Below are 57,671 nucleotides of genomic sequence, written 5' to 3'. Positions count from 1 at the left end.
TGAACAGTCAACAGTCAACAGTCAACAGTCAACAGTCAACAGTCAACAGTCAACATCATTCCGGTGTAACCGGAAATGATATAATTTCTCGTTCCCGGTTTCCACACTACCAAGCTTTTCTTATGACGACTGCAACAGTTTATCCCAACGCTCCTGATCTCTGCACCGACGACTACATAGCAGTCGGTGTAGCTACCTGCTTCATAAAAGAAGAAGGCGAAGTTTTTGAAGTGCAAGTAATCGAAGCTATTCCCTCAGCAGCTTTGGAAGCAATTTTGAAGGGAATTCCCACATCTTATTTAATGATTTGCGGGACGACTTTGGGAGCAGTGCTCGACGGCGAAACACCCAAAATGTTGCCAGAATTCCCGACATCAGCTCAGTTTAGCGAAGAATTTGGCTTTCGGGCGATCGCCGCTGCCCGCACTTACAAAATCCGCCCCCAAGCTCAACTTCACATTCCCTTGGGAACAGTTCGCAACGACTTTACTTATTCCTTAGAACGCAAAAGGGTGCTCAACTCCGAGCGCGTCATTCGCACTGAAGACAATGTGAAACAGCACGAACACACTCACAAGGTTCTTTAAACAAATCCCGCAACTGGGGCAATTTAACAGTGCCTCAGCCAGCGGATGCACCGAAAATACTTTTGAGTGTTGAGATATAAATTCAAGATTTAACAACTTTTTATTTCATTAATAATAAACGAAAAACTTTTAATATTTTGTTATTAAGCAATACAGCGGACAGTTTTTGATTACAACCGCAAAATAAGGGTTCCAACGCGATCGCGTACTCGAAATACCAACCGAAAATCACAGGTTTCAGACTACAAACTAAAAACAGTCTGGACTATTAATTAAGACACACACCCAACATCTACACCTAAAAAGTCTACTGCTCACATCACCTCAATAACATAAATTATTAACGATTGTAAAAATAATTAAGTAGTTGATAAAAATTTTTAATTGGTCAAAAATGTGGTATAATATTATTCCTGTTTAACAAAGTGATATCCAATCGGGTAGCATCGGGATTAATATTACCCACCGCCAGGAAACGGCACTGCCGTGTCCCTACAATTAACCTGGGTAGGGAAACGGCACTGCCGTGTCCTTTATATCATTCCCGTGCAACCGGAAACGATAGGATATGCTCGGTGGGAAAAAATTAAAAAATCCCCGCAATTATTAAATGCTCGTAGTTTAAGACTACTAGCGGGCGGGCGAGTAGATCGTAGGTGAGCTAAAGATTTCAATCTCACAAATTGGTCAAACCATGCGAAGCTTTGCGAGAGTAAAGTGGTGGAAATTAACTCGACTATTGCCAGCGGGATTAAAGGGCGAATACCATCTTGGGTACCAAACTGCGCTCTTAATTTTGGGGGTAACAATTCTGGCAGCTAGCATCACGGGTTGTATCAGCTATCAAAGCGTTCGCCGCTTGATTATCACCAAAAGCGAGCGAAATGCTTTGTTAGAAGTTAGGGCTCGCGCCAACAAGATCGATCGCTGGCTCGGCACTAGAAAGGCTGAGATCGAAATCCTCGCCCACACTCCTCCCGTTCGTTCCATGAATTGGTCAGTGGCAGAGCCTTATTTAAAATCGGAAGTAAATCGACTACAAAAATTCCAGCACTTGGCATTAATTGATCCCCACGGTTCTTATTTCACCACAAAAGTCGGCAGAGCGTTGATTAATGTGAGCGATCGCCAACACTTCAAAAAGGCAATGGCTGGGGAAGTCTATGTTTCAGATCCTACCAGTTCTCGCACGCTCAAAGGACAAAGTATTGTTCCCATTTCAGCTCCGGTGTGGTCAAATTCGGTAAATTCTATTGATAAAACAACCGAAAAGCCGATCGGAGTAATGAACGGCGTCATTAGCATGGATCGAATTGCCGAAGTAGTAGGAAAGCTGGAATATGGGGCAGGAACTTACGCTTTTGTTCTCAATTCTCAAGGAGTGCCGATTGTGCATCCCGACGCTCGATTAATCGGAAATATCGACAAATCGGCTCCCAGTCTTTTAGAATCTGCAGATACTAATTTGGCAAATGTAGCCCGGGAGATGGTTTATCAAAAAACGGGCATTGTGCTGACTCAAATCAACGACGCCAGAGTTTATGTTGCTTATCTTCCTTTAGAACAAGCTGAATGGTCGATCGCCCTCGTAATTCCCCGCGACAATCTCGAAAAAGAACTCCTTCCTTTCAAGATACTAGCAGTAGCCGCCGGCGTACTTGCCGCCGCAGCTATTTTCTCCGCAATTGTGGCGCTCAAGCTGTTTGCCCTAAATGGCATTCGCAGTCGCACAGAAGCCCTTCTCCACCGCTTAACTGGCCGCATTCGCGCTTGCTTAGACCTCGATCGCATCCTCCAAACTACAGTAGACGAACTCGGTACTTTACTGAAGCTCGATCGAGCAATTTTCGCATGGTACGATCCCCGACAAGATACGTTAGAATTTGGCTGGGAATATTGCCGGGAAAGTTTGCCGGCGCGCTTGGGAATCTTTGGTGTTCCAGGAGGGCCATCTGGAGATTTAGCTGCACGGCTTCACCGCTGCGAAACGATACTGCTACATAAAACCGGTGTCCCTGATGCCACAGCGTCTGAGGAACACACCCATATCGAACTCCGAAATAGTCACTACGCAGCAGTACCCATACTAACTGAGAATCATCGGCTTGGATATCTGTTCGCCTGTGCAAACCGCCGATTTGCGACTCCCAACGAGGTGCAAGTTTTGGAAGCAATTGCAGACTCGCTGGCGATCGCAATTTCCCAATCCCAACTCCACGGGCAAATTCAAGAAGAACTCAAACTTTTGGAAGAAGTATTAGCCAAACTAAGAATCACCGAAGAGCAGTTATTACAAAGTGAAAAAATTACAATGGTGGGTCAACTAGCCGCCGAAGTTGCCCAAGAACTTAATAACCCGATTAACTTTATTTACGGTCGCCTGATTCACCTCAACGATTATATCAAAGATTTGCTTAGTATAATTCGCCTCTATCGCGAACAATATCCCGAACCTGTGCCGCGAATTGCCAAAAAAATAGAGACTTGCGACCTAGATTTTATCAGCCAAGAGTTGCCACAAATCCTCAATTTTTTGAAAATAGGAGCCGATGGCATTCGCCAGATAGTCCTGGCTTTGCGAAATTTTTCACTTCCTGATGAAGCCAACAAAGAACACGCCAACGTTAATGAGAGCATCGATAATCTTTTGCTGTTGCTGGCTCACCGACTGGAGCCAAAAATATTAGTAGTCAAGGAGTACCACAACCTGCCGCCAATTTTGTGTTATCCCGGTCAACTGAGTCAGGTATTCGCGAGTCTGATCAGCCATGCTATAGATGCAGTTAAAAGTATTGAAAACTCTGCTCAAATTATTACAATCAAAACCGATATTGTCGAGGAATATAAAGGCAGATTTATTGTTGTATCGATCGCCCACAATGGCTCTATAATTCCGCCGGAAATTCAACAGAAAATATTTGGTCATTCTTGCCATACTAAATCATTTAAAAATTTTACAGGGTTGGAGCTGTCGGTGTGCTATAAAATTATTGTAGAATTGCACGGCGGCAGGCTGACAGTTGAATCTCCGGTTAAACCTCAAATGAAATCTCAAACTGGGGGCGGTGCTGAGTTTAGGGTAAAATTGCCCATCTTTTGATATCTATCGCATTTTGTCGCCAGGGAAACCCGTCGCAAATCTTGCCCGCCAGTTCCGCGAAAAGCTTAATGTCGGTTTGTAGCGAGGAATTTAGTCCTCATAAAACGGAGGACTGAAGTCCTCACTACAAACCTGATTATCATTTTTTAACCAAACTTGATATGATAGGATTAGGGAAATAATAAAGGTGCAACCACCGCAAACAACAAACCTCCCATTACCAAGACTTCCACAACAATTAATAAAATATTTTTGTTCATTTTCACTTTAAGCATTTTCACTTTAAGCATTTTCACTTTAAGCATTTTCACTTTAAGCATTTTCACTTTAAGCACTTTCACATTAAGAGCGATCGACCAAAGAGCGAATTTTCTTCCACCAAGCCGCCGGCGAATCTTCCGGGCGATATGCGGCATCAAACATCGACAAAATTAGCGGCAAACCCCCCACCTTCGCACTCATCAACAAGTGCATTGCCAGACAAAACACCAATACCATCCAACCAGAAGCGTGTAAATAATACCAAACCTGCGTCAATTCCCCAGCCGGCAGCCATTCTTCCTTAACCATACTGCCAGAAGCGATCGCCCAAGTCAGTGCCAGCAACATCAACGTATTCACAATCCGGTGCAAACTGTACCACCAAATCGGTTTTCCCAACTGCGTTAGTTTGCCAAAAGAATCCGGCTGCACCAAGCGTTTTTGACCTGCGTGGAAACTGTACAATGCAAAAGCTGGCATTATTCCTAACAGCAACATCTTGCCAAAAGTGCCGTGAATCCCGATAATATCTGCAATCTGAGGCACGGGGACTTTGCCAAGCCGCCCATCGTAGGTGTTGTAAACCAGAAATGCGCTCAAAATTGCTAAAAGGGCGATCGCAGCGTTAACCCCATGCAGTAATCTGAGCAGCAATGGCTGGTAGGGTCTAGATGGCGGCATAGTCAATTCTGCTACTTGATAAATAATCTTTTAGAGAATACAGCTAACCGCTGATTTTTTCAACCCTCGCCAATTGTGAAATAAATGTGAGTCAAAAATGAATAGATTATGATAAAAACGCAATTATATTAAAATTTAGTGTAAACTAAAACAGTCAAGAGGAATACTTTATTTATAACACCTAACATTTTACAAAAATGGATGCAGCGACTACCGTTTTACTTTCATTAGGACTAGCAGCCGATGCTTTTGCTGTTGCTGTTTCGAGCGGTTTAGCAATCAAACATATGAAGGTCAATAAAGCTTTAAAAATCGCCTTATTTTTCGGAGGTTTTCAAGCTTTAATGCCCGTAATAGGATGGCTCATCGGTCTTAGTTTTAGTTTTTTGATAACACCGATCGACCATTGGATAGCTTTTGGGCTTTTGAGTTTCATTGGCGGAAGAATGATTTATGAATCGCTGCAAAGCGAAGAATGCGAGAAAAAGTTCAATCCCTTAGATACGGGAACTTTGATAACGCTGTCGGTGGCGACGAGTATTGATGCTCTCGCAGTTGGCCTCGGATTTGCTGTTCTGAAAGATTCTATTGCTCCTGCGGTTACTGCGATCGGATTTATTACTTTCTTTTTAGCCTTTGCAGGGGTGTTTATCGGACACAAGTGCGGCAACTTGTTTGCTAATAAAATTGAGATATTGGGTGGAGCAATTTTGATTTTCATTGGCAGCAGAATCTTGTTTATGCACTTGACAGAAGTGCCATTAGTTATCGGCAATTAGTTATTAGTCAGTAGTCAGTAGTCAGTAGTCATTAGTCATCAGTCATCAGTCGAACATTGACATCAGAGTCTCTGGTGACTCCAATTACCAATTCCCAAAAAATGCTATAACAGCAATATTGCGTTAAAGGATAAAAAATTTCGTGCTGAAACTTTACGGCGGAGCCCGCAGCCGGGCCTCAATTGTCAAGTGGTATCTAGAAGAAATAGGAGTTCCCTACGAATTCGTCACCCTAGATATGCAAGCAGGGGCACACTTGCAGCCAGAGTATCTCGAAATTAACCCGATCGGCAAAGTACCCGCGATCGCCGACGGAGATTTTAAACTTTGGGAATCCGGCGCAATTCTGCTGTATTTAGCTCAAAAATATGGTAAAATGCCAGACACTTTGGAGCAGCAAGCTCAAATCGTGCAGTGGGTCACGTTTGCTAACGCCACCCTGGGGCCGGGAATATTTACAGAAGCAACTCGCGATCGCGAAACTCCCAAGTTGTTAAAACCGTTAAATGAAATTTTCGAGAAACAGCCGTTTTTAATGGGTGATGAATTCGGCGTCGCCGACGCAGCAGTCGGGTCAATTTTAGCCTACATTCCAATGATGCTAAAACTAGACCTCAGTGCTTATCCGGCTGTTGTAGATTACATCAAGCGGATCTCAGAAAGACCGGCATTCAAAAGTGCGATCGGCGGTAGCTGAAACCAGAAAGAAGAACGAAACAAAACTTAATACCTAAAAGCAGGGGCAATTTGTGAATTGCCCCTGCTTTTGATGAAATCAAACTTATCTAAATCCGACAGCCGCCTGCCAAACAAAAGCCAGCAGCAAGAAAAATACGGGAATGACCGGCAAAACATTAACCAAAGGCTCAAAAATCGAATAAGCTTCGGGCAGTTTTGCTAAGAGTAATGCAGCTTCCATGAATCAACCTACCTATCCAACAGAATTTTCATAATTGTCGCATATCTTTACCCACGGCAATCATGATTGATCGACTCTCGGTGCAAGCCAGTAGGCAAACTCTTCAGTAAATCTATCCGCCAAAATCGCCTCCCGCATCCTCCCCGTAAAGCGAATCAACTCCGTCACATTGTGAAGCGCCAGCAAAGTATACCCCAGCACTTCATTAGCCCGCGCCAAATGGGCCAAATAAGCCCGACTGAATTTTTGGCAGGTATAACAAGGGCAAGACTCATCCAGCGGAGCAAAATCCTCCCGGAACCGAGCATTTTTCAAATTCCAGCGTTCCCCACGAACAAAAGCCGTTCCGTGGCGGGCCAGCCGAGTCGGAATCACGCAGTCAAACATATCTACGCCACTCGCCACCGCCAACGCCATTTCCCGATAAGTCCCAATCCCCATCAAATAACGCGGTTTATTTGCCGGCAACAGAGGCGCAGTCACCTTCACAATCTCTGCGATCAAATCCCCCGATTCCCCCACACTAACGCCGCCGATGGCGTAGCCTGGTAAATCCAAATCTACCAACTGGTTCGCCGCGCGCGATCGCAAATCGGGGAAAACGCCCCCCTGGACGATCCCAAACAAAGCTTGATCCGGGCGCGAGTGAGCTTGCATGCAGCGTTGCAGCCAGCGGTAAGTGCGATTTGTCGCCGCCTCCACCTCCTCCCGCGTAGCGGGGTAAGGGGGACACTCGTCAAAGGCCATAATCACATCAGCGCCCAACTCATTCTGAATTTCGATCGATCGTTCCGGTGTCAAATTAATCATGCGGCCATCGCGGGGAGAGCGAAAAGTCACCCCATTCTCAGAAATAGTCCGCATTTGGCTCAAGCTAAACACCTGAAAGCCACCCGAATCCGTCAGCATCGGGCCCGGCCAAGCCATAAATTTATGCAATCCGCCGGCGCCTGCGACAATTGCTTCCCCCGGCTGCAAGTGCAAGTGATAAGTATTTGCCAAAACCATTTGAGAACCCGCCGCCTCAAGATGTGCCGGGGTCAAAGTTTTGACATTAGCTAGTGTCCCTACCGGCATAAATTTAGGCGTTTCCACAACACCGTGGGGAGTAGCAAAAACCCCTGCACGCGCTTGGGTATGGCTGCAATTAGCCTGGCATTTAAAAGAAAATTTCGCCTTGTCGTCAGTCATTAGTCCCCGATGCTCGTTAACCGCTACTCGGCCGTCCGTGTTATTTAATCTATTGTTGATGACATCGCGACAAAAAAAACCATGACCCCGCCCAAAAACGGAGACAAGTTTCCGACAATCGTCGTGGAGGGCAAAAAATTTTAGACCTTAGTTCTAACTCCCAGATTCACGGCGCTGCAAGTAAATCTAAAATCTAAAATCTAAAATCTAAAATCGACTGACTGACGATTAAAACGGGGAATCATCGTCGTCCAATTGTAGATCCCAGTTGCCTGAGAGTACCTGATCGACCACCGCATCCAATGCCGCAGCATTTAAATTCCGGGCGAATTGCTCTTGCAAAGGATTGGAGAGGGGAATTAACCGCAACTGCCGTCCATCTTGAATCAGGTCAAAATAAGCACCATCTTCAGGCGACTGTTTCAGTTCCAGGTAATCAAAACTATACACGTTCAAATAAAGCGCATGGTTGGCAATCAGGGTAGAACGGTGGGGGTTGGCGAAGACTTCGAGCACATAACCTTCCCCTTCGCTATAAATCTGGCCATCTTGTATGTGAAGGTAGCGGACACGTCCTAAATCAAACAGCAATCTTTTGATATCGCGTTTGTTGACGACAATCCCTGTATCGATGATGCAAGGAGCAACTACCCTGTTATTCAATTGATCGTGACTCATGGAGTAAAAGCCTCTGTTGTAGTATTTTCCCGTCTTGAACATCAGGGAGTTAGCTAGAATTCTTGGGAAGGGAAACGCGGATCTTGAGTTTAGTCATTTTAGATAGGGAGCTTGGGGATCGCTGCCGACAGAGGTTTTCCGGGGAAAAGAGCCGGCGACAGGAGGAATGCTCGATCCAAAAAACTAGGGTGTTACAGTCCAATTCTGGCACACGCTAATCGATTGACAACTGCATACCAGATGAAAAATTTTCTATCTTATGGTGCATGATAAATGGGTTCGCTCTACGATCGACTTTTTCCGGAATCAAGGCGCTGCCATCGCAGCCGCAGTCGCTTTTTATACTTGTTTGCCGGTACCGGTGTCTTGGACTTTGGAGTTTCGGGGCATTGCCCGCTTGGCACCGGCGATCGGGCTTTTGATTGGGGGGATGCTGGGACTGGGGGATGTTGGGTTGCAGTTGTTGGGAATGCCTGCTCTGACTCGATCGGCCTTGGTGGTAGTCTTGGGCATCGCCGTGACTGGCGGGCTGCACCTAGACGGGGCAATGGACGCGGCGGACGGGCTGGCTGTACCAGACCCGGTACGCAGGCTGGAAGTCATGCGGGACAGCGTTACAGGAGCCTTTGGGGCGATGGCTGCGATCGCGATCGTGCTGCTGAAAACTGCCGCTCTGTCGGACTTGAATAACTATCGGTGGCTGGCTTTGATGGGTGTGGCGGGTTGGGGGAGATGGGCCCAACTGGTGGCGATCGCCCGCTATCCCTATCTCCGGGCAGAGGGTAAGGGAGCTTTTCACAAGGAATCGATTTATTCTCCTTTTGATTTTATCCCCGGAGTGCTGTTGCTGCTGAGTTTGAGCGTGGTGCAAGTTGTCTTGGAGGGCGATCGGTGGCTGTTGGCGGTGGGGATGGCTTTGGGGGGAAGTGCGATCGGAATTTTTGCCGGAGCCTGGTTTAACCACCGTTTGGGCGGCCACACGGGCGATACTTACGGTGCTGTAGTCGAGTGGACGGAGGCTTTATTGCTGTGTCTTTTGGCGGCTTTGGAAGGGTAAGTTATGCCATGTTGCCATTGTTTGAGTGAAAACTCTAGTCCTCAATTTAGCAAATAACGACGGTTCTAGCAGGTGGAAATCCGCACTCAATAGCAATGGTTTTCATCCTGTCTGCCTTCAAATGCCACCCTAGATTAGATACAGCAAACCTCAAACTATAAAGAAAGCTATGGGATACTTTATTGCTGCGATCGTCCTCGGAATGTTAATTGGGGCTGGCTTCGAGATTGTCCAAACAATCCGCAATTGGGAAACGAATCCCGAAGAAACTACCAGCAAAATTCAAGCTGAAATGGTCAAAGAAACATATCGCGGTCAATTTGGTGCCGATGCGGTGGAGGGAGGGAGTCAGGCTGTCGGAAACGCACTCCATGCCGGCCACTGCGCCGCCGAAGCTGCAGCTTGCGAATCTGCTCCAAGTGCGATCGGTCATGTGGTAGAAGGCTTGTTGCACGTGCTACACCATTAATATCGTGTCTGCTAGCGTAAGTTGTGCAAGTGTTTTTGATGCTGTAGGGGCTGGTTTTACCAATAATCTTTGACGCACACAAACAATCTCATAAACCCGCCCCCCACAACTAATAACCTATATCAACCTTGACTTTTATCGAAGGGAAAAAATGTACATTGACGTTTACCGTTGAGAGAGGGGGCGGGTTTATGGGATTATTAGTTTTTGGCGTAGATGCTTGGTAAAACCAGCCCCTATTATCCCGCAAATTATCAAAAACCAACCAATCAAACCTAATATAACAACACAAAATGAATGGAAAATGCCACTGCTAATTTTCCATTCATTCTCTATTCTTACGCTTTCGGCTCAACCCAAACCGTCATCCCCTCAACCCTCAAACCTTTGCCGCGAGTGCCGCAATATTGACCGTTAGCAGTAACAGGAGTATCGCCCACATTCTGAATGTGAGCCGTATAAAATACGTCATACTTATCAGCTTGTGGCCCTGTCAGTCGCGCTGCAAATCCCTCAATGCGCTTGGCTTTGCCCCGGAATCCAGCTAACTCTCCTTCCGAGATCCAAGCAGTGTCGCCCACTCCTTCAACGTGAGCCATGTACTGCAAATTTAAACCGGCAACGGGAGGCTCTATTTTAATTTGAAATCCTTCGACGCGACGGCCTTGAGCTTTAGTACCCGCATATTCTCGATCGCTAAAAGTTCGATCGCCAATTCCTTGAATATGCGCCAACACTTTTAAACCCACAGGCGCCACTGTTTGGGAACTCGCAGACGGCGCGATCCAAACTTTGATACCCTCTATTCTCAAAGCTTTGCCGCGAGTACCGCAATATTCGCCATTGGAGGACACCGAGGTGTCGCCGATATTCTGAATGTGAGCGTTATAAAATACGTCGTACTTATCAGCTTGCGGCCCGCTCAATCGCACTGCAAATCCTTCAATGCGTTTCGCTTGACCCCGAAAACCTGCCAATTCTCCCTGACTAAGCCAAGGAGTGTCGCCAACACCTTCGACGTGAGCCATGTACTCGACATTTAAGCCGGGAATTAGCGGGTCGATCTTAATCGCAAATCCTTCGACACGCCGCCCTTGAGCTTTTGTACCCGCGTATTCTTGAGCGCCGAAAGTTCGATCGCCAATTCCCTGAATGTGCACCAAAACTTTGATTCCCAAACCGCCCTCTACTGCCACCGGTTGTTGAAGGTTCCGGGGTGCGCCAAAAACAATGTTTCCGGAACCGGTTGTCTGAAGAGACTTAGGTACTTCCACGCTGGGAACAATAATTACCTCGTGCATGGGGGCAGAAGGTGGGGGGGATTCCAAAATCTGGATCTGTGGCGCAACTGTAACTTGTTTCGGTGCCACATTTCCTGACGGGATGACAATCACTTCTGGCAAAGGTTCGGCGCTGATTTTTTGTTCTGGCGCTGGTTTAAATGCGGGTTCGACTTGTGCAGGTGCTGCTTTTACCATCTCAGCAATGGTTAATTTGCCTCTGGAAATGGCTACGGCTATTTGTTTGCCAAAAGCGGCGCTGACTGTTTCTTCGAGAATGACCCACTGTTCGTCATCTAATTTGTCTTGCTGTTCCACCAGGGCCAGCACTGCTGAAACTGGGTGTTTGCCACTGACTAAGGATTCTGCGTCAGAATGCAGTTGAGTTGGGGTTGATTCGGAAATCGCGCGTTGCAGTTCGCGGGCTTTGGCATGAACTGATTGTAACGGCGCGAAGTCGCTTTGTTCGCGGTGGGCGATCGCCAATACTCGATCGATCACTTTCAATGCTGCATCGCGAATTTCTGCTTTACCTTCGGAAGCTGCTGCAGTCTCGACTAAGTTTTGAATGTCTTTGAGGGAAGCAATTTCCCCCGGCGCGATCGCGGATTTGTTGAGTTCGAGAGCTCGTTTTTGGACTGCGGCAAAGTTGCGGCTGTAGGCGGCTACTTCTTGCAGCAAGCTGTCAGAAGGAGGAAGACCGGAGTCTTGCAGTTGTTTTGCTGCTTGGGATAGGCGATCGGCCAAATTAGCATAAGTTTCCGATAGTCGGGCTATTTGTTGTAGCAAATCTTTATGTGGTGCTTCCATATGTCTTGCAGTAAATATTTAACTTGCTGATTATAGACGTTGAGCGTCTTCTGAAGGTAGAAGGCAGTAGTCATCAGTCATTAGTCCCTGGGAAAAATAAAAATGCTCCTCCTCTCCGACTCCTCCACTCGGACACTCTCCGACTCCCCCACCCAGACACCCGGACACTCTCCGACTCCCCACTCTCCGACTCATCCTCTGGCATCCCCCGCGTGATCGCCGTCACAACCGTGCAAATACTTAGTCACACTCTGCGACTCCGGCTGTCACGAGTGGCCCGTAACAATGTCACACCTATCGAGCAATAGCCGTCACTGCTGATTCTGTGAAAACAGTTGATACTTAGGCTTGAACCAATAAAATCCCGAAGTGTTATGGTACTAATTCGCGACCTCGCCCAGCAAGCTCTGGCTCTAGGCTATCTAACCCTTGAAGCCGAAAATCAACTGCGGCGGATGTTAACTACCACCCAGTATGACTTGGAAGACTTAAATGCTTTTATGGCTTTGCAACTAGCAGCTATGTCCGGAGGAGTGAAACAAGAGTCTCGCGAGCTAAAAAAGTTTGAAATCTTTGGCGAGACGGCTTCCGAAACTTCTTGTTAGTAATTAGTTGGCTTTTGATTCGTTAAAATTTAGTAAGGGACATTTCTACCGTGCAGGTTCGTGAAGTTGTAAAACAAGCTATTGCCGCTGGATATCTGAGTTTGGAAGCGGAAAATGAAATGCAGAAGATTTTTTCCTCAGCCAAGTGTGATTTGGAAGATTTGAACGCTTTTATGAGCTTGCAATTAGCTGCGATGGCGGGTCGGGTGAGGCAAGAGTCTTTGGAATTAATAAAGATGCCAAATTTTGCGGATAGAAATTAATTTTTTATACAATTATCTGGCAAGATAAGTATTAATTTTTCTCCTCAATAAACGCGGAAAAGCTATAATTATTTGGATGAGTTCTCTACTAATTAAATAAAAAAAATATTGGTATTTTGGTTCAATGGGTGTTGAGCAAATTAAATAAAATTGAAATAAATATTTAAATGAATATTTAAGTGGAGAGTCAGGACTTGACTCGTCAAAGGTCAGGCTTGGATGACTAGACCTGTCAAGGTGTAGTCAAAGTGTTTGCTTCGTAACAGTTGAGCATTCTGCTTGAAAAGTTATCTAAGCTGTTGCGGCATTTAAATTATGTGTCAAAAAACAATCAAACTCTTGTGGGTGGGCTTCTAGCCCGCCCCGAATATATAATTTAAATGCACGACAGCTTATGATCAATGATTAACTGGAGTTAGCATGAAACAGCTAATATTATTTCCCCTCCATCGACCGCCATAAAATTAGTTAGTAGTGAGGACTTTATAAAGCTCGCTCGTGCTTCCGCCGTTACTACAAAAGTAATAAGGGTTATAATACCCGCTTTTATATCATCACTGAGACTATTTCCTACGACTCCGACGCTCTAACTCTTTAATTACTCTCAGAACAAACAGCGACATTAAAGCGCCAATTAATGCTAGTTGCCACAACCCGCATCCGGCAGCAGTTCCTAAAGCTGCTGACACCCAAATAGCGGCGGCAGAGGTGAGTCCGTGAACTTCAACTTTACCTCTTTCCTGGTGATTTTGCCGCAGGATTTCTCCGCCTCCCAAAAACCCAATCCCGGCAGCAATGCCTTGAATTACCCGCGCTACAGCATCTCCTCCGTTTTCATTTTTCCCCATTGCTAGCGGCATTAAAACAAACAGTGCACAACCCATGCTAACTAGCATATGAGTTCTCAATCCCGCTGGTTTGTTTCTGAGTTGGCGCTCCCATCCAATAATTCCGCCAACAAACATGGCTAGGCACAACCTTAACAGTATGCCTAGCCAATGATCGGGAGACCACAAGTTAGCGATCGACAATGTTTTACTGCAAATAATTAATCCGAAGATTCCAATATTAGCGGAGTACGATGTCCGATCGCAATCTCACTGCCAAATCTTGTTCCGGGCGAATCACGAGCACGTCAACGCTGCGCCGCCCCAACAATACTCCAGCTAAAGCGCCGATCCCAACGCCTCCCAATACTTCTTCAGTCGCGATCGCTTTGTCGCCGGTAATGCCTGCGAGTGCGGCTGCGGCTGCTGCACCCAAGGCTGCACCTTGGGCTACTGAACCTGTGCCAGCACCTTTCTGGACTCTTTCGGTTCTGGTAATAATTCCTGAATTTCCGTCAATCCGATAGCGTTGGCGGCGGCTGATAATTAACTCTCTGGCAACAAATTGAGTACCCATTTGATTGCCTCTTCTGACAGGTTGCAGTGCCCCGACTATCTGGCTGCCTCTGGGAATTAATACTCTGCCTTGAGGTGTGCGGATGTCTTGCGCTACTGTTAAAGTTAAAGGTGCAGTTTCTTCGCGGGTGACAACTATTTTGTCTTTTTCATAGCTAACTGGAATTACACTGCCCGACGGAATTCGGATGCTATCAAATTGGGAAATTCTTTGTTGGGCTTCTGCGGGAGTAGCTACTACCAGTGGCGCGCTGGTTCCAACTGTAATGCCCAGTGCGAGGACTGCTGCTGTTGCTGAACGCCATTTTTGAGAAGTAATCATATAAATTGTCTCCTTGCTTCGGTTTTTGTTTACTTAGGAACGCACTACTGCTAAATTTGTTTCTTGTTTCGCATTCATCTGATATTTTGATTATGGCAGGCTGGAATTCTACCAGTTGGGAAGATAAGGTTGATAATCCAGAAGTTGAAAATTGGGAAAAATCGAGAAAATCCGCAAGACAGGGGCGATCGGGAAGATAAGGAAGATAGTCAACAGTCAATCGATTTTAGATTTTAGATTTTAGATTAAAGAATTGAAGCATTGACCCCACCAATAAATTCGGGGGGCAAGTTTCATCGGATACAGGTTTTTTATTTCTGGACGGATGAATCACGTGGCGGGTATCCTGGATGCTTTCGGTCAACATTCAACAGTCAACAGTCAACAACTAATTGTTGAGAGCGTTTAAGGCTAATAATCCAGCACCGAAAGCTGGTTCGTATCGGGGCGAAATAACCTGAGCTTTTGGGGCGATCGCACTTATGGCTGCTTCAAACCGACCTCGACAATTTGCCTCTCCACCCCACACACCTCCTACAATCACAATTTCAAATTCTTCTGTTTGGTTAAATAGCGCTGAAATGGCTATTTTGGTTGAATAGGTTAATTCTGCTACAGCATTATTGATAATGCTGTCAGCGACGCGATCGCCCTCTGCTGCGGCTCGATCGACAATCGGCGCTAAAGCTGCAATTTCTTTGACTCCCCAACCGCGCCCGTAAACAACTTCTACTAATTCTTCTAGGTTATTGAGGCCTAAATGCGTTTGAAGTTTTTCCGCAAGCGTGGTAAAATCTTGGCGTCCGTCATAGAACTTCAAAGCAGCTTGCAAACCCTGAAGGGCGATGTTATATCCGCTGCCTTCATCGCCTAAAATATATCCCCAACCGCCGACTCGTTTAGTTTTCCCTTGACGGTTTTGCCCGAAAACAATGGAACCAGTTCCTGAAATAACGGCGATACCCACTGGATGACCTGTACCGCCAGCAAGTGCGATCGCGCAGTCGCTGCAAATTACGATATTCCTGGGCAGGAACGATCGGGTTACTGGTAAAGTATTCGTCAACTGCAAGTTCTGCACTACAAATTGCACTATTTCACGATCTTTGGGACGCCCAACTCCTGCTAGTCCCAGACCAATTGCTTCTATGTTGAGATTGCTATTCGTCTCGATTTTAGCGGACAGAACTGCTCGTTCGATCGCCAATTGGATGGATAGTTTTGCTGTCTCAATTCCCAGGGTTTGATAATTTGACGGCCCTGCTTCACCCCGTCCTAAAACAAGGTGGTTGTCATCCATTAAAAGGCAGATAGTTTTAGTGCCGCCGCCGTCGATGCCGAATACGTAGCTCATGAATAATTTAGAGAATAATAGAGCAACCCAGATTAACAGAGATATCTCTATTCTACGCTTTGTACAATCCGATTAAATCGACAGAGCAATGCTAATAATAATTAAACCTAATAATGCTAACCAAACCAGATGGCGCTGAGACCAATTTTTGATGGATTGCATCCAGCCGGCGCTGATGTAACGGCTCGTCTGTGGTACAAGCGGCTCAGCTTGATTGTGATAAAGCGTGCATTCTTTGGCAAAGGGACGCTGCGGGTAGTTGCAAGTGTCGTCTGCGTGATAAATACAGGTAGTGCACAGAAATTCTTCGGGTTTTGATCTATAAAGAGGGATACCCGGATGACCGAAAGCTTTGAGGGGGATTTTGCAGTGTGGACAGGCGAGGGCTTGGGCGTCTACAGGTTGGTGACAGCGGGGGCAATCAGGCATAGACCGCAGGGTGATGGGGTAATGTGGTGGGTAGGCTCATTAGCGGGTTTTCCGAACGCCGAGAATGCGCGATCGGCTCGCCATCAGGCGGCTGGATGCTCCAAAATAGAAAGGTAGTTGTGCGCTGATGTAACTTTAAGTTTACAGATGGTTTCGCAGCGACAGCAGGCGACCTGAGCCGATCGGGTATGAAAGGGCAAACATTAGGAAAAATCTATGGATAACAATAGCAACTTACTCAAACAACTGGTAATGCTGGGCATTGGTACTACTTCCCTAGTGGCAGAGAAATTGCAGGAAGTCAGCGAGCAATGGGTCAAAGATGGCAAAATCAATCCTGAGCAAGCCAAAACCTTTGTCGATGACATGACCGAGCACCTGAAGTCTGAACAGGGCAATTGGGATACGCAGTTGCAGCGGCAACTACGGAATATGCTGCAAGATATGGGAGTTCCCCGACAGTCCGAAATGGATGAGTTGCGGGGAAGGCTCGATCGTTTGGAACGTCAGATGCGGGATTTAGAAAACCGTAACTGGCGCTGAGTTCGATCCTCTTCTGCAAGCTTCGCTAACGCCCGCGAGAAGTTCGCTGCTCTCTTGTGATAAGATTGTCACCCGAAGGCAGAATGCTAAAAAAAGGCACTTATGTAGAAGCCATTTATGTAGAATAACAAACATTTTGACTTCATACTTTGGCCTGGAAAATTATCTGGCACCTGCCGTTCTTTGGTGGAAAAGTTCAGATAAAATTTGGTAGTTCTTGTTGTACTAGATGTCTTAGATATCTGAGATATCGCGGTTAAAAGTATTAGGAGGATTAATTTTGCGAGGAGTTCTAGTCAGCTTGGGAGTAATGCTGGTTTGCTTTGTGTTTTTGATAGTCGCTCAAATGGGCGGTTCTGGGTCCCAAGCAGTTGCAGCCGAATTGAACAATCTTTTACCCGAGACTGCTATTGAGAAGTTGTCAGGGCAGTCTTTGAATGAAAATAGCTTGCTAGTAGCTGATGCTACTTTACCAGAGGTACCAGCTACTATCGCTGGCAATGACATGACTGATAATACTGAGAAAACTGTCACCACAGATTCCGGTCTGAAATATGTTGAATTGAAAGAGGGTAATGGGGCGACTCCAAAAACCGGGCAGAAGGTAGTGGTGCACTACACTGGAACTTTGGAGGATGGCACGAAGTTTGACAGTTCGCGCGATCGCAATTCTCCTTTTGAGTTCCAAATTGGCGTGGGTCAAGTAATTAAGGGTTGGGATGAAGGTGTCGGTACGATGAAAGTTGGAGACCGCCGCAAGTTGATTATTCCCCCTGAACTCGGTTACGGTGCTCGCGGTGCGGGCGGGGTGATTCCTCCTAATGCTACGCTGATTTTTGATGTGGAATTGTTGAGAATCGCTGGCTAGGTAGCTCAATCTAATTCAACGTAAAACTTTTACGGTGTTTAGAAACCCGGTTTTTTTTAAGAAACCGGGTTTCTGTGTATGTTCTGGTTTATTTACGATCGCTTCGGAGATGCGAGATTGCGGAAGCAGGTAAATTGGGCGTCAAATAATAGTTTGATGATTCCTGTGGGGCCGTTTCTGTGTTTGGTAATAATTACTTCTGCAATTCCGCGATCGGGCGAATCAGGGTTATAGTATTCATCGCGGTAGAGCATAATTACTAAGTCGGCGTCTTGCTCGATACTATTATGAGCGTACAATCCTTGTGTAGCGAAGTTTTCAACTTTCTCTACAGTTAAATCGTAAACCATTTCTTCGCCGATGAAATTTATTTTTTTTATTTTATCCCAATAGATATCGCTAGCAGCAATTTTCAGCATTTCTTCAGATTCTAGAAGAGTAGCTAACTGCATAGCTCGTTCTCTACTGATATCACATTGATAGGAACTGTCGCCACAATAGCGCACGCCCAAACTTGCTTGAATTTGTTTAGTTGTTAAACCCAAACGTTCTCGGGCAATATTAACTTGGGTTCGCCAAACTTGGTTGGGAATTAAATCTCGGTTGGTACTAGCCCCTACAGATTTTTCTAGATATATTTTGACGGCGGCTAAACTTTCTTGTTTATAATTGCCAACCGCACCAATCCGATATACAAATTTTTCTAGCTCTTGCTTTCCACCTACCCATACTTGATATTGAGTTCGCCCTTTATTTCCTTGGGAAATGAATTTAAAAGAGGCATTAATATTCAATTTTAATAATAACGATCGAACTCCCCGCGCTAGTTTTTCGCTACTAGATCCATAGTAAACACTGGGATAGTGGGAATTGTCTTTACTCGTGCGGATACAACCATCAGTTGCCCATAGGTGTCGAAGGAAAAGAGCGATCGATTCTTGCGGTTGGGTAAATACTAAACTGGGAATAAATTTTTCATGGGAACGTAAACCAAATATTTCTAATTGTTCGAGCCATTTAGTAATCGGATTTTTAATATTGGGAGCGAGACGATAACTAGCGGAGAGATAAACTTGATACCAATCGCGTTCGCGTTTAATGCGGGGATTAATTTTATCACCAAATACTTCTCTAGCCAAATGTGCAACTAATTCAGCTAAATCTAATTCTCGCGTCGTGTACTGAATGGTATGTCGGGGTAAAGTACAACCATCACCAATTAAATGTCCTAGTAAAGCTAATTCAGCATTACCCATCGTCTGCACTTCAGTACAAGGAATTGAGCGAGGTGTAGCAATTCGATCGCCTATTTTTAATTCATCTAACCGCTTCCAACCATCTGATGTAAAGAACTTATGATTGCCTGTTGCTGTAATCGAATTTCCCAAGCAAGTCGTCATCTCCCAGACGGGCTTGACTCCTGTACAAAAAGCATTAGTCACCATCGCTTTTTCCTGTTTCAGGGTATCTGAATTTAATCCCCAAACAGCAAAGCCAGATTTGCCGACTAAATCACGAATCGGGACTTCTAATCCACTATCCGCCAGGGTAACTAAACTATCGCCACCGAGACAGCCGCTTTCACGTAAATCAGACATCATGGGTCGCTTGTTTGTCCTCGCTTCCACACCCCGACTCAACTGAGATAAGGCAATAATCGGCACGTTGAGTTCGCGGGCTAAACCTTTAAGACTTCTGGTAATTCGAGATAGTTCTTGCACGCGGTTGTCGCTGCTACCTTCCATTAATTGCAGGTAATCTAGCAAGACTAATCCTAGGGTTCCGCCTTGTTCTGCTTGGAGGCGGCGGACTTTCGATCGTATTTCTGTGACGGTAATATTGGGAGTATCGTCAATAAACAGCGGTAGTTCTGATAAATTGCCAATGGCTGTACTGATTGGTTCCCATTCGTTTTGACTGATTCTACCCGATCGCAATCGGTTACTTTCTATTTTGGCTTCGCTGGACAGGATACGCTGCACTAGCTGTTCTTTCGACATTTCTAAGCTGAAAACGGCAACCGGCAATTTCTGCTGTCCGGCGGCGATGTGGTGGGCGATGTTGGTACAGAAGGCGGTTTTGCCCATCGCCGGCCTGGCTGCAACGATGATTAAATCCGATCGCTGAAAGCCTCCTGTCATGGCATCTAAGTCATAGAAACCGCACGGAATACCGGGAAGTGTGAGGCCTTCATTGCGATTTTCTAGGTCTTGAAATGTTTGGTTTAGTGTTTCGCCGATCGACACTAAATCTTGTTGCGGACGTTCTTGAGTTATGCTGAAAATTTCTTGTTCGGCGCGGTCTAAGACTGTTTCTAGTGGTGTTGCCGTCTCGTAACCTAATTGTACTATGTTGTTGCCAGCTTCGATTAATTTGCGGCGCTGATATTTGTCTTCAACTAAAACTGCATATTGGTCGATGTTGACTGCGGAAACTGTGCGATCGACTAATTGCGCTAATTTAGTTAGTCCTCCTACTTGCTCTAACTGATTGCGGTCGGTTAGGGAAGTTGTTACCGTCATTAAATCGGTAGGTTGACCCTGTAAAAATAGGCCTAATGCCGATCGATAAATGACTTGATGAGCGGTGATGGCAAAAAACTCCGGTCGCAGCAGCTCGGCAATTCGGGAAATAGCTTCGGGGTCAATTAAAATTCCCCCCAAAATTGCTTCTTCTGCCTCTATATTTGTCGGCATCAAATCGCTCATTAGTCAATAGTCCTCAGTCAGTCGATTTTAGATTTTAGATTTTAGATTTTAGATTTTAGATTTTAGATTTTAGATTTTCTGTTTTAGGTTTTAGATTTTCGGCTTTAGGTTTTAGGTTGTAGATTTTCGATTTTAGGTTTTAGGTTGTAGATTTTCGATTTTCGATTTTAGATTTTAGATTTACTCTACAGATGAATCTGGGAGCTTGAACAATATCCTAAAATTGTAGGTTCGACCATCAGGAGCGTCGGGGCTTGTGTCCGTTTTTCCGGCGGGGTCATTAGTTATTATCAGTGTAAGGTTTTGTAGGAGTGGGATCTGTCGCGAGCTCGCGTTTATACCAGACTCACGCTCTCTCGATCTCGCACTCCTGAAAAAATGCTTCTTACTCTCTGCAGAGATGCTCCGGTTCTCAATCTGCAAGTTAGCGTTACTGAGTCCTTACTTAGCAGTGCTTAGTTGTTAGCTAATGACTAATGACTAACAACTAATGACTGATAACTCTTAATTACATCGGAACCACTTGAATATCAACTTCGGCGGTAACTTCTGCGTGTAGTTTGATTTCAGCTTTGTATGTACCAGTTTGGCGAATTTCGGGTAGGGTGATGCCGCGCCGATCGACTTCTTGACTGGTAGAGTTGAAAATCAGTTCTGCTACTTCTTGGTTGGTAACAGTACCAAAAATCGCGTCTGCTTCGCCAACTTGCTTGGAGATGATGAAAGGCCCAGCCGATTGGAGGGCGGTTTTGCGGACTTCAGCTTGCTGCTTGAGCTCTAGCTGGCGCAGTCTTTCTTCTTCACGGCGGCGCTCTGCTTGCTTGAGAATGCCGGGAGTGGCTCTAAATCCCATTCCTTGGGGTACTAGGTAGTTGCGGGCGTAGCCTGGGGCTACTTCTACTACGTCGCCAGCTTTGCCGAGTTTGCTGACATCTTTATTTAAAACTAATTGGACGCGCTTGGCCATGATCGTGGGTTGTGGGGTTTTAACTGCAACTTTTTATAATAGCGAAGTTTGAGGGGCGATCGCAAGGGAGAAGGAAGTTCGGCAACGGATTATGTAGCGGATGTAACGGATGTAACTGATGGATGTTGAGATTCGAGGTTCGAGGGAAGAAACAGGGATAATATTTTTAACGGGCAAATTCAGTTTGAAATTACGCAAAACGGGGGTGCTGTAATGAGCCAAATCAACTACAGTGCAATGTCTTACAGAGCACTCAGGCTTTATTTTCAAGGCGTTGGGCGATCGATCGCGCTACAGTAGTAACTAACTGGGTCGAATTGATCGGCTTGGCTAAGTGTTGATCAAATCCGGCTTGTAAAACTTGACGCTCGTTCCCTTCTCCAGCATAGGCGGTTAAGGCGATCGCCAACAACTGCCGATACTCAGGCGCAAGCTGAGTGCGGATGCGATTTATCAACATATACCCGTCCATCTGGGGCATTCCAATGTCGCTGACGAGCAAATCCGGTGCAGTTTGTTCGATCGACTCTAGCGCCTCAGCAGCAGATGACAGGGAAATCACCTCTGCACCCGCTTCCTCAAGCACGAAAGCCACAAAATCTCGCGAGTCGAGTTCATCATCTACCACCAAAATTCTCAATCCAACTAGGGGCAAGGATGAGAGATCGGGACAAGCAGCCCCATTGACAGCTTCCTCCTCCTGCCTTCTAGAATCATCATTTAATAGCGGTAATCTCACCGTAAACGTCGCTCCTTGACCTTCTCCGGCGCTTTCTGCAAACACCGTTCCGCCGTGAAGTTCGATCAGTTGGCGGACGATCGCCAATCCCAATCCCAAGCCACCAAATTTGCGAGTTGTAGCGCCATCTTCTTGTCGGAAATGGTCAAAAACATAAGGCAAGAAATCAGGAAGAATGCCTTTACCAGTGTCCGTGACTTGAATTTGAGCTTGGCGTGCAATTTGCACTAATCGAACTTCTACTCTACCGCCTTCGGGCGTGAATTTTACCGCATTTGATAACAAATTCCACACAATTTGTTGCAAGCGACTTGTATCGCCCAGAACTTGCCCGACATTGGGATTTAAGATTGTTTGAATTTGAATTTTTTTAGCTTCGGCTGCTAATTGCACAGTTTCCACAGCAGACGGAATAATGGTTGCCAGATTCACCGGAACAACATTCAATCTGAGTTTTCCTTGCAAAATCCGAGACACGTCCAGCAAGTCTTCGATTAATTGAGATTGCAGTCTGGCGTTGCGCTCGATCGTCTCAAAGGCTTTGGCACTTTGACTCGCGTTCAGCTTGCCACCGACGAGCAGTTGCGACCAGCCTAAAATCGGATTCAGGGGCGATCGTAACTCATGAGAAAGCACCGCCAGAAACTCGTCTTTAATGCGGTTAGCTCGCTCGGCTTCCGTGCGGGCAGTTTGTTCTAATTGGAGAACTATATCACGCTCGGTTTCCACTTGTTTGCGTTCTGTAATGTCGATTACAGAGCCGATATAACCCTCAAATTGTCCGCTTTCGGAAAATCTGGGAGCAGCCGCATCGATCACCCAAGAATATCCGCCATCCTTGCGCTGGAGGCGAAATTCTACGCGGTACGGTTCTTGGTGTTCGTTGGCGGTCAAGAAAGCTTTTTTGGCCTTTTCTTTGTCTTCTGGATGCGCCGCGTTTACCCAACCCAATCCCAAACCTGTTTCCTCAGTTTGACCTGTGAAGTCATACCAGGTTTCGCTCAAGAAAGTGCAATAGCCTGTGGAGTTTGTTACCCATACCATAAAAGGAGCGTTGTTAGCCATAGTGCGGAATCGTTCTTCGCTTTCTTGCAGCGCTGCTTCGGCTCGTTTGCGTTCTGTGATATCCCGACAGACAATCACTCCACCTTTGATTTCGTTGCTAGTATCAACTACCGGATAACCGCTGATACTGATCCAGCGATCTTCGGCATCTTCGCGGCGGACAAATACCTCTACATCATTGACATATTCACCTTTGATTGCTCTGGCTAGAGGTAGTTCAGCGTCCGGAAAAAGGGTTTTTTTGTCTGCTAAAAATAGTCCGTAAGTGCTCGACCATTCCTCACAAGATTTTTCATTCGATAGCTGACCGAATATTCCTACGGCGGCTCGGTTAAACAACACAAACTCCCCTTGTTGGTTGGCCAAAATTAAACCATCACCAATGCTGTCAATGATGACTTGCAGTAACTTAGTTTGTTCTTGCAGGGCGACTTCTGCTCGTTTGCGATTGGTGATTTCGCTGGAGATGCCAATCAGGCCGATGACTTCTCCCGCTTGATTGCGGTATGGAGCTTTCATTACCAGAAATGTCCGAATGCCATCGTGAGATTCTTCGAGGACTTCTGTTTGTCCAGACTCCATAATGCGCCGATCGTTTTCCGTGACTGTGACTGCAAGTTCTGTTACTGGGTATAAATCGATATCGCGACCACCAATTACTTCAGAAGCAGATTTGCCCATTATTTCCAGCGTGGCTGGATTGGCATAAATAATCTGTCCTTCTCGATTTTTGACAAAAATTGGCGTCGGCGCTGACTCGTTAATTACGTTCAAAATCGCATTTTTTTGGCGCAGTTCTTCTTCAGTGCGTTTGCGATCGCTAATATCGCTCCAATAAACGGTAAGTCCTCCGGCCGCAGGATAGGCGCTCACTTCTATATACATCTGGAGCGAAGGCGAGAACTCTTCAAACTTGACAGAAACTTGTTCGGAAACAACTCGATGAAATTCTTGATATGCCCTTGAATTAAATTCTTTCTCGGCAGGGAATACCTCCCAGATCGATCGACCTAGTAAGTCGTTTCTCGATCGAGAAAGCAGTTTTTCTGCTGTGGCATTAACGTAGGTATAGCGCCATTGTGAATCGATCGCCATAAAGGCATCGGTAATACTTTCTATAATATTGCTGACTTGCTGGGAGGCCGCTTGCACCGCGAGTTCAGCGTTTTTGCGCTCGGTGATGATTTCGCAAAAAATCATGATACCGCCAATCTCATTGGTGTTGGTTCGCCAAGGGTGAATTTCCCAGCGCACCCAGTCGATTAAGCCATCAGGGCGGGGAAACTGATCTTCTGGGCAGATTTCGACTGATCCCGCCAGACAGCGCTGGTGGATTTGTTTCAAACGATCGGGCAAATTGGGAAAGATGTCGTAGTGCGATCGACCCACAATGTTTTGAGTGCCGAGCCCGTAACTTGACAGCCAGCGGTCGCTCACCAGCATATACCGCATCTGGCGGTCAAACATCGCCACCCCCGCAGGCGAATGTTTGACGAACAGCCGCAGTTGCTCTTCCTGTTGCCGCAGGAGATTCTCGGATTGTTTGCGATCAGTGATTTCTTGGAAAAGTATGGCGACTTGTCGGCTGTGCGGCTCAGGAGTGCGGAACGCCAAAACCTCAAACCAGCGGTTCATGGCTTCCGAGCCGTGCTCGAAGCGCAAGGGTTCCCCCGTCAGGGCGACTTTGCCGTACATCTCAAACCAATAATCTTCGAGTTCAGGAAGCATCTGTCGCGCCGTTTTACCCGCAGCTTGTTCAAGCCCGGTTTGTTTCAAGAAAGCCGGATTGACTTCCAAAAAGCGGTAATCGATCGGCTTTTCGTTTTCGTCAAACAGCATTTCGATGATGCAAAAGCCTTCGTCTAGGCACTCAAACAAAGTGCGATAGCGTTCCTCAGAGTGGCGCAAAGCAGCAAGAGCTTGTTTGCGATCGCTAATATCCATAAAGGCGGCCACACAGCCACGAACTGCGCCCTGTTCGTCAAATAACGGCACCGCATTCACCAACCAATCAAAGGCAACCCCGTCCTCGCGCACCATTTGAATTTCCACATCTCGCACTTCGACGCCCGAAGCCACGGCTAGTTGCATGGGCAGTTGTTCTCCCGGAATTTCTTCTCCGTTGCGGAATCGTCTAAACGGAAGGGCTGCGGCTTGCTCTCCGGTTCCAGAAACATTGGTATCGGGTGGCACTATCAACATCGACTGGGCAAATCGGTTAGCGCGAATTACTTTACACTGGGGGTCGTCTGCGATCGTAATACCGACGGGTACAGCATCAAGTATCGATTCGAGTTCATTGACTCGTCGTTCTAATTCTTGGTTGAGCCGTTCAATTTCTTTTTTGGTAGCTTTGCGATCGGTAATTTCTAGCACCGTCACATTCACTCCCAGGACGCGATCGTCCTCGGCCCTGAGTGGATAGAGACTCAACAGCCAATCCTGTTCGACTCCCGGCTGTGCTGAGTTCGTCCTGCGAAGTTCGAGCTGTTGAAGTGGAACTTTAGTTTCAATAACTTGTCGGTAAAGCGGCTCTAAATCATCTGCCATTTCTGGCAAGATTTCGCGCAATGTTTTGCCGATGTGGGCGGCGGATGGAACTCCATTAATTTCTGCTAGCCAATCGTTGAGGCGGACAAACCGCAACTCAGTATCAAGGAAGCAAAGTCCGATCGGCGCACTAGCATAAATCGCCTCGATTTCTGCTAGTTGTTGATGTGCCGTTTGCGCTTGTTTAATATAAGCAGCCCTAGCCCCTTTCTCCTCAGTGACATCTTGAAAATAAACGGCAAGTCCCGATGGGATGGGATAAGCTCGTACCGCATACCAAGCATTGAGCGGTGGATAAAAAGATTCAAAACTAACCGTAACTTGGAAGGTAGCGGCGTGGCGATATTCCTGCTCAAACAAACTGCCCACTGATTCGGGAAACTCTTCCCAAATGCTGTTGCCAATCAAATCTTTCGAGGGTCGATTCAGCCATCGCGCAGCTTGCGAATTGAGGTAGGTAAATCGCCAGTCTCGATCCAAAGCAAAGAACCCGTCCGAAATACTTTCGAGGGTGTCTGACAGTTGGGGCGCGGGCGCGTTACAGACTGGTTCAGGCTGAGGTTGAGCGATAGAAGTGAAGGTTGTTACTACCGCATAGGGAGTCGATCGATCTCCCTGAAATAAAGGTTGAGAATTGAGCGTCAACCAAATCAATTCTCCCTGTGGCCGATCAAAGCCCATGATGACATTTAAACATGGTTGCCCGGTTTGCAGCGCCACCATCGCCGGATGTGTCTCGCCAGGAAAATCCGAGGCATCCTCACGCAGAGTCTGCCAGCGACTGTTGATTGAAGTGCATAAGAGCATCTGTTCTGCTGTCATCCCCAACAGATCCTGGGCGTGAGAATTGCACCCCTGAATGCTGCCATCTGCCAATTGCAGAACCATCCCTACATCAGTTGACAAAGGGGGGGCTGGGTAGAAGGCTTTGTTAGAATCCGTTGAAACAGAGGGGTCGATTTTTGCTTGGGGTTCAGTATTGCGTGGGTTTTGCATCGGTTTCTAACAACGCTCATTTTACTTTGGGCAAAGCAAATCGCGATCAATAATAGGGAAATAACCAGAGGAACTTTTGACTTGAGCAGGGTGACACTTCAAACCTAAGATGGATGTCGATCGTTCTGCGGTAATATCGATATCTAGACAATTTATTTTATCGTAGAGTCCCACGTCTGAACCAGTTGCGGGATTCAGCACAGGCGACGGGGAATTTTCTGGCTGTTTCAAATGCGAGGTCAGCCCCTCTCATGATTTGTCGGGTTGCTGCATATTAGCCATGGCTGTTACTCGTTTTCGGGTGCGAACAGATGGCACTTGCACACAGATCAATAAGTAGATGAAGCTTGAAAATACATAACCCCTCTCTAGCAGCGAGTGAAACGAAGCAATCGCTCTTGTTCTGCCCGCCTTACATTCTGTTACATAGTAAACTTTATTTGCGCCTACCTACTTAGAAAACCCGTTTCTTGGTGTAAATCTAACCGGAAATTTAGGCAAGATAATGTTCGTCTCAACGGTAAACGGGCGATCGCATTTACTTCAATACAGGGTCGCCTGCTTCCTCCAGTCCAATGTTTGTGTCACGTTTGCCGTTCATCTCACAAACTTAATCCTATGCACATATTCACAGCCGCCGATCGCACCTATATTCTGGGGTTAGCAGCACTTCTCAAGTCTGTAGATCTCAATGTTAGCCAATCTGGAGAGCAGCCTGTAAAAATTAGCATTGTATCTACTAGGATAGAGCCACACCAAAAGGAACAGTTACAGAATTGCTGCAAATACCAGATTGAATGGCAAGAATTGCAATCTAATTACGACCAACTTCTTTCGATATCAGGTTCTAAACTTCCTTACGTTAAATTGGAGCCGCAAAAATATACCAAAGAAACAGAAAGGCTGATTTGGCTCGACAGCGATACGATCGTTCTGGGCAGCTTAGAGCCGCTGTGGAACCTAGATTTTCAAACTCTGCCGATAGCAGCCGCAGCCAACTTCTGGGGAAATCTCAACAATTATCAAGATCGAAACCCTTATTTCAATAGTGGTGTTTTAGTTTACAACATGAAGCTTTGGGAGGAAGAGCAACTGTCGGAAAAGTTGCTCCAAAATGCTAGAACCCACGTTTGGGGCGATCGCGATCAAGGTGCATTAAATTCAGTTTTAGTGGGAAGGTGGAAGCAATTAGACCAAAGATGGAACAACCACAAGACTGATGATATGTCAAGTAAAGTGATGCACTTTATGTCAAGACCAAAACCGTGGGAAAGCTCCGCCCCCAATCAATTATGGCTTGATATGTTGTCTCAGACACCGTTTAAGGAGGAACTAGAAAAAATTCCAAATAAGTTTAAGGGGCTGTCGAGCTTTCACGTAAAATACCAAAGACTTGACAGGTGGTTGAGCGAACCGATACTCAAGTTTAAGAGTTACCTGAAACAACCAAAACGTTAAGGTCAATCGATTTTAGATTTTAGATTTTAGATTAAAGAATTGAAGCATTGACCCCACGGATGAATCCGGGGGCTTGTATCCTGGATGCTTTCGGTCAAAATTGGTCTTTCATGCCGCGCAATCGAGCGAAGGTTGGCACGGGATCGCGGGTGTTGGTGGCTGATTGGATCGTGGGAAAGTCCCAGCGCAAAAATGGGTTTGTCCTTTTTTCGAGGCCGATCGATGATGGTATTGTAGGTTGCGATCGACTGCGCGCTTCCTTGACTTCGGCGAAGCGCTGCTGTAAGTGGGGATTGTCGCCATCCACACTCAAGGCAAATTGCAGGTTGTTCAGCGTGTATTCGTGGGCGCACCAGACTCTCGTACTATCGGGCAAATTTCGCAGTTGCCCCAGAGAGGCTAACATTTGGGCGGGAGTGCCTTCTTTGAGCCGGCCGCAGCCTCCAGCAAATAAGGTGTCGCCGCAAAACAACTCGCCGGTTTCGCTGGGATTGCTGGGGGGGAAATAGTAGGCGATGTGAGCTTTTGTGTGGCCGGGTAGGAAGAAGACTTCGGCGGTTCTGTTGGCGAAAGAAACTCGATCGCCCGCTTGTAAAAACACTTGCTGTCCGGGTATTCTGCCTCGGTCTTCTGCGCCACCGTAAACTTTGATATGGGGAAAGCGATCGATCAGTTCCTGATTGCCGCCTATGTGGTCGTTGTGGTGGTGGGTATTGAAAATTGCGGTTAATTCGGCTCCGAGTGCTTGGAGTTGCTCTAATACTGGCTGCGATCGTGCTGGATCGACGACGGCTGCTGTGTGGCGATCGGGGTCGTGCAGCAAGAAAATGTAATTGTCGGACAGTACCGGAAGCCGATAAACCTGCATAGAAAAGTGCCTCTCTAGGAAAAATATTATATAATTAAATTAGTTCTGAACCCTATCCGAAGGCTGATTGCAGATTTATTAAGTCCGCGTATCTATCTTGGGAAGTAAAACTCTGATACGTTATTTCTGCTGTTGAGCAAAGTGATTTAAGGTCGGGTACGCACCATTTTTGGGTCAATAAGTGCAATGGGCTTTAATTATTTTAGCATACAAGCGATCGAATAAATGCGAACATCTCACAACAAATCGAACTTAACAATTTCTCAAAAAGTCGATCGGATTGTAGCCTCTGGCAAGATCAGTCGCAGGGAACACTTAGTTTTGACTTCGGCTATCCTATCAGATGATAAAATTTCAGAAGAGGATCGACATCAGATTAATCGGATATTTGATTATATCCAAATTGGTCGCCTCAAGTTTATCGATTGAACAGAAAGACTTGCTCCCTCAGCATCGGTCTGGAGTTTAAAAAGCGTTTTTTAGGAGTGCGATCGTCCCGTCGGGCACAGCAAAGCCTAGATATTTAGCTTGAATTCTCCCGCTGACGCCGAGTGTGAAAGCCTCAGATGTGGAAGTCTCAAATTAACAAGGCTCTTGGCAATCCCAGCTACAAAAACAGGCAGAATAAAATGAGTGCAGACAAACCAACTATTTTGGTGACGGGCGGAGCGGGATATATTGGCTCTCACGCGGTATTAGCGCTGAAAAACGCTGGTTACGGTGTGGTGATTTTGGATAATTTAGTTTACGGTCACAGAGATATAGTAGATCGGGCTTTGCAGGTGGAGTTAGTAGTTGGCGACACGAACGATCGCACTCTTCTAGACAACTTGTTTGCTACGCACAAGATTGATGCGGTAATGCACTTTTCTGCATACGCTTACGTGGGCGAATCTGTTACCGATCCCGCTAAATATTATCGTAACAATGTCATCGGCACTATTACCCTTTTGGAAGCAATGATCGCTGCTGACGTGAAGAAATTTGTGTTTTCTTCTACTTGCGCGACTTACGGTGTACCGGAAAAAATTCCGCTCACAGAAGACCACCCACAAAACCCGATCAATCCCTACGGTGCTACTAAGTTAATGGTAGAACGGATTTTGTCGGATTTTGACGCTGCGTATGATTTCAAGTCTGTTTGTTTCCGCTATTTTAACGCGGCTGGGGCCGATCCGAACGGATTATTAGGAGAGGATCACAATCCCGAAACTCACCTGATCCCGCTGGTGTTGTTCGCGGCTTTGGGTAAACGAGATTCGATCGCGATTTTTGGCACGGATTACGAGACTCCTGACGGTACTTGCATTCGGGATTACATTCACGTTAACGATTTGGCATCGGCTCACATTTTGGGATTAGAATATTTGCTCAATGGTGGCAAATCTGATTTCTTTAATTTGGGCAATGGCGGCGGTTTTTCGGTGAAAGAGGTGATAGAAACGGCTCGTCAAGTGACGGGAAAAGAGATTAAGGCTGTTGAGTGCGATCGGCGTCCGGGAGACCCGCCTGCTTTGGTTGGCAGCAGCAAAAAGGCGATCGAAACCTTGGGCTGGTCTCCAGAATATCCAGACATTAAAAACATTATCTCCCATGCTTGGCAGTGGCATCAAAAGCGTCACAGTTAGCATAAACTCAAATAAAACAAGTGCAAAAATAGAGTCTTAAATAATGTTAAACAGTCACAAAGATTTTTGTTTTTGCACCTTAGCTTTTGGGAAAAAGTATCGCGAATTAGCCAAACAACTAGCAGCAGACTTAGAAACTCATTCTCTAGGGACGATGCTAGTTGTTTGTACTGACAACCCACATGACTTTCAGAATTTAACGAATGTTTTCGCCTTTAAAAAAAGTCGCGAAGGTGTAGATTATTGTTATAATGATAAACGATTTGCACTAAAAAAAGCCTTAGAATTATGCCGAGTGACAATCTTTGTGGATGCAGATACAAGAATCAGAGGAAAAGTGCCGGAGAGAGAATGGATGTCCGGCATTACTTCTAAAGGGTTTATTCCCATTCTAGAACATCCACCAAATCAATCATTACCGGGGAGAAAAGAGGCAATTCACAAATTAGCAAAAAAGCTAGAAATTTCATTGAAAAATGTAAGTTTTGTTCCAGAAAACTTGTTCGTAATTGCGAGAGACAATGGTAAAGAAATTCAGTTTATTCAAGAATGGGGAAAGATTGGAAGATTTTTTGAAGTGCAAAAAGTCAAAACAAAAGACGGTAATCCCATTGGGTTAGCAACTGCTAAAGTTGGGTGGAATATTCGTAATGACGGGTGGGAGGAACTCGCTCAAATTATGGAGCATTCTTTTGCTCATTGGGACTGGCAAAAAAATCAAGTAAGAACCTTTTGGGATAAAGTTTGGGATAAATTACAGTTTTACCATTGGCAATATCTCTATCGGTTATTAAAAACACAGTTAATTGCCTTATTAAATTTCGATTTTTACTATCGTTAGAGAAAAGATATGGATAGAGGATTTATCATTATTTTAATTGGATTGTACTCTTTCCACGATTGCGTTCATTTTCTAGCTTCAGTCAGGAAGGTTCACCGCGAACCAATTATTATTTTAATAGATAGAGTCCCGCGATTTTTATATCCCTTACTTTTGGTGTTCGGAAATGTGAGATTGCAGGACGCACCGAAACCCGAAAATCCTGTTTTAGCATCGCGACAAGCTAAGCTGGCTTTGTATCCACAATCTCCTTTTGAGAAAACTATTTATCTGGAGTGGGATATTTGTTTGCTATCGCCAATATATGAAGTTTTTGACTATCTTGATGAAGTAGATTTGCTGATAACAGAAGACGGGCAGCCTGCGATTGCTAAAACGGCAAATTTATTAAGAGTCAAGCAGGATATTCTGTCAACTTTGGAGTCTATCGGGTTGCCGCTAAATGTAAAGAGCATTCAATACAATGGCGGATTTATCGCTTTTACGAAAAGCAGTAAAACTCAGGAATTGTTTATAAACTTTAAGAAATATTTCGATATGGTAGTGGCGATCAAAATGTGCTATTCTTGAAAGATTCAGGGCGCTTTGGCAGCGGCTGTTGAATCAGTGAAACCGAAAATGACAACTTTGTCCCCGGTTTACAACTACTTGGATAAGTGGAAAGATGTTTATACGATCGACAAACCGATTAAAGTAATGCACTGCACTTATCCTTACCGCCCTCAGTACGCGAAGAACGTGACGCGATCGCTCTTTACTAGAATAGTCGATCGCACCGCTACAATATTTTTACCAAATCAACTTAACAATCCCTTTGCGCGACTTACGGTGTACCTGAGAAAATTCCGCTCACAGAAGACTACCCACAAAATCCGATCAATCCCTACGGTGCTACTAAGTTAATGGTAGAACGGATTTTGTCGGATTTTGACGCTGCGTATGATTTCAAGTCTGTTTGTTTTCGCTATTTTAACGCGGCTGGGGCTGACCCTAACGGGTTGTTAGGAGAGGATCGCAATCCAGAAACTCACCTGATCCCACTGGTGTTGTTCGCAGCTTTGGGTAAACGAGATTCGATCGCGATTTTTGGCACGGATTACGAGACTACTGACGGTACTTGCATCCGGGATTACATTCACGTTAACGAGTTGGCATCTGCTCACATTTTAGGATTAGAATATTTGTTAAATGGTGGCAAATCTGATTTCTTTAATTTGGGCAATGGAGACGGGTTTTCGGTGAAAGAGGTGATAGAAACGGCTCGTCAAGTGACGGGAAAAGAGATTAAGGCTGTTGAGTGCGATCGGCGTCCGGGAGACCCTCCTGGTTTAGTTGGCAGCAGCAAAAAGGCGATCGAAACCTTGGGTTGGTCTCCATAATATCCCGACATCAAGGATATTATCTCCCATGCTTGGCAGTGGCATCAAAAGTGTCACCACTCTTAGTATGTAGCGTGCTTATAGCGCACCTTACCATTACAGCAAAATTTGATTGAATTCTTGTGGGGAGTAGGGGTTGGGCGTCCCGCCCACCCCAAAAATACAATATGCTAATAATATCTGCTAAATCGGGACAACTCGGCAACCGACTGCTGCTTTTTGCTAATTTCATTTCTTGGGCGATCGAGCATAATTTGACGGTTCTCAATCCGGCTTTTGAGGAATATGCAGAATTCTTTGTGGGAACCGCAGGGGATTTTTTGTGTTGTTATCCTCCTCCATATTTTACCGCAGGAGGTAACAAGTTTGTCAGAAGCAAATATTATAATTTTATTAAGTATTTAAGCAGCCAAAAAATATTAAAAACGCAAGAAATAACCCGAAAAAAACCTTTTAGTTGGCTTGCATATCAGGATATCGCACAAATCAAGCAGGGTTCAATTGTTTGTTTTCAAGGCTGGCTATTTCGAGATGGCTGGTTTGTAGAAGATCTCCCCTATTTACACAAGTACGCCGACCAGATTAGAGCCTACTTTGCACCATTAGAGCGATATAGAATCAATGTAGATCGTTTGATATTGAATTTAAAAGATAACTCTGATATGCTAGTCGGAATTCACATCCGTCAAGGGGATTATGCTCAGCATCAAAAGGGGAGATACTTTTACACTACTCAGCAATATTTAGAAGTCATTAATTCTGTGGTAAGGCTATTTGAAGGCAAAAAAATCAAGTTTTTGATTTGTTCTAATATTCCACAAAATCCGAGTTTGTTTGAGGATTTCAACTGTGGATTTGGCAGCGGTCATTTAATTGAAGATATGTATGCTTTGGCTGAGTGCGACTATGTTGTCGGGCCGCCTAGCAGTTATACTATGTGGGCTTCTTTTTATGGAGATCGACCTCTTTATATGATCCGCGATGTCAATAAAACAATTAACCTGAAAGATTTTGTACATTTTTATGAGTGGCAAGGAATTTTTCACCAACGAGATGACTGGAATGAGAGCTTTTGGGAGTGGACACACGCTCGGTAAATAAGTAAATCAATAAGTAAATTAATGAATTCAAATAAATTAGCAGTCAAGGGATTTATCACTATTTTAACCGGTCTTTACTCTTTCCAGGATTGCGTTCATTTTCTAGCGTCTGTTAGGAAGTTTCACCGGGAACCAGTTATTATTTTAATAGATAGAGTCCCTCTAATTTTATATCCTTTACTTCAGGTGTTCGGAAATGTCATATTGAAACCTGCACCCTCTAATGAAAATCCTGTTTTAGCATCGCGACAAGCTAAGCTGGCTTTGTACGGGGAATCTTTGTTTGAGAAAACTATTTATATGGACTGCGATATTTGTTTGCTGTCGCCAATAGATGAGGTTTTTGATTTTCTTGATGGGGTAGATTTGTTGGTGACGGAAGATGTGCAGCCTGCGATTGCTAAAGCGGCAAATTTATTAAGAGTTAAGCAGGATATTCTGTCAACTTTGCAGTCTGTCGGGTTGCCGCTAAATGCAAATAGCATTCAATACAATGGCGGATTTATCGCTTTTACGAAAAGCAGTAAAACTCAGGAATTGTTTATACATTTTAAGAAATATTTCGATATGGTAGTGGCGCATCAAAATGTGCTACTCTTGAAAGACCAAGGCGCTTTTGCGGCTGCTGTTGAATCGGTGAAACCGAAAATGACAATTTTGTCCCCCGTTTACAACTACTTGGATAAGTGGAAAGATGTTTATACGATCGACAAACCGATTAAAGTAATGCACTGCACTTATCCTTACCGCCCTCAGTACGCGAAGAACGTGACGCGATCGCTCTTTACTAGAATAGTCGATCGCACAGCTAAAATATTTTTACCAAATCAACTTAACAATCCCTGGCGTTTAAAATAATTAAAGTTTGTTGGCAAACTGCATCAAAAACAACAAAATGCAGCCCCAAATTAAAAAAATTAGCCTCAACATATCCGAAAATTTACCTAGAAGAATTATTGCTGGCTGGAATAACAGTCTTGGGTTCATTATTCTGTTTTTTTACTAAAATACTTCGTTGCTGCCCTTTGCCCTGGTTAAAAACCTGGTTGCTGTGGTCGGGAGTGCGTGAGTCCGAATCGCCTTGACAAAAGCTCGGTTAAGCAGGAAAATTAAAAAAATGTTTTAAACAAAATACTCAGTGAAAGTTTCATTAGTAGTGAGCGATTTGTCAGGAGGAGGTGCAATTCGTGCTTTTTTATTAGCTCAAGTCTTGATAGAGCTTAAATGTGATGTAGAAGTTGTTGGATTTCAGTTTGGCAAGGAATTGTACGCTACTCCTCCCAGAGACATCCCGGTATGTGCGATACCGGGTAAAAATTATCCGGGGTTTTTGATGGATGCTCAAAAACTTTGGAAAAAAATAGATGGGGATATTATTTACGCAGTCAAACCTAAGCCTACAAGCTTTGGGCTATCACTGCTAAAAAAACTGGCGAATCGCCACTTTATAATTTTAGATATAGACGACTGGGAACTGAGCTGGTACGGCGGAGATGAATGGAAATACCGTCCCTCTTTTAAACAACTTTATCGAGATATTTTTAAACACAACGGTCAATTGAGAGAACCAGATAATCCGCTCTATCTCAAGTGGATGGAAAGTCTAATTCACCGTGCTGATGCAGTCACCATTGATACTGAGTTTTTAAAACAGCGTTTTGGTGGTGTATATTTGCCTAATGGTAAGGATACTGCAATGTTCGACCCTGCTAAATACAATCCTGAATTGAGCAGACAGTGTTACGGCTTGTCCGGATATAGAGTTGTGATGTTTCCGGGGGCACCGCGACCTCATAAAGGCGTGGAGGATGTTTTGATGGCCCTCGAACTGTTAAATGAGCCGGATTTAAAATTAGCGATCGTCGGCGGCAGTCCTTATGATGATTATGATGATAAACTTGTGAAACAATGGGGGCGTTGGATTATTAAACTGCCAAGGTTTCCAGTGGAGACGATGCCGTCCGTTGTAGCAGCGGCTCATGTTGTCGTTGTTCCTCAGCGAGAAACTCTCGCAGCCGTGGCTCAGTTTCCGCTCAAGCTGACAGATGGTATGGCAATGGCTAAGCCTGTTTTGTCTACGCGAGTGGGGGATATTCCAGCAATTTTAGGGGGAACGGGTTATTTAGTCGATCCGAGTTCTCCCGCTCAAATTTCACAAAAAATTCAATGGATATTTCAAAATTTGACAGCGGCTAATTTACAAGGAATGAAAGCTCGGGAAAGATGTGTGAAAAAATATAGTATTCAAGCAATGAAACCGATACTTTCAGAGATAATCGCAGGTATGTAAATGTTATTTTAAAACTACTCAATGGAGGAAGAAAAGCTGGCTGTTATTAAAGAATATTTTGAGATGCCGTACTGTTTAGCTGGGAATGCTTCATGTCTGCCAATAAGCTACTCCTAAAATTTGCCAGACGATATCCCGGCAGGATTTTTTTAACTGTGATGCTGGGCTTTTCTGGCGCTTTATTCAACGGTATCAGCACTACTCTGATTGTACCAGTGCTTTTAAGTTTTTTAGAGGAAACTATCGAGCTCCGTGGTGCTCCACCTCTAATTAAAACTTTGATGTATCCCTTTGAGGGAATGCCCGGAAATCAGCGTTTAATGTTGATGACCGGGGCGATTGTGCTGGCAATTTTTTTAAAAAATGTTGCGAGTTATATCAATACTTTAGTAGCTACTTCTCTGACGCGATCTTTGACTTTTGATTTGCGAGAAGCAGGTTTGCGGTTGTTATTAGAAGTAGATTTAGATTTTTACTCTAAAACTAAAGTCGGGGATTTAATTAATAGATTGGGCGGAGAGATTGGTCGGACTGCTAGTGCAGTTGGTACGGCCATCGGAATGTTTACTACCTCAATCACTGTTTTGGTGTTTGTGGGTCTGCTACTTTCGATCTCGTGGAAACTGACGGTGACAGCTACAGTTTTACTGTCGTTAGTTGCTTGGACAAATCAATATATTATTAACCGTTCCAAGCATTTTGGCCATATGCTTTCTGAAATGTCGAAAGATTATTCGGTTAGGGTACTGGAAACGATTAGTGGGATTCGGCTGGTCAAGTCAACGGGGAACGAGGAAAGAGAGTATCAGCGGATCAAGCATTTAATTCAAAGGCGAGAACAAGCGGATTTTCAGGCTCAGGTAAATTATGCCGCGATCGCCCCAATTAACGAAGTTGTTAATTTGATAGTTATAATTTTGATTGTATTTATAGGTCGCACAATATTTGCGAATGAGATAGAGTCTATTGCTACAATTTTATTAACCTATTTATTGGTACTCTTTCGATTAATCCCTTTGATTTCACAGTTGAATAGCGGGCGCAGTCAATTTGCTAATACGTCGGCTAGTGTAGAGGTGGTTAATGATTTTTTGAGCTGCGAGGACAAGCCATTTATGCTGAACGGTTCTGTGCCTTACACTCATTTGCGATCGGGAATTCATTTTAATAAAATATCTTTTAGTTATCCTAACCACAAAAATTTAGTTTTGCAAGGAATTGATTTATTTCTACCTCATGGCACTACTTTGGCTTTGGTAGGAACTTCGGGTTCTGGCAAGTCAACTTTGGCAGATTTACTGCCGAGATTTTACGATCCTACTGAAGGTAATATCTTGATCGATGGCAGGGATTTGCGCGAATTTGACTTGAAAAGTCTGAGACAAGCGATGGGTATTGTTAGCCAAGATACGTTTTTGTTTAATGCTTCAGTGCGCGAAAATATTGCTTATGCTAGACCCCAAGCGACTGAGGAAGAAATTGTGGAAGCGGCGAAGGGGGCGAATGCTTATGAGTTTATCCAACTGTTGCCGGAGGGATTGGATACTCAAATTGGCGATCGGGGCGTGATTTTATCGGGAGGGCAGCGTCAGAGAATTTCAATTGCTAGAGCCCTGCTGCAAAACCCGGAAATCTTAATTTTAGATGAGGCAACGAGTTCGCTGGATACGGTTTCGGAAAGGTACGTGCAAGCGGCGATCGAGAAATTGAGTTGCGATCGCACAACCTTAGTCATCGCCCACCGCCTCTCCACAGTCCAAAAAGCCAACAAAATCGCCGTGATCGATCGCGGACAAGTAGTAGAAATGGGTTCCCACGAAGAATTGCTAGCAAAAGGAGGTTACTACACTCGCTTGTATTCAGTGCAATTTGCCGAAGAAACCGCTCGCGATGAAGCTCTAATTAGAGGTTCTTACGAAATTCGCACTCGCCTGACTCCCATGATAGCTTACCTCAAAATGCTAGTAGATGAAATGGTAGACTCTCCCGAAGAAAGAGACGAGTTAATCAGAGAATCATTTCACTCTGCTGCTAATATTTTCACTACTTTAGAATTTATAGAAAATACTATTAAGCGTCAGGCTGTCAAAAAGTAGTCAGTTGGCAGTTGGCAGTAGTCATCAGTCATCAGTCATTATCATTAGTCAACAGTCAACAGTCAACAATTACTAATTACCAATTACTAACTACCACTTACCATGTCCAAATATTATGTATTTTTTACCAGAAATATCTTACCGCAACCCAATGTAGCGAGCTTAGTTCAAGTTGCACATTCTGCAAATGCCGCAGCAAATCTAGGTTTACCAGCAGTTTTAGTATATCTCCGCAAAGGCTGGAGTGCTTTGAATCCGGTTGATTTGCTTTTTCCTTTTCAACCCAGGAAACCCGATGACAAACTTGCCAATATTTACAATATTCAAGATAAATTAAAAGTAGCAGATTTACCGATGCCGTGGCCGATCGACCTTTGGGACAGCAAGTGGACGAGTTCCAGTACAATAGTATCAAAATACTATTTACCGATTCACCTGCTTAAATCCACTAAAATTGTCCACACCCGCGACTGGAACTTTGTCAAAGCAGCAGTTAAAAATGGAATTCCCGCTATCTACGAACAGCACCACCACGACGAAAAAATTTTTGAACCAGAAATCGTTTGCAATCCTCTGTTTCAAATTGCTGTAACTGTTGCCGATACTGTCCGAGAAAGCATGATTAAGAATGGGATGCCACGGGAAAAAGTAATTACGCTGCACAACGGTTTTAACCTTTTGTTTCTCGCGAGACAAATAGAAGCAGCCCAGAATTGGCGACAGCAGTTATTAACAGATGACAGACAGCATTTAGCAGTTTATGCGGGCGGACTTTACCCGTTTAAAGGTGTGGATATGTTGGTGGATGTGGCTCAGGAATTGCCGCAAGTTCAATTTGCGATCGCGGGCGGTGATTCACCCCAAGTAACAGCCTACCAGCAGTTAGCCAAATCCAAGCAAGTTAACAACATTAAATTTCTCGGCTACCTCCCTCAAAATCAACTGGCTAGCTTGCTGCAAGCAGCCGATGTTTTGACTCACCCTCATTGTTTGACACAGGCCGCGACGTTCACATCTCCTTTAAAATTCTTTGATTACATGGCATCGGGAACTCCGATTGTAGCGACGGAGATTGCATCTTTAATGGAATTTAAATCGGGAAATATAGCAGCAACTTGGTGCGAACCGGATAACCCGCAGCAGTTCGCGCAAAGCATTCGAGATTGTTTAACAAAATATCCGAGGAAAAGCGAAGGATATGCAGAAACGATGGATTTTGTCAAGCAGTTTTCGTGGGAAAATAGGATAGAGAAAATTTTGAGGTATGTGGATGAGCAAGTGCGATATCCGATAATTTAAAAATCCGTAGGGGCGGGTTTTACCAACTATCTACGCCTAAAATTAATAATCTCATAAACTCGCCCCGCCCACACGCAAAAACCAGATTTATTATTAGATATGAACCCAAAAATCATCGGCACAATTACCACATACCCAGGTATGAACCAAAGCGACTGGCTGTGGCAACAAACTCCCCAAAACTTCGGCAAATGGGGCAACATTCAAATGCTCGCCAACCACCCAGAACCAGACTTTTTACTCATGTATCAATTCGACTTTCCCCAACCTTCCAAAAAGCAATCCTGGATCGACAAAATCCGCCGTCCAAGCCCCCAAAATCCAGAAAAGGACATTAGAGAAAAATTGCGCGGTGTCCCCAAGGAACGCATAATTTACCTGATCCGCGAGCCACCATTACCAGAAGTTATTGAAATTACCAAAGCCAACTACGAACAAGCAAAACTTTATTGCAGTTACGTTTCCGGCCCCGACGACTTCGCACCAAAACCCAATTATATGCCCGCGATTTGGTATCACAGCAACTCGTTTCGAGAACTAGATGAAATGCCGCCACCAGCTAAAACTAAACCCTGTTCTTGGATAACTTCAGGTGTTAGCCGCAGCGCCAATCACCGCCAGAGATTAGACTTTATCAAATTGCTGCAATTACAAGAATTGGATTTTGACCTTTACGGGCGAAACTTGCCAAATTGGGCGCGCGGAAACGGGAATGTCAACAATAAATGGCACGCCGTCGCACCATACTATTACAACTTAGCTATTGAAAATTATGCAGAAAACGATTGGTATGTCAGCGAGAAGCTTTGGGATGCTTTGTTAGCTTGGTGTTTGCCAATTTATTACGGCGGTTCGGCGGCGGATAAATTGTTGCCGGCGGGAAGTTTTCTGAGGCTGCCGAGTTTGGATGAGAAAGGAGTAGAATTTATTAAAGAAGTTGTGGCTAATGTGGATTATTGGCATGAAGCGAGGGAGAAAATTGCCGAAGCTAGACAAATCATTCTCCACGAATTAAACTTGCTCAATTGGCTGTCTAACTTTGCATCTTAGGAAATAGCGCCATGACAGAAAACCAAAATCAACTACAAAACTATTTGCCTACCTTTGAGTTTGATGTGATAACAGTAAATTTTGAACCACAAGAAAACAGTCGCCACCGTCATTCAGCTCACTTCTTCCCCGAAGACTTAGGGAACGAAATTGTACTGGAAATGGTATCGATTCCCGGCGGCACATTTATGATGGGTTTCCCCAGCAGCGAAACAGGACAATATTATTACATAGGTCCGCAGCATCGAGTCACAATACCCGCTTTTTATGCAGCCAAATATCCTATCACCCAAGCACAGTGGCAAGCAGTAATGGGAAATAATCCATCGAAGTTCAAAGGTGAAAAACGTCCTGTTGAATTTGTATCGTGGGATGATGCCGTCGAATTCTGTGGCAAACTGTCGGAAAAAACCGAGAGAAAATATCGCCTTCTGAGTGAAGCAGAATGGGAATACGCCTGTCGTGCCGATACAACAACCGCATTTCATTTTGGGGAATACATTACCACGGAAATAGCCAACTATGACGCAAGCGACCCCTGCGGATATACACCCGGAGGACTTTATCGCAAAGAAACAACAGATGTAGGGAGTTTTCCTCCGAATCCGTTTGGATTGTACGATATGCACGGCAATGTTTCGGAGTGGTGCAGCGATAGGTGGAACCAAGACTATAACGGCGCACCAACTGACGGAAGTTCCTGGGAAACTGGCAAAGATGATTACCGGGTGCTCCGTGGCGGTTGCTGGGTCAGTGAGTGTATCGGTTGCCGTTCTGCCTCTCGCGGCGCTTCCTCGGCGGGCGATAGGTCTAGTGTTGGGGGTTTTCGCGTAGCGATGGCGTCGCTTTCTCCCTCGTCTTAGTTTTCCCCCGATGACTCTTTTTTACCCTTTAAATGATTCGGCGGTTGAAACCGCAATGACACAAACAAAGTCCGCCTTCGCGAGACTATAGATATGAATGGAATTTGCACGCTAGCCAACGATACAGTTTACGACCAACTAATTGCCTTGCTCAACAGTATTGAAGTTATCTTAGGCTCCCATATTCCCGTCTGTATTTATCCGTTCGACGACCAAATAGAGCAAATCAAAGCTGAAATTGTTAACCGTCCCAACGTCTTTATTTATGAAGATAGCGCATCAATCCAGCGATGGGATGAATTCATGCAAGCAGCCGCACCAGAGCGTTTGAATCGCAAAAAATTCCGGCTTTACGGCGCACACCGACGCTTTTGCGCTTTCGACGGCCCGTTTGAAAATTTTATCTATATGGATGCGGATACTTTAGTGATGAATTCCCTTGATGCGGTTTTTCAGAAGTTAGAGGAATCGGATTTTGTGGTTTATGATTTTCAATTTTGCGACCAAACTAAAGTATACAATATTCAGTCACCAAAACTCCTCGAAGTTTTTGAAAAAAATCGGATAGACTCGGAAATATTTTGTTCGGGATTTTACGCCAGCAAGCAAGGATTGTTTGAGCAAGATACTAGGGAATGGCTGTTATCTCAACTGCAATCGGGCGAGGCGGAAATTCTCTATGAAGGTGCGGGAGAACAGCCTTTGCTCAATTATATGGTGATGAAAACGGGGATGAATAGCTATAATTTTGCTTACAGCCTCCCGGATGGCGAAAAAACCGGGTGCAGCGTCACTTCCAAACATTTTGAAGAGCAAAATCGGATTTTGTACGACAAGGGAAACCGACTTACTTACATTCATTATATTGGCGTGCCGCCGGATGTAATTCGGAGAGTTTGTGCGGGCGAAAATATTGAGTTTCCCTATCGCGATTTGTTCCTGCATTACCGCTATCTCCGCGAACCGGAAAAGCGTCCGATTTTTGCCCAAGCGCCAAAGTCTTATACTGAGGTTTCTGGGCCGAATTTGTTAAAAAGGGTATTGAGAAGGTTGAGGATAAATGTATGAGTCGCGGTATTTATATTGTTGCGAATGATAAGGTGATCGAAAGTGCGATCGCCCTTTTAAATAGCATACGTCTGTACAATTGTCAAGTACCTGTTTTTCTGGTTCCCTTCGACGACAATTATCTGCAAGTCGCAGCCGCCCTCAGCAGTCTCCACGGGGTGCGATTGTTCCCAAATCTGGAGTTTGTGGAACAGTTTACCAGAGAAATTGGCCAAATGTTCGATCGCAACTTTTTAGCCCTTCCTAACAAAATGCGGAAACTCGCCGCCTGGTTTGGCCCCCTTGACGAATTTCTGTACATCGATACCGATATCATTGTCTTTGAAGACATCGCAGCCAACTTAAACAAACTATCAGAAGTAGACTTTTTTTGCTGCGACTACCACCACCTCAGCGAAAAACTGCGAAATGTATTTTCACCTGCTGTACAACAACAGAATATCTTTACCGACTCCCAGCTTCAAGATGTATTCAACAGCGGTTTTTGGGCATCCAGAAAAGGAACTATTACAGAATCACAAATGTATGAGATTTTGCGAGAATGTTCGCAGCATCGAGAATATTTTGACTTTACTCAAAATGTCACAGACCAACCTATACTAAATTATATCATTCTTAAGCTGATTACCAAGCGCTGCAATCTTGTTAAAAAATCAGCAACTGAACCGGGAAGCTGGGCTGGTTCCAAGCATTTTCAAGAAATAGATTATGTTCTTTATGACAAAGGCAAAAGGTTAAAATATATTCACTGGGCGGGAATACCAATTAAATCCGGTAGTCCTTATTGGAAACTGTGGAAACATTATCGTTATCTCAATGAGGAACCACCAAATTTAGTGCAAAAAATATTTCGCTCTTTGCATGGTGTGTTGAGTGCTGTTATAATATGCGATATTGTATGGTGTGTTGGGCGCTGTTATAATATTTGATAAAGCTGAGATATCTGCCAGGAACCCAGGCAACTTGGGCGAGAATTTCGGTGCATTGGGCGCTGTTTTGATATTCGATAAATTCGATAAAGCCGAGATAATCCCCCAGTGCCCAACACACCCTAGCGGAATATTTGGTAAAGTATTTAAAAAACTTAAAAATCATGACAAATGGTATTTATATTCTAGGAAACGATGTGGTTTTTGACCACTTAGTCGCTTTGTTAAACAGTATCGAAGTCAATGGGGCAAAAGATATTCCCGTTTGTATCATTCCCTATGATGATAGACTGAAAAAAGTGCGAGGAGAAATTGCAATTCGTCCTAATGTCACCCTCTTTGACAACACCGATTCAATTCATTTCTGGGAAGACTTTGCAACTCAAGCTTGGAAAACTCATGCCAAAGCTCAAAAAGTATGGAAATCTCAAGGGTTGAAACCTGTTCAATGTTTGGAGATGCACCGAAAATTATGTTGTTTCGACGGCCCTTTTGATAAATTTATCTATTTTGACGCAGACACTCTGTTAATGGGTTATCTCGATTACATTTATCAAAAACTCGATGATTTTGATTGGGTAGCAAACGATTTTCAATACAAATCCGATCTCAATTATATATTTGATTTTTTCTCCCCAAAATTACCTCAAATTTTAAATATTGACCAACTGCAATCTCATACTTTTTGTGCGGGTTGGTTTGCGTCAAAAGCTGGGGTTTTTAATCGAAATAATTGCTCTCAACTTTTAGAAAATTTAACATCAGGAGAAGCAGAAATTATGTCTTTACGGGGCGCTGACCAATCTTTACTTAACTATTTACTCGCCCGCAGCAAAATATCTTTTTACAACTTTGCATATGCTCAACCCGAACAGGTAACGGGAAATCATTGGTCTTCTCAATTTGATGTGATAGATAATGTTTTATATGATAAAGGACGGCGGCTTACTTATTTGCATTACATGAGTATTTCGGCTGCAAAAATTAATCAATTGTGTGCTGGTGAAGATGTTGAAATTCCCTACCGAGATGTATTTCTGCACTACCGCTATTTGAAGTCGCCGGAAAAATGCCCCAAACTCAAATCCCCAAGTTTGCTAGTGCGCGGATACAGAAATGCCAAAACCTTTGTCAGGCAAAAAAATATCAACTTTAGGTATAGATTGGCAAATACAGAAATGAATATTTTGCGAAAAGCTGGCAGAAAAATTCGCAGTTTACAACTCAAAAATAAAGTTTACCAACAGTATTACAAAATTATGATGGACTTGCGGACAAGCCTTCTAGGCGTTCGCTTAATTTCAATTCGGCGTTTGTCTGTGGCTAACAGAAGTAAAATATCTCTAGCTATTACCCATTTTAACCGTTCTAGTTTGGTTGTAGGTGCATTGTGCAATGCTTTGTATGACGATCGCATTGATGATATTATTATTTACGATGATGCTTCCTCCCCCGAAGAGTTTTTTAGGATGCAAGCAAATATAGCAAACTTGTCACCTAAGATTTCTATCCGCAGAGGTGAGCAAAATTTTGGTGCGTATAAAAGCAAAATTATGGCGATTTCCCACTGCAAAAATGAGTGGGCAATTATTCTTGACTCTGACAATGCCTTGAGCGAAACTTATGTCGATAGACTCTACCACATAACTGCATGGAATCCTCAGCTAATTTACTGTCCGACATCCGCCAATCCCTACTTTAATTTTAAATTATATTCTGAGACAGAAATCAATATTGAAAAAGCACGAGAATTAATTCTAAATAATCCCAATCCTAAATTATTTCGCAATTTTATTAATGATGGCAACTACTTCGTCAATGTACAGAAATACCTGGATTGTGCCGAGGATAATCAAGATATTTGCGTGCAAGCTTCCGATGTCGCCGCTTTTAATTATTTGTGGTTGAAAAGTGGCGGCAGCTTGTATGCGGTGAGTAATTTAAGTTATTATCATCGGCTACATTCAGGCAGTTATTGGCTAAGTACAATGACTGATTCTAAAAAAGTTTTGAATAAAATTATCGAAGCCATTACTAATCACAAAAAATGCGATTTTTTATAAAAATTAATGGTATAATCGCAGCATTTGGATTGCAGAAAAATCTCAAAAGTTCGGTAATTCAAAAAATTAACAATGTTCAATTTAAGTTGCGGAATTTCTGGGATAGATAGCATCTAACTGTACTCTAACTGTACACAGACTGAATCCACTCCCATTCGCGCCTTAATCCTTCTTCTAAAGCAACCTGTGGCTGATAACCTAAGATTTTCTGGGCTTTAGACACATCCGCGCTAGTGTGCCGCGCGTCTCCCCTCGCAGCTTCGGTAAAATCTATCCGAATAGGTCGATCGACAATCCTTTGTATTGTATCAATAACTTCTTTTAAAACTACCCGACTTCCCCCACCAATATTAAAAACTTCCCCCGCAGCTTCCGCAACCTCAGCCGCCGCTAAATTCGCCGCCACGCAATCGCTGATAAACGTAAAATCCCGCGTTTGCAATCCGTCGCCGAAAATTGAAATCGCCTCGTCAAACAAAATCGACTTAAAAAACTTGTGAAAAGCCATATCGGGGCGCTGTCTGGGCCCGTAAACGGTAAAATAGCGCAGCGAAGTAGTCGGAAGACCAAAATTTTTGTAATAAAGCCCGCACAAACGTTCACCAGCTAATTTCGTAATTCCGTAGGGAGAAACTGGCTGGGGACAAGCGTTTTCATTCGTGGGAAAAGATTCAGCATTGCCGTAAATTGAAGAAGAAGAAGCATAGACAAACTTTTTCAATCTGGGCGCATCTTTTGCCGCTTCTAACAATACTTGAGTGCTGTTAATATTGCGTTCGGTGTAGCTGCGAAAACCGTCGCCCCAGCTAGCACGAACTCCTGCTTGCGCCGCCTGATGAAATATTACCTTAGCATCGGATAAAAGCGATCGCCAATTTAGAGACACAATATCGCCCTCCACCAATTCAAAACCCGGATACTTTTCAAATCGTGCAATATTTTTGCGCTTGAGATCCGGATCGTAATAATCGTTGAACTCATCAACACCGATCACCGTCTCCCCTCGATTTAAAAGAGTTTCTACTAAGTTAGATCCAATAAATCCCGCCGCACCCGTAACAATTAAAATACTCATTCGATTTTAGATTTTAGATTTTAGATTGTAAAAAAAATACACAAATTATTGCCTAAGCTATCATCTTCTTCTTTCTCTTCCTCTGCGTTCTCTGCGGTTCAAAAAGCATCAAATTAGGATAATCCTAGATAACTAAGCTGTTCGGCATTTAAAAGAGGATAGTAGGGTGCGGAGCGTAAATAAGCGTTTCCCAAGTATAGTAAGTGTTCGAGCTGACGCACCTTACCTGGATCGTTAATGGTTTAAATGTGTAACAGCTTATCAACCCCCTTGCTTCTCACAAAAGAGGTTGATAGTTAGCTTTCATTGTTCAAAAGAATCTAAATCCAGCGCTTGGGAACCTCCGCGTTCTAACTCGATCAAAAGCTTACCTAGCTGAGTCCAAACTAGCCAGCCCGTGAGTACCGTCAGCGGCAAAGCTAGGGCATAACAAAGTAGTTTTGGGAAGCCAAAAATCTCCATTCCAGAAGCTAAAAATACGCAAATACCGCCAGCCATTCCCAGAAAAGGTATGACCAATTGCAGCCTTGGCAGGTTAGCCAAGGTGCGAGTAGAACGATTTTTAGACCACTGTTGTACGGATTGTTTGAGAGTTGCTTCAAATGCTACGCCGGAAGCCATACCTGCTAGTAATCCAGCCGACATAAAAAAATAGGGAGGTTCTGGAAAATAATACACGAATAATTCCTTAATTGGGGGAAGGGGGAAGGGGGAATGGGGAATTGGGCATGGGGCATGGGGCATTGGGCATTGGGCATTGGGTATGGGGAATTAGTTATTAGAACCAACAACTAACAACCAACAAATAACCAATGACTAATGACTAATGACCAATGACTAATGACTAAAATCGAGTTAGCGCGGCTGCTCCTGCTGTGGAAAACTCCGTCAAAGCGCCTAGAGCAACGTTGAACAGGCGACTGGGCTGCAAATCTTCCTTGACTAAGTTCCACAGGCTGCGAACTTCTTCGGTGTGAATTCGATCGTCCTCAATCAAAGCTAACATTAGCTGGCGTCTCAAAAACGACCCTTCCTCTGACAGCAAAAATTGCAAGCCTAGTTGGGCGGTGGGGAGCAAGTCGAAACTACGATCCGATCGGGCGATCGCGATCATGTCCTCTAACCTGTTCCACTGGAATTTGCCATCTTTGAATAATACCTCAATCAGACGCCGCCGCAGTGCCGGAGATTCTCCGTTCAACAAACGCCGCGCTACATAAGGATACGCCACCTCGACTATCTTGAAATTCGGATTCAGCGTCAGGGCCAAACCTTCTTCTGTCACCAGAGAGCGAATAATTAAGGCAAATTTCGCCGGCACCCGGAAAGGATAATCGTACATCAACTCCGAAAACTGGTCTGTAATCGTCTTGAAGTTAAAATCTGACACATTTTCGCCGACGATATCACCCAGTACAGATTCCAACGCCGGGACGATCGGCATAATATCTGTATCTGGCGTCAAAAAGCCAAGTTTGACAAAATCCTTGGCTAATTGTAAGTAATCTTTGTTGATCAAATGAACGACAGAATCAACCAAAGTTTCTTTAGTTATTTCTTCCATCTGATCCATCATCCCAAAATCAATGTAAGCCATGCGGCCGTCCGCTAAGGCAAACAGATTTCCCGGATGGGGGTCAGCATGAAAAAATCCATGTTCCAGCAACTGTCGCAAACCGCTGCGGACTCCGACTTCAATTAAACTATCGGTATCCAAACCTGCGGCTTTAACACTTGCCATATCTGTCAGCTTGATGCCGTCAATCCATTCAAGAGTCAGAACGCAATTTGAAGTATAACGCCAGTAAATGCTCGGAACTTTTACTGTCGGGTCGTCGGCAAAATTTGTCGCAAATTTCTCGGCGTTGCGTCCTTCATTGATATAATCAATTTCCTCGAACAACTTGATACCGAATTCATCGACTATTAAACAAAGGTCGTGACCGAGATTCAGCGGCAGCAACGGGCCCAACCATCCAGCGGCCCAGCGCATTAAGTAAAGGTCAAGGCTCAAGACTGGCAGCAAATTCGGTCGCTGAACCTTGACGGCTACTGTTTCCCCGGTGAGGAGGCGAGCTCGGTAGACTTGACCAAGACTTGCCGCGGCGACAGGTTCGGGGGAGATTTCGCTGTAGGTTTCGCTAATTTTGCGATCGAGTTCCGCTTCAATAATCTCGAAAGCGCGCACCGAGTCAAACGGCGGCAATTGATCCTGAAGTTTGATCAATTCTTCGAGAAAGTCTTTGCGGATCAAATCCGGTCTGGTAGAAAGGGCTTGACCGACTTTAATGAAAGTGGGGCCCAAGCGAGTGAGTATTTGTCGCAGGTGGGCGGCCCGTTCCGGCTGGTGTGCTGCGACTTCGTGCTGCCAACTGTCCCACAGCATCCCCAGCACAAAGCCTGCAAAAGACCAAATAACGGTAATTGCGCGCCAAATTGCTTTCCAAGGACGGTTGCGGTAATACTGAGCGATCGCTTGTGGATCGTAGCGTCTAGCCTGAGTGAATTGATACTGAGGCACTCGTTTATTTTCCCCTTATCTTCTGAAAATTACAGGTTAAATTGAGAATTGGGCATCGGCCATCGGGCATCGGGCATTAGTTATCAGGCATCGGGAATGGGAAGTCGAAAGTTCAAATATTATTTAGTTTTCGTTCTTGGTTCTTCCTTCTTCGTTCTTCCCTCTTCCCTCTTCCTTCTTCCTTCTTCATCATTGACCGATCGCATTGCAAGGTTTAGGCGAGCGGAAAATGCACCCGTTCGAGGCGGATTGCTAGCCTAAATTTGTTTCTTTTCATTAAATATAGTACATAAAAGTACAAGTGATCGGTCAAAATACTTAACAGCTCTCCCTGACCCAGCCCAAAAACGGATACCGTGCCACGTACTTAAGTCGTGGAAAGATAAAAATTTTAGACCAAAGTTCAAGATCCCAGATTTATCTGTGGGGTAAATCTAAAATCTAAAATCTAAAATCTAAAATCGACTGACCGCTGCACATTCTCCCACCACTGCAACCCTGCAATTCTTTTCTCCTCCTGCATTTCCCTCGCTGATGCCATCGCGCCACAGCTACCGGATGCGATCGGCTTTTGCCAAGCAATCTTTCAGCCCATAAATCGTCCGCTCTTGTTGATCCCTCGACAGTTCCGGAAACATCGGCAAAGACAAGACTTCGCGACAAACTTGCTCAGCCTTTGGCAACTGACCTGCTTGATAACCCAAAGATTTGTAAACAGGTTGCAGGTGCAAAGGTAACGGATAGTAAACCATCGAACCGATGCCAGCTTCCTGCAACTGAGCCCGCATCCAATCTCGAAAATCGCCAGAGGGATTTTGCGCGTCTTCTGGACTTGTCAGCCGGATCGTGTATTGATTCCAAACTCCTTTTGCGAACGGCAATTCTTTGGGGACGGCAACTCCGGGCACGCGGGAGAGAAATTCGCTGTAAAGTGTGGCGATCGAACGTCGCTGGACGTTCCAACTGTCTAGATACCGCAATTTAATGCTGAGAATCACCGCTTGCAGGGCATCTAAACGGCTGTTGTAGCCGATTTCTTCGTAGAAATACCTAGAAGACTGTCCGTGTTCTTTGAGCACTCGCATCGAAGCTGCCAGGGCAGGATCATTTGTCGTCACCGCGCCACCGTCACCGCAAGCGCCTAAGTTTTTGGTTGGATAAAAACTAAAGCAGCCGACATGACCAATGCTGCCGACTTTTCGAGACTGCCACTCGGCCCCGACAGATTGGGCGCAATCTTCAATTACGGCTAAATTGTGCCGAGTCGCAATTTCCATCAGCCGAGTCATGTCTACCGGTTGGCCGAAGATGTGGACGGGCATAATTGCCTTGGTTTTGTCGGTAATTGCCGCTTCGAGGAGCTCGACATCCAGATTAAAAGTTTCGCTGTCAATATCGACAAATACTGGAGTGGCGCCGACAGCGCTAATTGTCTCAGCGGAAGCAAAAAAGGTAAAAGGAGTGGTAATCACTTCATCGCCGGGGCCAATTTTGAGAGCACGCAAAGCCAAAATCAGCGCATCGGTGCCGGAGTTGCAGCCAACGCACTCGGAAACGCCGATGTAGTCGGCGAACTCTCGTTCAAAACTCTTTACGGCTGGGCCGCCTACGTAGCCGCCAGAGGCAAGCACTTTTTGCACTGCAGCGGTTATCTCGTCGCCAATCTGCGCGTATTGGCGGGTTAAGTCGAGGGGGGGAACATTATTCACTCTTCACACCATAAATTTCAAGCATTATCAAAGCAAATTCTTGCAGCAAAACTGTTTCTCAGAAACCTTTATTGCAATATCTTATATTTGGACAGGCAAACAATCACGTTATCTAAAGGGTGGGCCGGTGTTAATTCTGCTAGATTTGACAGATTTGGGTTGGGCTTTGGGGATGGTGGCGATCGCGATCGGGCTTTCGGCGTGGCAGGGATTGGGGCTGGAGGGGGCGATCGCGATCGCCGCGGGGCGCACCCTGATCCAGCTAATCTTAGTCGGGTACGTGCTCGAAGTTATATTTGACCCGGAGGGGAAAAATCCTTGGCTGGTTTTAGCAGTTTTAGCAATCATGCTGACAACAGCTAGCATGGTTGCCAGTAACCGCATCAGCAAAAAAATCAAGAACTTACTGCCCTTAGTTTGGGGTTCAATTTTGATAAGTACGGCCTTGACTCTCGCCTATACAAACTTGCTAATTTTGCAGCCTGACCCTTGGTACGAACCGCAATACCTGATTCCTTTAGCGGGTATGATTTTGGGCAATGCCATGAACTCCGGGGCGATCGCGGGCGAAAGACTTGTCAGTACAGTTAATAGCAGCCAGTTAGAAATAGAAACCCATTTAAGTTTAGGTTCGACGCCGCAGCAAGCAGTAAAGCAGTACCGCAAAGATGCGATCAAAGCTGGATTAATCCCACTCTTAAATACAATGACAGTCGTAGGAATAGTAACTTTACCCGGAATGATGACTGGTCAAATGCTGAGCGGTGTCAGTCCTCTCGATGCAGCATCTTACCAGATTTTGATTATGTTTGTGTTAGCGCTGGCAACTGTAATCGCAACTCTGCTGTTGACTGAGGGATTGTCCCGGAAGTTTTTCAATCAAGATGCACAATTGATAAAATGGTAATTGGGCATTGGGCATTGGGCATTGGGCATTGGGCATTGGGCATGGGAATTGGGCATTGATAATTGGTAATATAATGTAGGTAGGAACTTGCATTTAGCCTTATTTTATTGAACAGGTTTTCCGGCCTGTTCCACACAGAGTGAGTTATCTTGTGGGGTGATCCGAATAGCCCGCCCTAGTCATCAATCACTAAGGAGAATAACCATGATTCAAACAGCAACTAAAACACTAACTTTTGAAGAATTTGCGGAATGGAAGCCCGAAAATGCACGTTATGAACTGCACAAAGGAGAGATTGTTGAAATGTCACAGCCATTAGGAGACCATGAAGAAGTTATTGGTTTTTTAGCCTCCGAGTTAACTGCTGAGTTTAGAAAGGTAAAACTTCCGTACTTCATCCCCAAACAAGCATTAGTTAAGCCAGTGGAAAACGAATCAGCTTATTCGCCCGATATTCCGATATTAAATCGCCCCAACTTAGCGTCAGAACCTATGTGGAAAAAATTCTCAACCGTGACTCAAGGCGCATCAATTCCGCTGGTTATTGAAGTAGTTAGCACGAATTGGCAAGATGACTACATCAAAAAAGTAGGGGAATACGAACTAATCGGGATTCCTGAATACTGGATTGTGGATTATCTCGGTTTGGGCGGCCGCAGGTTTATCGGTAATCCCAAGCAACCAACGATATCGGTTTATCAGTTGGTTGATGGCGAGTATGAGGTGAGTTTGTTTCGGGGAAATGATAGGATTGAGTCGCCAACTTTTCCTGAGTTGAATTTGACGGCGAAACAAGTTTTTCAAGCTGGATTGACTGCGGATAAAACTGCTGGGGATACCGATTAGTTTTGAATGAACAGGACTTATGCAATAAGTGATTTTACTCGCTACTGATAGCGGTAAGGCGCGCAGTGCAAACCGGCAATATAGAGGTGATGCGTAAATCGTGAATTACTTTTTTAGTCAGATAAAATGATGGGAATTAATCGTTCCTCGATTTCATCAATATAGGCTGTTAAGCCTGTATGAACACCTTTTTTTCGTAGAAATTCCAGAGGCGTGTCTTCCCAGCACTGTTGTTCGCGCTCCATTCTGCCACCTGTTAGCTTTTCGACAACAACTTTAGGATTTCTAATGCGATCGGGTTCTGTCAATGAGTTAGAGCGTAGTCTGTGTGACTCCTCGCAAGGATTAAACGTCAATTCGGTCGTTATCTCTTGAAGAATTTGTTTTTCCTCTTGATTAGATGGAACAAACCCATTCAAAACCCAGGCTTCCCGCATTCTGTCGGGTGTACCAATAATAATTGCTAATTTAGGTTGTTGATCGATCTGTTCTAAACGTGCTTGCTCGATATGTTCTCTTCGCTGAGGTTGATTGTCTAAATCACGCATAAAAATAACGGCTTTAATATCTCTCTTTTGTTTGTATTGTAGAAAGCTGATTAACTTCATAATTTTATAAGCTGATTGACCATCAGTTTTAAACTTTCCATTTGATCTGATGGTGGGAAATTTAAATTTATCGGAAAGACGTTTAGTTATATCATCGATATTTTTCCAGCAAGAATTCTCTGTACCAGCTTCTAAACCACTCCATTGAAAGTGGTGTTGCAGGGTCTCATGCTCTAACCAATCAATTTTATCCACAAAAAGGCGCTCAGCTAATTTAGTAGCGGTTCGTGCATCTGCGCTACTTTCTACAATCACCACAAACTCATCAATCATTTATTTCTCCTGCAACCACCCAATCTTCTCCCTCCGCATCCCAGAATTCTCCGGTGGTTAAAGTTTGTTTTGCCCATTCTACATCAGGATGTTCATCCAATCGTTTGCAACGAGTCACACCTGAATAGTTGTTACTTAATACATGAACTTGAGAAGGCGTAAGTTCATCCACAATATAGGGAGAATGAGTCGAAAAAATAATTTGCAGATTGGGGTTGGCTTGAATAATTTCCTTAAAAACAGCGATCAATTCTCGTTGCGCTTTGGGATGGAGTCCCTGCTCAATATCATCTAGTAAGACTAAATTAGGTTGATTGGGATTCATCAAAACAGTCAGTAATCCGAGAGCGAGCATTGTTCCTTCGCTAATGGCATGGGCTGGAATACGCTTACCAGTATTCATATCTAGGACAACTTCTTGCCCTGCCATTTCCTGACTTTCTTCGTAGGAGATAGATTTGCCATCGACTTCGATTAAGCGTTGGCGATTGACCATAACTTTAGCTCGCCTTACCCCTACCTCGCGTACGCCTGGTACAATCCGTTTCAACATTTTCTGTAAAGATTGAAATTTATCTGGAGCTTCGTCACGAAGATAGTCTAAGGTAGGTGCTAACCCGGAACCATCGAACTCAACTCGCGGTGTAATTGCATCACTGTAAGCTGCTTTAGCAAGGTTAGTAGCTACTAGCTTAAGGTGAACTGCGTTTCTCAAAGATTGCTGAATTGGCTCTTCCGTAGTCATTAAGGAAGTTTCAGACATTACTTTCCTATATTCCTGGTTTTTATCGGCATTCCATAATGCTGTAAACTCCCACCTATGATTAACGTTTCGTCTCCACTCATAGGAAGCTTCCCAATTATTTTGCTCTGGGTTTTCCCCAAAACCACTTGCAGTAACAGACATATTCTCTTGCCCAATTCTTGTAATAAATTGAGGCTCTTTATCATGCTGGAAAATCTTGTCAAATGATGAATTAGCAAGCCGACTGAGATAATGCAATGCTTGCAACACTGATGTTTTACCAGAACTGTTTTGTCCTACGAGTGCGTGTAGGCGTGAATTATCAAAATTAAGTTCTGTATCTTGATGACTTTTGAAGTTATGAAGTTTGACCTTTTCTAGCATTTGATTGCTAATATTATTTTATACAGTTTGATTGCCGAAATTGTAGTGTGTGTTCGGATGTTCTAAGTTGTTGGCGCGCATCTAATTTTAACAATCCTGTTTCTTGAAACAATGAGTGGGGCGTTGCTCCTAGCCCGCCCCAAAAACTAAAATTAAATGCCGTAACAGCTTACTTCGGTTCGTGACTCCCAATTCGCTTGCCTTCGCCATCGTACACCTGCATCGGGATTTTGGCGTTTTCGGCGATCGCCTCCAAAGCTTTTTGCAATGTTTGAACGTGCTTTTCTACAGCTTGGCGAGTCTTCACAGCATTGTTGTTGTTTGCTTGGATGAAGGTTTGTTGCAGTTTCTGCACGTAACCTGGAGTCATCTGCACAGCAATCAAATCTTTGCTAACAGTATAGTCGCAAATCTTGGGGTTGCCTTTGCAAGTTCTATCTAAATCGGTGCGGGCTTTTTGCAGGTTCCTTTCTTCCTGCAACTTTACTTCTGCTTGCTGCAATGAAGTTTTGTAGGAAGCGATCAGCGGTTGGACTTTCTGGGAATATGCAGTTGCTGCCGGCACTTGCTCCGCGTAACTCAAAGCTCTTCGCCAGGATTCTGATGCTTTAAACCAGGCGTTTTTGCCCTCAAAAATTTGAGCTTCCGCTGCTAAAGTTACAGCTTGAGTATACGCATTTTCCGAAATTCCTTCGACATTTTTGCGCTCGCGAGCTTCTGAAAGTTTGGTTTCGTATTTGGGAACTAGCAGTTTAGCTTGTTGGTAAGATGTCGTGTTCGTGGGAATTTCTGATAGGATGTCGAGGGAGTCTTCCCAACCTGATTGCACTTGATCCCAAGTCTCGGCTGTCTGAGCTACGGCTTCGCGAGCTTCTGCTATTTGGGCTCTACTTTTGGCGGCGAGCAGCGTTTTTTCCGCTTTTTTCTCTGTGCTTAACTGCCGATTTCCTGTTGCTACATTCTTCCGGTATTCCTGCTTTTTTTTCTGAGCAAAAGCATAAACTGGACTGTCTGTGGGGATTTCTCCGAGTTCGGCGATCGCACTTTGCCACAGAGCTTGCGCTTCCTGCCCGTCCTCAGCCGAATAAGGCGGATTTTGGGTTTTTTGGGATGCTGACTGTGCGAGGCGCGCTGCATCGATCGCAGAGTTTAAATTCTGATTTTGCGAACGGTAGCTTTCCAGGGCGCTTTGAGCTTCACCGCGATGAATTGACCATGAGGGAATCGGTTCCAAAAGGGCGATCGCCTGTTTTAACTGTCGCTGCGCTTCTTGGGGACTGTTGGCAACTTTTGACGTTTTCAGCGTCTTCGTCGAATTCTCGCTCAACTGTTTGGCATTAGCTAAAGCACTACATCCTCCGATGACGCAGGGTCGGCTCAGCATATAATAACCGCCTGCCAAAACTAGCGCGGCGACACTGATGATTCCTGCAGCAGCCAGCATCGCAAACGGTGAATGCTTGGGTTTTTGGGCAACTGTTACCGCTTCCATATCCAGCGGATTGAAAGGATTGTCTCCAATATCTGCCGGGATTGCAGCTACCCTAAAGGCGATCGGATCGGAATTGCTGGAACTCTCAGACAAATTGGGGAAATATTCTTCATCCCACGTATCTTTCCCATCTGTTTCTAACGGTATCTCCTCCTCTAGATCCGCCGTCTCGGCAACATTTTCTGTTAAGACTATCCCGGTTTCTTCTGCGGGTATATTCTCGCTTTTTTTGAACAACTTCACTGTTTTTGATTTTGACAAAACAGGGTTGTGCATGGTAAAAGAATGGAAAGCATAAGGCTGTTTTTGCCCGGTAATTTTTAGGCAAAGTCCAATCTGTTGAATAGATTCTGGTTCTATTTCAAGAATTGCTGCTTCTAGCACCGCAAAAGTCGGTTTGGCTTTGAGAACTAAACTGCGCGGGTGTTCTCCCACAACCGTTAAAGATTCATCTCGAAAATCACAACTAATATAAAGCGGTAAGTTTTTAAATCCGGCTGCTTGCAAGTGTTGCTGCAATTTTACTTCTAGAATTTGTGCGTTGCTTTGTCGCGTTGCTACTGTCATATTTTCTCCTCTGTCTGATCTCACCACTTGAAATTTTAGATTTTAGATTTTAGATTTCGGATTGCGAAATCGTCGGTATTTCCGATTGGTTTGAACTTGTACCGACTCCTTCAACTCTCAGCTCTCAAATCTTAACTCTCAAAATCTTAACTCTCAAATCTCAATTTGCAATGCCTGCCCATAACTTTCGCTGTAATAAACTTGAGTCACGTCAAAACGTCCGCCATATTGTTTGAAAGGTTCTGCTGCATAACCAAGCGGCAGCAAACAGCAAACATCTACTTCTTCTGGAATTTGAAAGGCTTCTTTCACCTTAGCGCTGACAAAACCTTCCATCGGACAACTGTCTAGCCCAAAACTTTTAGCTGCAATCATTAAGTGAGCTACTGCGAGCATTGTATGTCTGTTTGTCCAAGTTTCTAGGGAATCGAAGCAGGGACGGTTCTCGAACAATTGCGGGATTGCTTGTCGCATATAACCGGCTAAATTGTCATTCATTGCGCCTGCTGCTTTGCCCAATTCGATGACGGCTTCGGTATTTTCGGGGCCGGCGGCGCGTCGATCGCCACAGCAAATTAATACTGTTGGGGCTTCTACCACTTGGCGCTGATCGAAGGCGCAAGCTTTTAATTTTTGTTTGCTGGCGGGGTCTTGAAGTACGATAAACCGCCAAGGCTGCAAATTGTAACCAGAGGGCGATCGCACTCCCAACCGCAAAATCTCTGCCAATATGGCTGGGGGAATCGGATCTGGTTTGAAGCTTCGGGCGGCGCGGCGACTTTCGATCGCGGTTTTAACATTAATTGAAGGTTGGATTTCAATTGTCATGGATAATTGGTAATTGGTAATGGTAATTGGTTATTGGTAATCGAGAATTGAGAATTGGTTATTGGAAATTAGAACAACAACTATCAACTGTCAACTGTCAACTGTCAACTGTCAACTGTCAACTGTCAACTGTCAACTGTCAACTGTCAACTGTCAACTG

Annotated in this window: 48 protein-coding genes and 1 pseudogene; 28 read left to right on the top strand and 21 right to left on the bottom strand. The window is 44.6% G+C overall.

Features of this window, described 5'->3' with window-relative positions; genetic code table 11:
- Window positions 1–122 precede the first annotated feature (122 nt).
- Window positions 123–587: a hypothetical protein gene (locus QUA03_RS00335; RefSeq protein ID WP_333036242.1), complete on the top strand. Its 465-nt coding sequence runs from the start codon at window positions 123–125 to the stop codon at window positions 585–587.
- Window positions 588–1,281: 694 nt separating this feature from the next.
- The gene (locus QUA03_RS00330) at window positions 1,282–3,687 is read left to right on the top strand and encodes a cache domain-containing protein (protein WP_333208765.1); all 2,406 of its coding nucleotides are present in this window, start codon (window positions 1,282–1,284) and stop codon (window positions 3,685–3,687) included.
- Window positions 3,688–4,029: 342 nt separating this feature from the next.
- Here QUA03_RS00330 and QUA03_RS00325 read toward each other — a convergent pair whose 3' ends face one another.
- Window positions 4,030–4,629, bottom strand: a complete 600-nt coding sequence (locus QUA03_RS00325; RefSeq protein ID WP_333208763.1) for a cytochrome b/b6 domain-containing protein — start codon at window positions 4,627–4,629, stop codon at window positions 4,030–4,032.
- Window positions 4,630–4,826: 197 nt separating this feature from the next.
- On the opposite strand from QUA03_RS00325, the gene QUA03_RS00320 reads away from it, so the two are divergent.
- Together QUA03_RS00320 and QUA03_RS00315 are read left to right on the top strand one after the other, a co-directional pair.
- Window positions 4,827–5,408 carry a manganese efflux pump MntP family protein gene (locus tag QUA03_RS00320; RefSeq protein ID WP_333208762.1) on the top strand — a complete coding sequence of 194 codons (582 nt, stop codon included), beginning with the start codon at window positions 4,827–4,829 and terminating at the stop codon, window positions 5,406–5,408.
- Window positions 5,409–5,550: 142 nt separating this feature from the next.
- Window positions 5,551–6,105 carry a glutathione S-transferase family protein gene (locus QUA03_RS00315; protein ID WP_333208760.1) on the top strand — a complete coding sequence of 185 codons (555 nt, stop codon included), beginning with the start codon at window positions 5,551–5,553 and terminating at the stop codon, window positions 6,103–6,105.
- Window positions 6,106–6,189: 84 nt separating this feature from the next.
- Here the strand turns inward: QUA03_RS00315 and QUA03_RS00310 are convergent, their stop codons facing one another.
- The 3 genes from QUA03_RS00310 to QUA03_RS00300 all read right to left on the bottom strand — a co-directional run bounded on the left by QUA03_RS00310 (window position 6,190) and on the right by QUA03_RS00300 (window position 8,196).
- The gene (locus QUA03_RS00310) at window positions 6,190–6,327 is read right to left on the bottom strand and encodes a photosystem II reaction center protein K (protein ID WP_006634808.1); all 138 of its coding nucleotides are present in this window, start codon (window positions 6,325–6,327) and stop codon (window positions 6,190–6,192) included.
- A gap of 60 nt (window positions 6,328–6,387) precedes the next feature.
- Window positions 6,388–7,518: a tRNA guanosine(34) transglycosylase Tgt gene (gene tgt / locus QUA03_RS00305; protein WP_333208758.1), complete on the bottom strand. Its 1,131-nt coding sequence runs from the start codon at window positions 7,516–7,518 to the stop codon at window positions 6,388–6,390.
- Window positions 7,519–7,746: 228 nt separating this feature from the next.
- Window positions 7,747–8,196: a hypothetical protein gene (locus QUA03_RS00300; RefSeq protein ID WP_333085519.1), complete on the bottom strand. Its 450-nt coding sequence runs from the start codon at window positions 8,194–8,196 to the stop codon at window positions 7,747–7,749.
- 259 nt (window positions 8,197–8,455) lie between these two features.
- Here QUA03_RS00300 and cobS point away from each other — a divergent pair, with 259 nt between their 5' ends.
- Both cobS and QUA03_RS00290 read left to right on the top strand, forming a co-directional pair.
- Entirely contained in the window at window positions 8,456–9,253 is a 798-nt protein-coding gene (gene cobS, locus QUA03_RS00295; RefSeq protein WP_190732248.1) for an adenosylcobinamide-GDP ribazoletransferase, read from the top strand.
- Between the two features lie 169 nt (window positions 9,254–9,422).
- The gene (locus QUA03_RS00290; RefSeq protein ID WP_333208757.1) at window positions 9,423–9,722 is read left to right on the top strand and encodes a hypothetical protein; all 300 of its coding nucleotides are present in this window, start codon (window positions 9,423–9,425) and stop codon (window positions 9,720–9,722) included.
- 338 nt (window positions 9,723–10,060) lie between these two features.
- On the opposite strand, the gene QUA03_RS00285 is transcribed toward QUA03_RS00290, so the two are convergent.
- Window positions 10,061–11,812 (bottom strand): hypothetical protein, encoded by a 1,752-nt coding sequence (locus tag QUA03_RS00285; RefSeq protein ID WP_333208755.1) that lies wholly within the window; start codon window positions 11,810–11,812, stop codon window positions 10,061–10,063.
- A 374-nt stretch (window positions 11,813–12,186) separates the two neighbouring features.
- On the opposite strand from QUA03_RS00285, the gene QUA03_RS00280 reads away from it, so the two are divergent.
- Window positions 12,187–12,417, top strand: a complete 231-nt coding sequence (locus QUA03_RS00280) for a hypothetical protein (RefSeq protein ID WP_242723336.1) — start codon at window positions 12,187–12,189, stop codon at window positions 12,415–12,417.
- Between the two features lie 50 nt (window positions 12,418–12,467).
- Window positions 12,468–12,680, top strand: a complete 213-nt coding sequence (locus QUA03_RS00275; protein WP_333085419.1) for a hypothetical protein — start codon at window positions 12,468–12,470, stop codon at window positions 12,678–12,680.
- Between the two features lie 563 nt (window positions 12,681–13,243).
- On the opposite strand, the gene QUA03_RS00270 is transcribed toward QUA03_RS00275, so the two are convergent.
- From QUA03_RS00270 to QUA03_RS00255, 4 genes are all read right to left on the bottom strand, one after another.
- Window positions 13,244–13,645 (bottom strand): MgtC/SapB family protein, encoded by a 402-nt coding sequence (locus QUA03_RS00270; protein ID WP_333085418.1) that lies wholly within the window; start codon window positions 13,643–13,645, stop codon window positions 13,244–13,246.
- Between the two features lie 103 nt (window positions 13,646–13,748).
- Complete coding sequence (locus QUA03_RS00265) at window positions 13,749–14,405, bottom strand: hypothetical protein (RefSeq protein WP_333208753.1); 657 nt, start codon at window positions 14,403–14,405, stop codon at window positions 13,749–13,751.
- 388 nt (window positions 14,406–14,793) lie between these two features.
- On the bottom strand, window positions 14,794–15,759 hold the full coding sequence (locus tag QUA03_RS00260; RefSeq protein WP_333208752.1) for a BadF/BadG/BcrA/BcrD ATPase family protein: 966 nt from the start codon (window positions 15,757–15,759) through the stop codon (window positions 14,794–14,796).
- 72 nt (window positions 15,760–15,831) lie between these two features.
- Window positions 15,832–16,188 carry a zinc ribbon domain-containing protein gene (locus QUA03_RS00255; RefSeq protein WP_333208750.1) on the bottom strand — a complete coding sequence of 119 codons (357 nt, stop codon included), beginning with the start codon at window positions 16,186–16,188 and terminating at the stop codon, window positions 15,832–15,834.
- A gap of 216 nt (window positions 16,189–16,404) precedes the next feature.
- Between QUA03_RS00255 and QUA03_RS00250 the strand changes: the two genes are divergently transcribed.
- Both QUA03_RS00250 and QUA03_RS00245 read left to right on the top strand, forming a co-directional pair.
- Window positions 16,405–16,731 (top strand): phasin family protein, encoded by a 327-nt coding sequence (locus QUA03_RS00250; protein ID WP_242723321.1) that lies wholly within the window; start codon window positions 16,405–16,407, stop codon window positions 16,729–16,731.
- A 280-nt stretch (window positions 16,732–17,011) separates the two neighbouring features.
- The gene (locus QUA03_RS00245; protein ID WP_333208748.1) at window positions 17,012–17,599 is read left to right on the top strand and encodes an FKBP-type peptidyl-prolyl cis-trans isomerase; all 588 of its coding nucleotides are present in this window, start codon (window positions 17,012–17,014) and stop codon (window positions 17,597–17,599) included.
- Between the two features lie 92 nt (window positions 17,600–17,691).
- Here QUA03_RS00245 and QUA03_RS00240 read toward each other — a convergent pair whose 3' ends face one another.
- The 3 genes from QUA03_RS00240 to QUA03_RS00230 all read right to left on the bottom strand — a co-directional run bounded on the left by QUA03_RS00240 (window position 17,692) and on the right by QUA03_RS00230 (window position 26,624).
- Window positions 17,692–20,307 carry a replicative DNA helicase gene (locus tag QUA03_RS00240; RefSeq protein WP_333208746.1) on the bottom strand — a complete coding sequence of 872 codons (2,616 nt, stop codon included), beginning with the start codon at window positions 20,305–20,307 and terminating at the stop codon, window positions 17,692–17,694.
- A 508-nt stretch (window positions 20,308–20,815) separates the two neighbouring features.
- Window positions 20,816–21,274: a 50S ribosomal protein L9 gene (gene rplI, locus QUA03_RS00235; protein WP_006634794.1), complete on the bottom strand. Its 459-nt coding sequence runs from the start codon at window positions 21,272–21,274 to the stop codon at window positions 20,816–20,818.
- Between the two features lie 253 nt (window positions 21,275–21,527).
- A complete protein-coding gene (locus tag QUA03_RS00230) occupies window positions 21,528–26,624 on the bottom strand; it encodes a PAS domain-containing protein (RefSeq protein WP_333208744.1) in 5,097 nt (1,698 codons plus the stop codon).
- Between the two features lie 618 nt (window positions 26,625–27,242).
- Between QUA03_RS00230 and QUA03_RS00225 the strand changes: the two genes are divergently transcribed.
- Window positions 27,243–28,082, top strand: a complete 840-nt coding sequence (locus tag QUA03_RS00225; protein WP_333208743.1) for a glycosyltransferase — start codon at window positions 27,243–27,245, stop codon at window positions 28,080–28,082.
- A 94-nt stretch (window positions 28,083–28,176) separates the two neighbouring features.
- Here QUA03_RS00225 and gloB read toward each other — a convergent pair whose 3' ends face one another.
- Window positions 28,177–28,950, bottom strand: a complete 774-nt coding sequence (gene gloB / locus QUA03_RS00220; protein ID WP_333208741.1) for a hydroxyacylglutathione hydrolase — start codon at window positions 28,948–28,950, stop codon at window positions 28,177–28,179.
- Window positions 28,951–29,579: 629 nt separating this feature from the next.
- Between gloB and galE the strand changes: the two genes are divergently transcribed.
- The 15 genes and pseudogenes from galE (at window position 29,580) to QUA03_RS00145 (ending at window position 45,556) form a co-directional block, all read left to right on the top strand.
- Complete coding sequence (gene galE, locus QUA03_RS00215) at window positions 29,580–30,578, top strand: UDP-glucose 4-epimerase GalE (protein ID WP_333208739.1); 999 nt, start codon at window positions 29,580–29,582, stop codon at window positions 30,576–30,578.
- Window positions 30,579–30,621: 43 nt separating this feature from the next.
- Entirely contained in the window at window positions 30,622–31,419 is a 798-nt protein-coding gene (locus QUA03_RS00210) for a hypothetical protein (RefSeq protein ID WP_333208737.1), read from the top strand.
- A 9-nt stretch (window positions 31,420–31,428) separates the two neighbouring features.
- On the top strand, window positions 31,429–31,989 hold the full coding sequence (locus QUA03_RS00205; RefSeq protein WP_333208736.1) for a hypothetical protein: 561 nt from the start codon (window positions 31,429–31,431) through the stop codon (window positions 31,987–31,989).
- Window positions 31,990–32,037: 48 nt separating this feature from the next.
- The gene (locus QUA03_RS00200) at window positions 32,038–32,322 is read left to right on the top strand and encodes a hypothetical protein (RefSeq protein ID WP_333208735.1); all 285 of its coding nucleotides are present in this window, start codon (window positions 32,038–32,040) and stop codon (window positions 32,320–32,322) included.
- Window positions 32,229–32,795: pseudogene (locus QUA03_RS00195) on the top strand (NAD-dependent epimerase/dehydratase family protein); the annotation flags it as partial. The gene QUA03_RS00200 and the pseudogene QUA03_RS00195, both read left to right, overlap by 94 nt.
- 170 nt (window positions 32,796–32,965) lie before the next feature.
- The gene (locus QUA03_RS00190; protein WP_333208733.1) at window positions 32,966–33,895 is read left to right on the top strand and encodes an alpha-1,2-fucosyltransferase; all 930 of its coding nucleotides are present in this window, start codon (window positions 32,966–32,968) and stop codon (window positions 33,893–33,895) included.
- Between the two features lie 24 nt (window positions 33,896–33,919).
- Window positions 33,920–34,756, top strand: a complete 837-nt coding sequence (locus QUA03_RS00185; protein WP_333208731.1) for a hypothetical protein — start codon at window positions 33,920–33,922, stop codon at window positions 34,754–34,756.
- A 280-nt stretch (window positions 34,757–35,036) separates the two neighbouring features.
- Window positions 35,037–36,188, top strand: a complete 1,152-nt coding sequence (locus QUA03_RS00180) for a glycosyltransferase family 4 protein (RefSeq protein WP_333208729.1) — start codon at window positions 35,037–35,039, stop codon at window positions 36,186–36,188.
- 92 nt (window positions 36,189–36,280) lie between these two features.
- On the top strand, window positions 36,281–38,284 hold the full coding sequence (locus QUA03_RS00175) for an ABC transporter ATP-binding protein (protein WP_333208727.1): 2,004 nt from the start codon (window positions 36,281–36,283) through the stop codon (window positions 38,282–38,284).
- Between the two features lie 102 nt (window positions 38,285–38,386).
- Window positions 38,387–39,583, top strand: coding sequence for a glycosyltransferase (locus QUA03_RS00170; protein ID WP_333208725.1), 1,197 nt, complete (start codon window positions 38,387–38,389; stop codon window positions 39,581–39,583).
- A gap of 99 nt (window positions 39,584–39,682) precedes the next feature.
- The gene (locus tag QUA03_RS00165) at window positions 39,683–40,633 is read left to right on the top strand and encodes a glycosyltransferase family 10 domain-containing protein (protein WP_333208723.1); all 951 of its coding nucleotides are present in this window, start codon (window positions 39,683–39,685) and stop codon (window positions 40,631–40,633) included.
- Between the two features lie 11 nt (window positions 40,634–40,644).
- Window positions 40,645–41,496: a formylglycine-generating enzyme family protein gene (locus QUA03_RS00160; protein ID WP_333208721.1), complete on the top strand. Its 852-nt coding sequence runs from the start codon at window positions 40,645–40,647 to the stop codon at window positions 41,494–41,496.
- Window positions 41,497–41,589: 93 nt separating this feature from the next.
- Window positions 41,590–42,564, top strand: coding sequence for an Npun_R2821/Npun_R2822 family protein (locus QUA03_RS00155; RefSeq protein ID WP_333208720.1), 975 nt, complete (start codon window positions 41,590–41,592; stop codon window positions 42,562–42,564).
- Window positions 42,561–43,493, top strand: a complete 933-nt coding sequence (locus QUA03_RS00150; RefSeq protein WP_333208718.1) for an Npun_R2821/Npun_R2822 family protein — start codon at window positions 42,561–42,563, stop codon at window positions 43,491–43,493. Before QUA03_RS00155 ends, QUA03_RS00150 begins: the two co-directional genes overlap by 4 nt.
- 164 nt (window positions 43,494–43,657) lie before the next feature.
- The gene (locus QUA03_RS00145; protein WP_333208716.1) at window positions 43,658–45,556 is read left to right on the top strand and encodes an Npun_R2821/Npun_R2822 family protein; all 1,899 of its coding nucleotides are present in this window, start codon (window positions 43,658–43,660) and stop codon (window positions 45,554–45,556) included.
- A 124-nt stretch (window positions 45,557–45,680) separates the two neighbouring features.
- On the opposite strand, the gene QUA03_RS00140 is transcribed toward QUA03_RS00145, so the two are convergent.
- The 4 genes from QUA03_RS00140 to QUA03_RS00125 form a co-directional block, all read right to left on the bottom strand.
- Window positions 45,681–46,631: an NAD-dependent epimerase/dehydratase family protein gene (locus tag QUA03_RS00140; RefSeq protein ID WP_333208714.1), complete on the bottom strand. Its 951-nt coding sequence runs from the start codon at window positions 46,629–46,631 to the stop codon at window positions 45,681–45,683.
- Between the two features lie 303 nt (window positions 46,632–46,934).
- The gene (locus tag QUA03_RS00135; RefSeq protein WP_333104391.1) at window positions 46,935–47,309 is read right to left on the bottom strand and encodes a hypothetical protein; all 375 of its coding nucleotides are present in this window, start codon (window positions 47,307–47,309) and stop codon (window positions 46,935–46,937) included.
- A gap of 166 nt (window positions 47,310–47,475) precedes the next feature.
- A complete protein-coding gene (locus QUA03_RS00130) occupies window positions 47,476–49,152 on the bottom strand; it encodes an AarF/ABC1/UbiB kinase family protein (protein ID WP_333208712.1) in 1,677 nt (558 codons plus the stop codon).
- A 551-nt stretch (window positions 49,153–49,703) separates the two neighbouring features.
- A complete protein-coding gene (locus QUA03_RS00125) occupies window positions 49,704–50,861 on the bottom strand; it encodes a DegT/DnrJ/EryC1/StrS family aminotransferase (RefSeq protein WP_333208710.1) in 1,158 nt (385 codons plus the stop codon).
- Window positions 50,862–50,988: 127 nt separating this feature from the next.
- On the opposite strand from QUA03_RS00125, the gene QUA03_RS00120 reads away from it, so the two are divergent.
- On the top strand, window positions 50,989–51,768 hold the full coding sequence (locus tag QUA03_RS00120) for an ABC transporter permease (protein WP_333208708.1): 780 nt from the start codon (window positions 50,989–50,991) through the stop codon (window positions 51,766–51,768).
- A 204-nt stretch (window positions 51,769–51,972) separates the two neighbouring features.
- Window positions 51,973–52,614, top strand: coding sequence for a Uma2 family endonuclease (locus tag QUA03_RS00115; protein WP_333208706.1), 642 nt, complete (start codon window positions 51,973–51,975; stop codon window positions 52,612–52,614).
- Window positions 52,615–52,727: 113 nt separating this feature from the next.
- Here QUA03_RS00115 and QUA03_RS00110 read toward each other — a convergent pair whose 3' ends face one another.
- From QUA03_RS00110 to QUA03_RS00095, 4 genes are all read right to left on the bottom strand, one after another.
- Window positions 52,728–53,495, bottom strand: a complete 768-nt coding sequence (locus tag QUA03_RS00110; RefSeq protein WP_333208704.1) for a hypothetical protein — start codon at window positions 53,493–53,495, stop codon at window positions 52,728–52,730.
- Complete coding sequence (locus QUA03_RS00105) at window positions 53,488–54,624, bottom strand: AAA family ATPase (RefSeq protein WP_333208702.1); 1,137 nt, start codon at window positions 54,622–54,624, stop codon at window positions 53,488–53,490. Before QUA03_RS00105 ends, QUA03_RS00110 begins: the two co-directional genes overlap by 8 nt.
- A 169-nt stretch (window positions 54,625–54,793) precedes the next feature.
- On the bottom strand, window positions 54,794–56,683 hold the full coding sequence (locus QUA03_RS00100) for a hypothetical protein (protein ID WP_333208700.1): 1,890 nt from the start codon (window positions 56,681–56,683) through the stop codon (window positions 54,794–54,796).
- A gap of 153 nt (window positions 56,684–56,836) precedes the next feature.
- The gene (locus tag QUA03_RS00095; protein WP_333208699.1) at window positions 56,837–57,511 is read right to left on the bottom strand and encodes a nitroreductase family protein; all 675 of its coding nucleotides are present in this window, start codon (window positions 57,509–57,511) and stop codon (window positions 56,837–56,839) included.
- Between the last annotated feature and the right edge of the window lie 160 nt (window positions 57,512–57,671).

Origin of the sequence: Microcoleus sp. S36b_A4 (assembly GCF_036700645.1) — a bacterium.
In the GTDB taxonomy this organism is placed as follows: domain Bacteria; phylum Cyanobacteriota; class Cyanobacteriia; order Cyanobacteriales; family Microcoleaceae; genus Microcoleus.
This window is presented reverse-complemented; position numbering and strand designations above follow the sequence as displayed.

What these genes read in the sequence shown, in the direction of transcription:
- QUA03_RS00335 (WP_333036242.1), top strand. Translation starts at nt 123, where the DNA reads ATGACGACTGCAACAGTTTATCCCAACGCTCCTGATCTCTGCACCGAC.
- QUA03_RS00330 (WP_333208765.1), top strand. Translation starts at nt 1,282, where the DNA reads ATGCGAAGCTTTGCGAGAGTAAAGTGGTGGAAATTAACTCGACTATTG.
- QUA03_RS00325 (WP_333208763.1), bottom strand. Translation starts at nt 4,629, where the DNA reads ATGCCGCCATCTAGACCCTACCAGCCATTGCTGCTCAGATTACTGCAT.
- QUA03_RS00320 (WP_333208762.1), top strand. Translation starts at nt 4,827, where the DNA reads ATGGATGCAGCGACTACCGTTTTACTTTCATTAGGACTAGCAGCCGAT.
- QUA03_RS00310 (WP_006634808.1), bottom strand. Translation starts at nt 6,327, where the DNA reads ATGGAAGCTGCATTACTCTTAGCAAAACTGCCCGAAGCTTATTCGATT.
- tgt (WP_333208758.1), bottom strand. Translation starts at nt 7,518, where the DNA reads ATGACTGACGACAAGGCGAAATTTTCTTTTAAATGCCAGGCTAATTGC.
- QUA03_RS00300 (WP_333085519.1), bottom strand. Translation starts at nt 8,196, where the DNA reads ATGAGTCACGATCAATTGAATAACAGGGTAGTTGCTCCTTGCATCATC.
- cobS (WP_190732248.1), top strand. Translation starts at nt 8,456, where the DNA reads ATGGTGCATGATAAATGGGTTCGCTCTACGATCGACTTTTTCCGGAAT.
- QUA03_RS00290 (WP_333208757.1), top strand. Translation starts at nt 9,423, where the DNA reads ATGGGATACTTTATTGCTGCGATCGTCCTCGGAATGTTAATTGGGGCT.
- QUA03_RS00285 (WP_333208755.1), bottom strand. Translation starts at nt 11,812, where the DNA reads ATGGAAGCACCACATAAAGATTTGCTACAACAAATAGCCCGACTATCG.
- QUA03_RS00280 (WP_242723336.1), top strand. Translation starts at nt 12,187, where the DNA reads ATGGTACTAATTCGCGACCTCGCCCAGCAAGCTCTGGCTCTAGGCTAT.
- QUA03_RS00270 (WP_333085418.1), bottom strand. Translation starts at nt 13,645, where the DNA reads ATGTTTGTTGGCGGAATTATTGGATGGGAGCGCCAACTCAGAAACAAA.
- QUA03_RS00265 (WP_333208753.1), bottom strand. Translation starts at nt 14,405, where the DNA reads ATGATTACTTCTCAAAAATGGCGTTCAGCAACAGCAGCAGTCCTCGCA.
- QUA03_RS00260 (WP_333208752.1), bottom strand. Translation starts at nt 15,759, where the DNA reads ATGAGCTACGTATTCGGCATCGACGGCGGCGGCACTAAAACTATCTGC.
- QUA03_RS00255 (WP_333208750.1), bottom strand. Translation starts at nt 16,188, where the DNA reads ATGCCTGATTGCCCCCGCTGTCACCAACCTGTAGACGCCCAAGCCCTC.
- QUA03_RS00250 (WP_242723321.1), top strand. Translation starts at nt 16,405, where the DNA reads ATGGATAACAATAGCAACTTACTCAAACAACTGGTAATGCTGGGCATT.
- QUA03_RS00240 (WP_333208746.1), bottom strand. Translation starts at nt 20,307, where the DNA reads ATGAGCGATTTGATGCCGACAAATATAGAGGCAGAAGAAGCAATTTTG.
- rplI (WP_006634794.1), bottom strand. Translation starts at nt 21,274, where the DNA reads ATGGCCAAGCGCGTCCAATTAGTTTTAAATAAAGATGTCAGCAAACTC.
- QUA03_RS00230 (WP_333208744.1), bottom strand. Translation starts at nt 26,624, where the DNA reads ATGCAAAACCCACGCAATACTGAACCCCAAGCAAAAATCGACCCCTCT.
- QUA03_RS00225 (WP_333208743.1), top strand. Translation starts at nt 27,243, where the DNA reads ATGCACATATTCACAGCCGCCGATCGCACCTATATTCTGGGGTTAGCA.
- gloB (WP_333208741.1), bottom strand. Translation starts at nt 28,950, where the DNA reads ATGCAGGTTTATCGGCTTCCGGTACTGTCCGACAATTACATTTTCTTG.
- galE (WP_333208739.1), top strand. Translation starts at nt 29,580, where the DNA reads ATGAGTGCAGACAAACCAACTATTTTGGTGACGGGCGGAGCGGGATAT.
- QUA03_RS00210 (WP_333208737.1), top strand. Translation starts at nt 30,622, where the DNA reads ATGTTAAACAGTCACAAAGATTTTTGTTTTTGCACCTTAGCTTTTGGG.
- QUA03_RS00205 (WP_333208736.1), top strand. Translation starts at nt 31,429, where the DNA reads ATGGATAGAGGATTTATCATTATTTTAATTGGATTGTACTCTTTCCAC.
- QUA03_RS00200 (WP_333208735.1), top strand. Translation starts at nt 32,038, where the DNA reads ATGACAACTTTGTCCCCGGTTTACAACTACTTGGATAAGTGGAAAGAT.
- QUA03_RS00190 (WP_333208733.1), top strand. Translation starts at nt 32,966, where the DNA reads ATGCTAATAATATCTGCTAAATCGGGACAACTCGGCAACCGACTGCTG.
- QUA03_RS00185 (WP_333208731.1), top strand. Translation starts at nt 33,920, where the DNA reads ATGAATTCAAATAAATTAGCAGTCAAGGGATTTATCACTATTTTAACC.
- QUA03_RS00175 (WP_333208727.1), top strand. Translation starts at nt 36,281, where the DNA reads ATGTCTGCCAATAAGCTACTCCTAAAATTTGCCAGACGATATCCCGGC.
- QUA03_RS00170 (WP_333208725.1), top strand. Translation starts at nt 38,387, where the DNA reads ATGTCCAAATATTATGTATTTTTTACCAGAAATATCTTACCGCAACCC.
- QUA03_RS00165 (WP_333208723.1), top strand. Translation starts at nt 39,683, where the DNA reads ATGAACCCAAAAATCATCGGCACAATTACCACATACCCAGGTATGAAC.
- QUA03_RS00160 (WP_333208721.1), top strand. Translation starts at nt 40,645, where the DNA reads ATGACAGAAAACCAAAATCAACTACAAAACTATTTGCCTACCTTTGAG.
- QUA03_RS00155 (WP_333208720.1), top strand. Translation starts at nt 41,590, where the DNA reads ATGAATGGAATTTGCACGCTAGCCAACGATACAGTTTACGACCAACTA.
- QUA03_RS00150 (WP_333208718.1), top strand. Translation starts at nt 42,561, where the DNA reads ATGAGTCGCGGTATTTATATTGTTGCGAATGATAAGGTGATCGAAAGT.
- QUA03_RS00145 (WP_333208716.1), top strand. Translation starts at nt 43,658, where the DNA reads ATGACAAATGGTATTTATATTCTAGGAAACGATGTGGTTTTTGACCAC.
- QUA03_RS00140 (WP_333208714.1), bottom strand. Translation starts at nt 46,631, where the DNA reads ATGAGTATTTTAATTGTTACGGGTGCGGCGGGATTTATTGGATCTAAC.
- QUA03_RS00115 (WP_333208706.1), top strand. Translation starts at nt 51,973, where the DNA reads ATGATTCAAACAGCAACTAAAACACTAACTTTTGAAGAATTTGCGGAA.
- QUA03_RS00110 (WP_333208704.1), bottom strand. Translation starts at nt 53,495, where the DNA reads ATGATTGATGAGTTTGTGGTGATTGTAGAAAGTAGCGCAGATGCACGA.
- QUA03_RS00105 (WP_333208702.1), bottom strand. Translation starts at nt 54,624, where the DNA reads ATGCTAGAAAAGGTCAAACTTCATAACTTCAAAAGTCATCAAGATACA.
- QUA03_RS00100 (WP_333208700.1), bottom strand. Translation starts at nt 56,683, where the DNA reads ATGACAGTAGCAACGCGACAAAGCAACGCACAAATTCTAGAAGTAAAA.
- QUA03_RS00095 (WP_333208699.1), bottom strand. Translation starts at nt 57,511, where the DNA reads ATGACAATTGAAATCCAACCTTCAATTAATGTTAAAACCGCGATCGAA.